General features: G+C 70.6%; 53 protein-coding genes (1 of these 53 running past the window's edge). 23 read left to right on the top strand and 30 right to left on the bottom strand.

Annotated features, from left to right (window positions below; all coding sequences use genetic code 11):
* Positions 1–314: 314 nt before the first annotated feature.
* On the top strand, positions 315–863 hold the full coding sequence (locus AC07EJ_RS26725) for a TetR/AcrR family transcriptional regulator (RefSeq protein WP_478885053.1): 549 nt from the start codon (positions 315–317) through the stop codon (positions 861–863).
* A 78-nt stretch (positions 864–941) separates the two neighbouring features.
* On the opposite strand, the gene AC07EJ_RS26720 is transcribed toward AC07EJ_RS26725, so the two are convergent.
* Both AC07EJ_RS26720 and AC07EJ_RS26715 read right to left on the bottom strand, forming a co-directional pair.
* Positions 942–1907 carry a DeoR/GlpR family DNA-binding transcription regulator gene (locus tag AC07EJ_RS26720; protein ID WP_389491275.1) on the bottom strand — a complete coding sequence of 322 codons (966 nt, stop codon included), beginning with the start codon at positions 1905–1907 and terminating at the stop codon, positions 942–944.
* A 182-nt stretch (positions 1908–2089) separates the two neighbouring features.
* The gene (locus AC07EJ_RS26715; RefSeq protein WP_389491273.1) at positions 2090–3538 is read right to left on the bottom strand and encodes an NAD(P)H-quinone dehydrogenase; all 1449 of its coding nucleotides are present in this window, start codon (positions 3536–3538) and stop codon (positions 2090–2092) included.
* Positions 3539–3655: 117 nt separating this feature from the next.
* Between AC07EJ_RS26715 and AC07EJ_RS26710 the strand changes: the two genes are divergently transcribed.
* From AC07EJ_RS26710 to AC07EJ_RS26700, 3 genes are all read left to right on the top strand, one after another.
* Positions 3656–4093, top strand: a complete 438-nt coding sequence (locus tag AC07EJ_RS26710; RefSeq protein ID WP_116510652.1) for a gamma-glutamylcyclotransferase family protein — start codon at positions 3656–3658, stop codon at positions 4091–4093.
* A gap of 92 nt (positions 4094–4185) precedes the next feature.
* The gene (locus tag AC07EJ_RS26705) at positions 4186–5022 is read left to right on the top strand and encodes a purine-nucleoside phosphorylase (protein WP_389491269.1); all 837 of its coding nucleotides are present in this window, start codon (positions 4186–4188) and stop codon (positions 5020–5022) included.
* A 39-nt stretch (positions 5023–5061) separates the two neighbouring features.
* A complete protein-coding gene (locus tag AC07EJ_RS26700) occupies positions 5062–6705 on the top strand; it encodes a phospho-sugar mutase (RefSeq protein ID WP_389491288.1) in 1644 nt (547 codons plus the stop codon).
* 56 nt (positions 6706–6761) lie between these two features.
* Here the strand turns inward: AC07EJ_RS26700 and AC07EJ_RS26695 are convergent, their stop codons facing one another.
* The gene (locus AC07EJ_RS26695; protein ID WP_389491266.1) at positions 6762–7385 is read right to left on the bottom strand and encodes a PH domain-containing protein; all 624 of its coding nucleotides are present in this window, start codon (positions 7383–7385) and stop codon (positions 6762–6764) included.
* 369 nt (positions 7386–7754) lie between these two features.
* Between AC07EJ_RS26695 and deoC the strand changes: the two genes are divergently transcribed.
* Genes deoC through AC07EJ_RS26680 form a run of 3 tightly spaced genes read left to right on the top strand, consistent with a single transcriptional unit; the run spans position 7755 to position 11081 of the window.
* Positions 7755–8705 carry a deoxyribose-phosphate aldolase gene (gene deoC / locus AC07EJ_RS26690; protein WP_478885052.1) on the top strand — a complete coding sequence of 317 codons (951 nt, stop codon included), beginning with the start codon at positions 7755–7757 and terminating at the stop codon, positions 8703–8705.
* A gap of 3 nt (positions 8706–8708) precedes the next feature.
* Positions 8709–10160: an aldehyde dehydrogenase family protein gene (locus AC07EJ_RS26685; protein ID WP_389491264.1), complete on the top strand. Its 1452-nt coding sequence runs from the start codon at positions 8709–8711 to the stop codon at positions 10158–10160.
* Complete coding sequence (locus AC07EJ_RS26680) at positions 10161–11081, top strand: aldehyde dehydrogenase family protein (protein WP_389491261.1); 921 nt, start codon at positions 10161–10163, stop codon at positions 11079–11081.
* A gap of 101 nt (positions 11082–11182) precedes the next feature.
* On the opposite strand, the gene AC07EJ_RS26675 is transcribed toward AC07EJ_RS26680, so the two are convergent.
* Positions 11183–11599 (bottom strand): hypothetical protein, encoded by a 417-nt coding sequence (locus AC07EJ_RS26675; RefSeq protein WP_389491259.1) that lies wholly within the window; start codon positions 11597–11599, stop codon positions 11183–11185.
* Positions 11600–11754: 155 nt separating this feature from the next.
* Here AC07EJ_RS26675 and AC07EJ_RS26670 point away from each other — a divergent pair, with 155 nt between their 5' ends.
* Positions 11755–12390: a uridine kinase family protein gene (locus AC07EJ_RS26670; protein WP_389491256.1), complete on the top strand. Its 636-nt coding sequence runs from the start codon at positions 11755–11757 to the stop codon at positions 12388–12390.
* A 176-nt stretch (positions 12391–12566) separates the two neighbouring features.
* Here AC07EJ_RS26670 and AC07EJ_RS26665 read toward each other — a convergent pair whose 3' ends face one another.
* Positions 12567–13325, bottom strand: a complete 759-nt coding sequence (locus AC07EJ_RS26665) for a SigE family RNA polymerase sigma factor (protein WP_389491254.1) — start codon at positions 13323–13325, stop codon at positions 12567–12569.
* Positions 13326–13563: 238 nt separating this feature from the next.
* Here AC07EJ_RS26665 and afsQ1 point away from each other — a divergent pair, with 238 nt between their 5' ends.
* The 5 genes from afsQ1 (at position 13564) to AC07EJ_RS26640 (ending at position 17355) form a co-directional block, all read left to right on the top strand.
* Positions 13564–14241, top strand: a complete 678-nt coding sequence (gene afsQ1 / locus AC07EJ_RS26660; protein WP_030682803.1) for a two-component system response regulator AfsQ1 — start codon at positions 13564–13566, stop codon at positions 14239–14241.
* The gene (locus AC07EJ_RS26655) at positions 14238–15818 is read left to right on the top strand and encodes an ATP-binding protein (protein WP_389491252.1); all 1581 of its coding nucleotides are present in this window, start codon (positions 14238–14240) and stop codon (positions 15816–15818) included. The genes afsQ1 and AC07EJ_RS26655 overlap by 4 nt, the downstream gene beginning before the upstream one ends.
* Complete coding sequence (locus AC07EJ_RS26650; protein ID WP_478885043.1) at positions 15815–16426, top strand: hypothetical protein; 612 nt, start codon at positions 15815–15817, stop codon at positions 16424–16426. The genes AC07EJ_RS26655 and AC07EJ_RS26650 overlap by 4 nt, the downstream gene beginning before the upstream one ends.
* Positions 16427–16503: 77 nt before the next feature.
* On the top strand, positions 16504–17046 hold the full coding sequence (locus AC07EJ_RS26645) for a VanZ family protein (RefSeq protein WP_389491248.1): 543 nt from the start codon (positions 16504–16506) through the stop codon (positions 17044–17046).
* A gap of 108 nt (positions 17047–17154) precedes the next feature.
* Positions 17155–17355: a PspC domain-containing protein gene (locus AC07EJ_RS26640; RefSeq protein ID WP_100594716.1), complete on the top strand. Its 201-nt coding sequence runs from the start codon at positions 17155–17157 to the stop codon at positions 17353–17355.
* A gap of 118 nt (positions 17356–17473) precedes the next feature.
* Here the strand turns inward: AC07EJ_RS26640 and AC07EJ_RS26635 are convergent, their stop codons facing one another.
* The gene (locus tag AC07EJ_RS26635) at positions 17474–17818 is read right to left on the bottom strand and encodes an ATP-binding protein (RefSeq protein ID WP_389480045.1); all 345 of its coding nucleotides are present in this window, start codon (positions 17816–17818) and stop codon (positions 17474–17476) included.
* Positions 17819–17960: 142 nt separating this feature from the next.
* Positions 17961–19118, bottom strand: a complete 1158-nt coding sequence (locus tag AC07EJ_RS26630; RefSeq protein WP_389480043.1) for an adenosine deaminase — start codon at positions 19116–19118, stop codon at positions 17961–17963.
* A 113-nt stretch (positions 19119–19231) separates the two neighbouring features.
* Here AC07EJ_RS26630 and AC07EJ_RS26625 point away from each other — a divergent pair, with 113 nt between their 5' ends.
* Entirely contained in the window at positions 19232–19990 is a 759-nt protein-coding gene (locus AC07EJ_RS26625; RefSeq protein WP_389480040.1) for a prolyl oligopeptidase family serine peptidase, read from the top strand.
* On the opposite strand, the gene AC07EJ_RS26620 is transcribed toward AC07EJ_RS26625, so the two are convergent.
* Positions 19991–20962: a LysR family transcriptional regulator gene (locus AC07EJ_RS26620; protein ID WP_389480038.1), complete on the bottom strand. Its 972-nt coding sequence runs from the start codon at positions 20960–20962 to the stop codon at positions 19991–19993.
* 62 nt (positions 20963–21024) lie between these two features.
* Here AC07EJ_RS26620 and AC07EJ_RS26615 point away from each other — a divergent pair, with 62 nt between their 5' ends.
* Complete coding sequence (locus AC07EJ_RS26615) at positions 21025–22314, top strand: MFS transporter (RefSeq protein ID WP_389480035.1); 1290 nt, start codon at positions 21025–21027, stop codon at positions 22312–22314.
* Positions 22315–22463: 149 nt separating this feature from the next.
* Complete coding sequence (locus tag AC07EJ_RS26610; RefSeq protein WP_389480032.1) at positions 22464–23456, top strand: sigma-70 family RNA polymerase sigma factor; 993 nt, start codon at positions 22464–22466, stop codon at positions 23454–23456.
* On the opposite strand, the gene AC07EJ_RS26605 is transcribed toward AC07EJ_RS26610, so the two are convergent.
* Entirely contained in the window at positions 23358–23729 is a 372-nt protein-coding gene (locus AC07EJ_RS26605; protein ID WP_389480029.1) for an STAS domain-containing protein, read from the bottom strand. The genes AC07EJ_RS26610 and AC07EJ_RS26605 overlap by 99 nt on opposite strands.
* A 344-nt stretch (positions 23730–24073) precedes the next feature.
* Here AC07EJ_RS26605 and AC07EJ_RS26600 point away from each other — a divergent pair, with 344 nt between their 5' ends.
* A complete protein-coding gene (locus tag AC07EJ_RS26600; protein WP_389480026.1) occupies positions 24074–24997 on the top strand; it encodes an AEC family transporter in 924 nt (307 codons plus the stop codon).
* Positions 24998–25055: 58 nt separating this feature from the next.
* On the opposite strand, the gene AC07EJ_RS26595 is transcribed toward AC07EJ_RS26600, so the two are convergent.
* From AC07EJ_RS26595 to AC07EJ_RS26540, 12 genes are all read right to left on the bottom strand, one after another.
* The gene (locus AC07EJ_RS26595) at positions 25056–26333 is read right to left on the bottom strand and encodes a thymidine phosphorylase (protein ID WP_393585730.1); all 1278 of its coding nucleotides are present in this window, start codon (positions 26331–26333) and stop codon (positions 25056–25058) included.
* Between the two features lie 91 nt (positions 26334–26424).
* Positions 26425–26814, bottom strand: coding sequence for a cytidine deaminase (locus AC07EJ_RS26590; protein ID WP_393585729.1), 390 nt, complete (start codon positions 26812–26814; stop codon positions 26425–26427).
* Positions 26811–28100 carry an ABC transporter permease gene (locus AC07EJ_RS26585; protein WP_389480022.1) on the bottom strand — a complete coding sequence of 430 codons (1290 nt, stop codon included), beginning with the start codon at positions 28098–28100 and terminating at the stop codon, positions 26811–26813. Before AC07EJ_RS26585 ends, AC07EJ_RS26590 begins: the two co-directional genes overlap by 4 nt.
* Complete coding sequence (locus AC07EJ_RS26580; RefSeq protein ID WP_389480021.1) at positions 28097–29242, bottom strand: ABC transporter permease; 1146 nt, start codon at positions 29240–29242, stop codon at positions 28097–28099. Before AC07EJ_RS26580 ends, AC07EJ_RS26585 begins: the two co-directional genes overlap by 4 nt.
* On the bottom strand, positions 29239–30807 hold the full coding sequence (locus tag AC07EJ_RS26575; protein ID WP_389480087.1) for an ABC transporter ATP-binding protein: 1569 nt from the start codon (positions 30805–30807) through the stop codon (positions 29239–29241). Before AC07EJ_RS26575 ends, AC07EJ_RS26580 begins: the two co-directional genes overlap by 4 nt.
* Before the next feature lie 194 nt (positions 30808–31001).
* Positions 31002–32060, bottom strand: a complete 1059-nt coding sequence (locus AC07EJ_RS26570) for a BMP family lipoprotein (protein ID WP_389480018.1) — start codon at positions 32058–32060, stop codon at positions 31002–31004.
* Positions 32061–32269: 209 nt separating this feature from the next.
* On the bottom strand, positions 32270–33529 hold the full coding sequence (locus AC07EJ_RS26565) for a M20 family metallopeptidase (protein WP_389480085.1): 1260 nt from the start codon (positions 33527–33529) through the stop codon (positions 32270–32272).
* Positions 33530–33775: 246 nt separating this feature from the next.
* Positions 33776–34558, bottom strand: a complete 783-nt coding sequence (locus tag AC07EJ_RS26560) for a glycoside hydrolase domain-containing protein (protein ID WP_389480083.1) — start codon at positions 34556–34558, stop codon at positions 33776–33778.
* Between the two features lie 176 nt (positions 34559–34734).
* Positions 34735–35823, bottom strand: coding sequence for a hypothetical protein (locus tag AC07EJ_RS26555; RefSeq protein WP_389480016.1), 1089 nt, complete (start codon positions 35821–35823; stop codon positions 34735–34737).
* Between the two features lie 88 nt (positions 35824–35911).
* Positions 35912–36850: an N-acetylneuraminate synthase family protein gene (locus AC07EJ_RS26550; protein ID WP_389480013.1), complete on the bottom strand. Its 939-nt coding sequence runs from the start codon at positions 36848–36850 to the stop codon at positions 35912–35914.
* A gap of 14 nt (positions 36851–36864) precedes the next feature.
* Positions 36865–38175, bottom strand: a complete 1311-nt coding sequence (locus tag AC07EJ_RS26545; RefSeq protein WP_389480011.1) for a cytidylyltransferase domain-containing protein — start codon at positions 38173–38175, stop codon at positions 36865–36867.
* Positions 38176–38201: 26 nt separating this feature from the next.
* Positions 38202–39518: a DUF6716 putative glycosyltransferase gene (locus tag AC07EJ_RS26540; protein WP_389480009.1), complete on the bottom strand. Its 1317-nt coding sequence runs from the start codon at positions 39516–39518 to the stop codon at positions 38202–38204.
* A gap of 198 nt (positions 39519–39716) precedes the next feature.
* Between AC07EJ_RS26540 and AC07EJ_RS26535 the strand changes: the two genes are divergently transcribed.
* The 4 genes from AC07EJ_RS26535 to AC07EJ_RS26520 all read left to right on the top strand — a co-directional run bounded on the left by AC07EJ_RS26535 (position 39717) and on the right by AC07EJ_RS26520 (position 44167).
* A complete protein-coding gene (locus tag AC07EJ_RS26535; protein ID WP_389480007.1) occupies positions 39717–40697 on the top strand; it encodes a glycosyltransferase family 2 protein in 981 nt (326 codons plus the stop codon).
* Entirely contained in the window at positions 40694–42031 is a 1338-nt protein-coding gene (locus AC07EJ_RS26530; RefSeq protein WP_389480004.1) for a polysialyltransferase family glycosyltransferase, read from the top strand. The genes AC07EJ_RS26535 and AC07EJ_RS26530 overlap by 4 nt, the downstream gene beginning before the upstream one ends.
* On the top strand, positions 42028–43173 hold the full coding sequence (locus AC07EJ_RS26525; RefSeq protein WP_478885042.1) for an acyltransferase family protein: 1146 nt from the start codon (positions 42028–42030) through the stop codon (positions 43171–43173). The genes AC07EJ_RS26530 and AC07EJ_RS26525 overlap by 4 nt, the downstream gene beginning before the upstream one ends.
* A 94-nt stretch (positions 43174–43267) precedes the next feature.
* A complete protein-coding gene (locus AC07EJ_RS26520; protein ID WP_389479998.1) occupies positions 43268–44167 on the top strand; it encodes a class I SAM-dependent methyltransferase in 900 nt (299 codons plus the stop codon).
* A 79-nt stretch (positions 44168–44246) separates the two neighbouring features.
* On the opposite strand, the gene leuE is transcribed toward AC07EJ_RS26520, so the two are convergent.
* Positions 44247–44903 carry a leucine efflux protein LeuE gene (gene leuE, locus AC07EJ_RS26515; RefSeq protein ID WP_389479996.1) on the bottom strand — a complete coding sequence of 219 codons (657 nt, stop codon included), beginning with the start codon at positions 44901–44903 and terminating at the stop codon, positions 44247–44249.
* A 65-nt stretch (positions 44904–44968) separates the two neighbouring features.
* Complete coding sequence (locus AC07EJ_RS26510) at positions 44969–46549, bottom strand: acyl-CoA mutase large subunit family protein (protein WP_389479993.1); 1581 nt, start codon at positions 46547–46549, stop codon at positions 44969–44971.
* A gap of 233 nt (positions 46550–46782) precedes the next feature.
* On the opposite strand from AC07EJ_RS26510, the gene AC07EJ_RS26505 reads away from it, so the two are divergent.
* The gene (locus tag AC07EJ_RS26505; protein ID WP_389479990.1) at positions 46783–47634 is read left to right on the top strand and encodes a L,D-transpeptidase family protein; all 852 of its coding nucleotides are present in this window, start codon (positions 46783–46785) and stop codon (positions 47632–47634) included.
* Positions 47635–47976: 342 nt separating this feature from the next.
* Here the strand turns inward: AC07EJ_RS26505 and AC07EJ_RS26500 are convergent, their stop codons facing one another.
* The 7 genes from AC07EJ_RS26500 to AC07EJ_RS26470 all read right to left on the bottom strand — a co-directional run bounded on the left by AC07EJ_RS26500 (position 47977) and on the right by AC07EJ_RS26470 (position 54269).
* Positions 47977–49125, bottom strand: coding sequence for a hypothetical protein (locus AC07EJ_RS26500; RefSeq protein WP_389479987.1), 1149 nt, complete (start codon positions 49123–49125; stop codon positions 47977–47979).
* Positions 49125–49811, bottom strand: a complete 687-nt coding sequence (locus AC07EJ_RS26495; RefSeq protein ID WP_393585721.1) for an RNA polymerase sigma factor — start codon at positions 49809–49811, stop codon at positions 49125–49127. Before AC07EJ_RS26495 ends, AC07EJ_RS26500 begins: the two co-directional genes overlap by 1 nt.
* Before the next feature lie 310 nt (positions 49812–50121).
* Positions 50122–50865, bottom strand: coding sequence for a hypothetical protein (locus AC07EJ_RS26490; protein ID WP_389479982.1), 744 nt, complete (start codon positions 50863–50865; stop codon positions 50122–50124).
* Complete coding sequence (locus AC07EJ_RS26485; protein ID WP_389480081.1) at positions 50862–51479, bottom strand: RNA polymerase sigma factor; 618 nt, start codon at positions 51477–51479, stop codon at positions 50862–50864. The genes AC07EJ_RS26490 and AC07EJ_RS26485 overlap by 4 nt, the downstream gene beginning before the upstream one ends.
* A 97-nt stretch (positions 51480–51576) precedes the next feature.
* Complete coding sequence (locus AC07EJ_RS26480) at positions 51577–52026, bottom strand: hypothetical protein (RefSeq protein WP_393585720.1); 450 nt, start codon at positions 52024–52026, stop codon at positions 51577–51579.
* A 161-nt stretch (positions 52027–52187) separates the two neighbouring features.
* Positions 52188–52919, bottom strand: coding sequence for a hypothetical protein (locus AC07EJ_RS26475; RefSeq protein WP_478885041.1), 732 nt, complete (start codon positions 52917–52919; stop codon positions 52188–52190).
* 1131 nt (positions 52920–54050) lie between these two features.
* Complete coding sequence (locus AC07EJ_RS26470) at positions 54051–54269, bottom strand: hypothetical protein (protein ID WP_389544875.1); 219 nt, start codon at positions 54267–54269, stop codon at positions 54051–54053.
* A gap of 121 nt (positions 54270–54390) precedes the next feature.
* Here AC07EJ_RS26470 and AC07EJ_RS26465 point away from each other — a divergent pair, with 121 nt between their 5' ends.
* On the top strand, positions 54391–54599 hold the start of the coding sequence (locus tag AC07EJ_RS26465; RefSeq protein ID WP_478885040.1) for a helix-turn-helix domain-containing protein. The gene runs 622 nt beyond the window's last position; the window shows 209 of its 831 coding nt (coding positions 1–209); it begins with the start codon at positions 54391–54393; its stop codon lies beyond the right edge, outside the window.

The following is a 54599-nucleotide window of genomic DNA, read 5'->3' as shown; positions in this document are numbered from 1 at the left end:
TCAACGCACACCGCACCGGCACCATCAAGGGCCTCAACGCCGAAATCGGCGCCTCCATCACCTCCGGCGCCACCATCTGCGAAATCAAGGACTGACCCTGACCTGTTGCCAGAGGGCCTGTTGCCAGAGGGCCTGACGCGCGAGCGCCCGGCGGACCGGAACACGGTCCACCGGGCGCTCGCGTCATTCCGGCTCCGTGGTCCGGCCGTCGCGCGATCAGGCATCCTGGACAGTGCGCGCACGACCAGGGAGGACCGATGACGACCGGCATGGACCAGACGGACCGGGCCCGCCCGGCCCCTTCCGTACGCCCCATGCGGGCCGACGCACGCCGGAACTACGAGCGGCTGCTCACTCAGGCGCGTGCGGCGTTCGCCGAGCACGGCACGGGCGCGTCCCTGGAGGACGTGGCGCGGCGCGCGGGCGTCGGCATCGGGACGCTGTACCGGCACTTCCCGAACCGGCACGCGCTGATGAGCGCCGTCTTCGAGGACGCGGTGAATGATCTGCTGGCGCGCTCGCGGGCCCTGCTCGCGGACCCGCAGCCATGCTCGGCGCTCGTGGCATGGCTGCGCGACATCATCACTCATGCGGGTGAGTACCGCGGGCTCTCACGAGCCCTCATGTCGGCGTCGCACGACGCCAGTTCGGCCTTGTCGCGGTGCAGTACGCCGATGCGCGAGGCGGGCCAGGCCCTGTTGTCCAGGGCGCAGCGGGCGGGTGCCGTGCGCGCCGACGTGTCGATCGGCGATCTGCTTCAGCTGACCAACGCGATCGCGCTGGCCGCGGAGGAGACCCCGGACGACCCGGAGCTGGCGGATCGTTTGCTCCGGCTGACGCTGCGAGGCATCACCGCGGGATAGGCGACCGTCCGACGGCAACCAACTCGCAGCCGCAGGGAGAAGGCTCCACACCGGGCTCGGCCCCGCCTGGGGTGCGGCTCAGCGCCGCCGGAGGTCGGCCACCCTTGCCGCGCGCTCAGGGGGTGCCTGGTCGAGGGCGGACGCGCTGCGCAGCTGGGGGCCGCCCGGGAGCTGGGTGCGGCGCTGGCCCGGCAGAGGTACGTCCCGGCGCGCCTGACGCGCCGGGACGGGATCTCCCCCCGCCGGCCCGGTTCCGGTCGCCGAGGCTCCGGCGATCGCGATCTGCACCCCCTGGTCGGCGAGTGCCTGCAGTTCGGTGAGGGCGCGGTCGTCGTGGCTGGGCGGTTCGTCCGTCACGAGGCGCGTGATGACATCGGTCGGCACCGTCTGGAACATCGTGTCGGTGCCGAGTTTGGAGTGGTCGGCGAGGACGACGACCTCCGCGGCGGCCTGCACCAGCGCACGGTCGACCGAGGCCGACAGCATGTTGGACGTGGAGAGGCCGCGTTCGGCGGTCAGACCACTGCCGGACAGGAACGCGCGGGAGACCCTGAGTCCCTGGAGGGACTGCTCGGCCCCGCTGCCCACGAGGGCGTAGTTGGAACCGCGCAGAGTGCCGCCCGTCATGACGACCTCGACCCTGTTGGCATGGGCCAACGCCTGTGCCACCAGAAGGGAGTTGGTGACGACGGTCAGGCCGGGTACGCGTGCGAGCCGGCGGGCCAGCTCCTGCGTGGTCGTACCCGCCCCCACCACGATGGCTTGGCCTTCTTCGACGAGGCCTGCGGCGAGGTCGGCGATGGCCGTCTTCTCTGCGGTCGCGAGATGTGACTTCTGCGGAAAGCCGGATTCCCGCGTGAATCCGCCCGGCAATACCGCACCGCCATGCCGGCGGTCGAGGAGTCCTTCTGCCTCCAGTGCGCGCACGTCCCGCCGTACGGTCACTTCGGAGGTCTGGACGACGCGGGCGAGCTCCCGGAGCGATACCGCTCCATTGGCCCGCACCATTTCGAGGATCAATTGACGACGTTCTGCAGCGAACACGAAACTGACAGTAACCCCAACGACCGTCTGCTTTCAGCAGTTTGCGCCGAATAACAGAAGTTGTTCGCACGGAACTGCACGGAGTGGTATAGGCGCCTATCTCCCGCGCCTATACCCGCCGCATGGGTCGCAACAGGCTGTGACCTGCGGGAAGTTGATCGTGTCCGGTGAAAGCGCGGCCGTCAGGCTTCGTCGGCCGTCTTCCGCGTATGCAGCTGACGCGCCACCTCGGCGATCGAGCCCGAAAGTGACGGGTACACGGTGAACGCCTTCGCGATCTGCTCGACCGTGAGGTTGTTGTCGACCGCGATCGAGATGGGATGGATCAGCTCGCTCGCGCGCGGGGAGACGACCACGCCGCCCACCACGATGCCCGTGCCGGGCCGGCAGAAGATCTTGACGAAGCCGTCGCGGATGCCCTGCATCTTGGCCCGCGGGTTGCGCAGCAGCGGCAGCTTCACCCCGCGGGCGTCGATCTTGCCGGCGTCGACGTCGGCCTGCGTGTAGCCGACCGTGGCGATCTCCGGGTCGGTGAAGACGTTCGAGGAGACCGTCTTGAGGTTCAGCGGGGCCACTGCGTCGCCGAGGAAGTGGTAGACGGCGATGCGGCCCTGCATGGCGGCCACGGAGGCGAGCGCGAAGACGCCGGTCACGTCACCGGCGGCGTACACGCCGGGAGCGGTGGTCCTGGAGACCTTGTCGGTCCAGATGTGCCCGGAGTCCTTGAGCTTGACCCCGGCCTCCTCCAGACCCATCCCGCTGGAGTTCGGGATGGCGCCGACGGCCATCAGGCAGTGCGTGCCGGAGATGACGCGGCCGTCGGAGAGGGTGACCTCGACTCGGTCGCCGACGCGCTTGGCGGACTGGGCGCGCGAGCGGGCCATGACGTTCATGCCGCGACGGCGGAAGACGTCCTCGAGGACGGCGGCGGCGTCCGGGTCCTCGCCGGGCAGGACGCGGTCACGGCTGGACACGAGCGTGACGCGGGAGCCGAGGGCCTGGTAGGCGCCGGCGAACTCGGCGCCGGTGACACCGGAGCCGACCACGATGAGCTCCTCGGGGAGCTCGTCGAGGTCGTAGACCTGGGTCCAGTTGAGGATGCGCTCGCCGTCGGGCTGGGCGTCGGGCACCTCGCGCGGGTGGCCGCCGGTGGCGATCAGGACGGCGTCGGCGGTGAGGGTCTCCTCGGTGCCGTCGGCGGTGCGCACGACGACCTTGCGGGAGCCGTCGGCGGCCTGCTGGCCCTCGAGGCGGCCGCGGCCGCGCATCACGCGGGCGCCGGCCCGGGTGACGGACGCAGTGATGTCGTGGGACTGGGCGAGCGCGAGCCGCTTCACACGCCGGTTGACCTTGCCCAGATCCACACCGACGACCCGCGCGGGGCTGTCGATGTGCGGGGTGTCATCGGCGACGATGATCCCCAGCTCCTCGTACGACGAGTCGAAGGTGGTCATCACCTCGGCCGTCGCGATCAGGGTCTTGGACGGAACGCAGTCGGTGAGCACCGACGCCCCGCCCAGACCGTCGCAGTCGACGACGGTCACCTCCGCGCCGAGCTGGGCAGCCACGAGGGCCGCCTCATATCCGCCAGGTCCGCCACCGATGATCACGATCCGAGTCACGTACTCCATTGTCCCGCACGCTTCAAGTGCTTTCGCCCCGGGGGCCTCCGTCCGTGCGCGTCCCACGTCGGAGGGGTCTTCTGTTACAGGAGGGACCCCAGCCGCACCTGCCGTACCCTCGACCACATGTCGCTCTACGCCGCATACGCCGGCAATCTCGACGCGCGGCTGATGACGCGCCGCGCACCGCACTCGCCGATGCGCGCGACGGGCTGGCTCAGCGGCTGGCGGCTGACGTTCGGGGGCGAGCACATGGGCTGGGAAGGCGCGCTCGCGACCCTCGTCGAGGCGCCCCGCTCGCAGGTCTTCGTCGCGCTGTACGACATCGCGCCGATGGACGAGGACTCCATGGACCGCTGGGAGGGTGTGGGGCTCGACATCTACCGGCGGATGCGCGTGCGCGTGGACACGCTGGAGGGCGAGGAACCCGCCTGGGTGTACGTGCTCAACGGATACGAGGGCGGGTTCCCCTCGGCCCGCTATCTCGGCGAACTGGCCGACGCGGCGGAATCGGCCGGAGCCCCGCACGACTACGTGATGGAACTGCGCAAGCGCCCCTGCTGAGCAGGCTTCGTCGGAAACGACAAGACAACGATCCCAATCCCGTGAGGTCTGTCATCTACGCGCGTAGGACCGAAGCGGCTACCCTCGATCGCGTGAACGCATCTGTTACTCCGGACAACATCCAGGGCGCCACCCGATTCGATCCCCGGGTCGCCGCCGACGCCGCCGCCTCGCGCCTGCGCGAGCTCACGGGCGCCGACACCCACGACGTCGCCCTCGTGATGGGCTCCGGCTGGGCCCCGGCCGTGGACGCCCTCGGCACCCCCGAGACCGAGTTCCCCGTCACCGAGCTGCCCGGCTTCCCGCCGCCTGCCGTCGAGGGCCACGGCGGAAAGATCCGCTCGTACAAGATCGGTGACAAGCGCGCCCTCGTCTTCCTCGGCCGCACGCACTACTACGAGGGCCGCGGTGTCGCGTCCGTCGCGCACGGCGTCCGTACCGCCGTCGCCGCGGGCTGCAAGACCATCGTGCTGACCAACGGCTGCGGCGGTCTGCGCGAGGGCATGCGCCCCGGTCAGCCGGTCCTGATCAGCGACCACCTGAACCTGACGGCGACGTCGCCGATCGTCGGCGCCAACTTCGTCGACCTCACCGACCTGTACTCCCCGCGCCTGCGCACCCTGTGCAAGGAGATCGACCCCTCCCTCGAAGAGGGCGTCTACGCGCAGTTCCCCGGCCCGCACTACGAGACGCCGGCCGAGATCCGCATGGCCCGCACGATCGGCGCGGACCTCGTCGGCATGTCGACCGTGCTCGAGGCGATCGCGGCCCGCGAGGCCGGCGCCGAGGTGCTCGGCATCTCCCTCGTCACGAACCTGGCGGCGGGCATGACGGGCGAGCCCCTCAACCACGAAGAGGTGCTCCAGGCCGGCCGCGACTCCGCCACCCGCATGGGCGAGCTCCTGGGCAAGGTCCTGGGCCGCATCTGATCCCGTAGAGACACGCGAGAGGCTGGACGAACCGTGACCTTGCAGGACACCGAACTGCTCGCCAGGGCCGAGGCCTGGCTGGCCGAGGACCCCGACCCGGAGACCCGCGAGGAGCTGGCGAAGCTCATCGAGAGCGCCGACACCCCGGCGCTCGCCGAGCGCTTCGCCGGCACGCTCCAGTTCGGCACCGCGGGCCTGCGCGGCGAACTCGGCGCGGGCCCGATGCGGATGAACCGCTCCGTGGTCATCCGGGCCGCGGCGGGCCTAGCGGCTTACCTCAAGAGCAAGGGCGAGGCGGGCGGTCTTGTCGTCGTCGGATACGACGCGCGCCACAAGTCGGCGGACTTCGCGCGGGACACGGCGGCCGTCATGACGGGCGCCGGCCTGCGTGCCGCGGTGCTGCCGCGCCCGCTGCCCACCCCGGTCCTCGCCTTCGCCATACGGCACCTGGGCGCGGTCGCGGGCGTGGAGGTCACGGCCAGCCACAACCCGCCCCGCGACAACGGCTACAAGGTCTACCTGGGCGACGGCTCCCAGATCGTGCCGCCCGCGGACGCCGAGATCGCGGCCGAGATCGACGCGATCCGCTCCCTCCACGACGTACCCCGCCCCGACGCCGGCTGGGAAACGCTCGGCGAGGACGTCCTGGAGGCCTACCTGGCCCGCACGGACGCGGTCCTGGCCCCGGACTCCCCGCGCACGGCGCGCACGGTCTACACGGCGATGCACGGCGTCGGCAAGGACACCCTGCTCGCCGCGTTCGCCCGCGCAGGCTTCCCCGAGCCGACGCTCGTGACCGAGCAGGCAGACCCGGACCCGGACTTCCCGACGGTGGCGTTCCCGAACCCGGAAGAGCCGGGCGCGATGGACCTCGCTTTCGCGACAGCCCGCGCAGCCGCCCCGGACCTGATCATCGCGAACGACCCGGACGCGGACCGCTGCGCAGTAGCCGTGAAAACCAACGATGACTGGCGCATGCTGCGAGGCGACGAGGTGGGCGCGCTGCTGGCGGCCCACCTGGTGGCCCGAGGAGCAAGGGGCGTCTTCGCGGAGTCGATCGTCTCGTCCTCCCTGCTCGGCCGTATCGCCGAAGCAGCCGGCCTCCCCTACGAGGAAACCCTGACGGGCTTCAAGTGGATCGCCCGGGTGGACGGCCTGCGCTACGGCTACGAAGAGGCGCTCGGCTACTGCGTGGACCCCGAAGGCGTACGGGACAAGGACGGCATCACGGCCGCGCTGCTGGTCACCGAACTGGCCTCGACGCTGAAGGAACAGGGCCGCACCCTCCTGGACGCGCTCGACGACCTGGCGGTGGCCCACGGCCTGCACGCGACGGACCAGCTCTCAGTACGGGTCGAGGACCTCTCGATCATCGCGAAGGCAATGACCACACTCCGCGAGACACCGCCGAGCGAACTGGCGGGCCTCCCCGTAGTGCAGGCAGAGGACCTGACCCACGGCACAAGCACCCTCCCGCCCACGGACGGTCTGCGCTACACGCTGGACGGCGAGTACCGCGCCCGGGTCATCGTCCGCCCGAGCGGCACGGAGCCCAAGCTCAAGTGCTACTTGGAGGCAGTGATCCCAGTAGAAGCACCGTCGGACCTGACCGCGGCCCGAGCAGAGGGCACACGGGTACTGAACGCGATCAAGCAGGACCTGTCGGCGGCGGCAGGAATCTAGAAAAGGGCAAGCAGAAGGCCGGGGCAGAAACCGCCCCGGCCTTCGCCACACCCGAATCAGCCGACGGCCAGCACCACGGCCAGCAGAACCGCACCCACGACCACAGGCGCGACGATCTCGTAGGCCCAGCGGATCGAAGGCTCGCCCTGCGCGGACGGCTTGTCGGCGCGATCCCGGGCCAGCTCCCGAATCTCGTCCAGGGACTGATCGCCGGCGGCCTTGTCGGGCACGAAGTCGGCGGCCCCGGCCAGGCCCTTGTCCTTGCGCCCACCGGTGCGCCGATTGGCCTTCTTGCGGGCGCGCATGGACACGGGGATGGCCCAGAGCTGGTACTTGTCCCCGCCCTCGGTGAAGACCTCGCTGGAGTAGCTGGCCCGCAGATCCGCGACGGACGCCCAGGGCAGGGTGATCACGCGGAACGGATTACGAATGCGCAGCCGGTCCTCATTCGCGTACACCGCGGGCCGGATCGTGAACGCGACGACGAGCGGCACGACGACGAGCATCCCCGCGACGGCCAGCCAGGCGGTGCGTGCGTCGCCGTTGACCAGCGCGTCGAAACCGAGCCAGGCCCCCATCACGAGCAGCAGGACGCCACCGGCGATACCGGCGGGAGAACGGTAGGCCCGCTCCGCGGCCACGGGTTCCGTGACAGCGGGCTGGGAGTCCGGGGTCTTCATACACCGATGATGCCTGAACCCGAGAAGAACGTTCATTACGGCCTGAGAACAACCACAGACAACCGGACCCGCCCGGTCACCCACGCGACAGGAACCACCGACAGGGAGTGGAGAGCCCCCACCGGGCGGTCGGCCGCGTACGAAACGGGAGGGGCCGTGGGGCATGTGCGCGCGGAGCCACCAGCACCACGTACAGGCAATTCGGCTGGGCAGCGATGCCCCATAGAACAGCGAGCACGTACATGCCCCCACGGCCCCGCACCCAAAAACGCACCCGCGCAGCCCGCTCCGAGCCCGTACCCAAAAACCCACCCCACCCCCCTCCCCCTGTACAGCAGCTACGCGCGTAGATATGCTCCCCTCGTGACCATGCCCACTGCACCCGCACCCGCATTCGCCGACGCGGTCGCTTCGGACCGTTCGCTGCGTCGCTTCCTTCACGGGCTGCCCGGGGTCGACACGGTCGGCCTGGAGGCTCGCGCCGCGTCCCTAGGCACGCGGTCGATCAAGACCACGGCCAAGGCGTACGCCATCGACCTGGCGATCTCGATGATCGACCTGACGACCCTCGAAGGCGCCGACACGGCCGGCAAGGTCCGCGCGCTCGGCGCGAAGGCCGTGCACCCGGACCCCACCGACCGTACGACTCCCCGCACAGCCGCCGTCTGCGTCTATCCGGACATGGTGGCGACCGCCAAGGAGGCCGTGGCCGGGAGTGACGTGAAGGTCGCCTCCGTAGCCACCGCCTTCCCGGCGGGCCGCGCCGCCCTGGAGGTGAAGCTCGGGGACGTCCGCGAGGCGGTGGCCGCCGGCGCCGACGAGATCGACATGGTCATCGACCGCGGAGCGTTCCTCGCGGGCCACTACCTGAAGGTGTACGAGGAGATCGTCGCCGTGAAGGAGGCCTCGGGCGCCGCGCGTCTCAAGGTCATCTTCGAGACGGGCGAGCTGTCGACGTACGACAACATCCGGCGAGCGAGCTGGCTGGGCATGATGGCCGGGGCGGACTTCATCAAGACGTCGACCGGCAAGGTCGGGGTGAACGCCACCCCGGCGAACACCCTTCTCATGCTGGAGGCGGTGCGCGACTACCGCGCCCAGACGGGCGTACAGGTAGGCGTGAAGCCCGCCGGAGGCATCCGTACGACCAAGGACGCGCTCAAGTTCCTCGTGCTGGTCAACGAGACCGCCGGAAGCGACTGGCTGGACAACCGCTGGTTCCGCTTCGGCGCTTCGAGCCTGCTCAACGACCTGTTGATGCAGCGTCAGAAGCTGAGCACCGGCCGCTACTCCGGCCCCGACTACGTGACGGTGGACTGACCCATGACGTTCGAGTACGCACCCGCACCGGAGTCCCGCTCCGTCGTCGACATCGCCCCCAGCTACGGCCTGTTCATCGACGGCGAGTTCGTCGAGGCGGCCGACGGCAAGGTCTTCAAGACGGTGAGCCCGTCCACCGAAGAGGTCCTCTCCGAGATCGCCCAGGCGGGCGAGGCGGACGTGGACCGCGCGGTGAAGGCCGCCCGCAAGGCGTTCGAGAAGTGGTCGGCGCTGCCGGGCGCGGAGCGCGCGAAGTACCTGTTCCGGATCGCGCGGATCATCCAGGAGCGCAGCCGCGAGCTCGCGGTCCTGGAGACGCTGGACAACGGCAAGCCGATCAAGGAGACGCGCGACGCGGACCTCCCCCTGGTGGCGGCGCACTTCTTCTACTACGCGGGCTGGGCGGACAAGCTCGGCCACGCCGGCTTCGGCCCGAACCCGGCGCCGCTGGGCGTCGCGGGCCAGGTCATCCCGTGGAACTTCCCGCTGCTGATGCTGGCGTGGAAGATCGCCCCGGCGCTGGCGACGGGCAACACGGTCGTCCTGAAGCCGGCCGAGACGACCCCCTTGTCCGCCCTGTTCTTCGCGGACATCTGCCGCCAGGCGGGCCTGCCCAAGGGCGTGGTGAACATCCTCCCGGGCTACGGAGACGCGGGCGCCGCGCTCACGGCGCACCCCGACGTGAACAAGGTCGCGTTCACCGGCTCCACGGCAGTCGGCAAGGCGATCGCCCGCCAGGTGGCGGGCACGGACAAGAAGGTCACGCTCGAACTGGGCGGCAAGGGCGCGAACATCGTCTTCGACGACGCGCCCATCGACCAGGCGGTCGAGGGCATCGTCACGGGCATCTTCTTCAACCAGGGCCAGGTCTGCTGCGCGGGGTCGCGCCTCCTGGTCCAGGAGTCGGTCGCGGACGAGGTGCTGGACGCGCTGAAGCGCCGCCTCACCACCCTCCGCCTGGGCGACCCGCTGGACAAGAACACCGACATCGGCGCGATCAACTCCGCGGAGCAGCTCGCGAGGATCAAGGCGCTCGCGGAGACGGGCGAGGCCGAGGGCGCGGAGCGCTGGTCGCCGCCGTGCGAACTGCCGGACAGCGGCTACTGGTTCGCCCCGACGCTCTTCACGAACGTCACGCAGGCGCACACGATCGCCCGGGACGAGATCTTCGGCCCGGTGCTGTCCGTCCTCACGTTCCGCACTCCGGAGGAGGCGGTGGCGAAGGCGAACAACACGCAGTACGGGCTCTCGGCCGGCATCTGGACGGAGAAGGGCTCGCGCATCCTCTCGGTCGCGAACAAGCTCCGGGCGGGCGTCGTCTGGGCCAACACCTTCAACAAGTTCGACCCGACCTCGCCGTTCGGCGGCTACAAGGAGTCGGGTCACGGCCGCGAGGGCGGCCGCCACGGCCTGGAGGCATACCTCGCCCCGTCGAGCCCGGAGGGCACGCGATAAATGAGCACGGTTGAGCGACTCACAGTCCTGAAGACCTACAAGCTGTACGTGGGCGGGAAGTTCCCGCGTTCCGAGAGCGGCCGGGTGTACGAGGTGACGGCAGGGACATCAGCCGCTGGCGCGGCGGGGAAGGGCAAGTGGCTGGCGAACGCCCCGCTGTCGTCCCGCAAGGACGCGCGCGACGCGGTCGTGGCCGCGCGCAAGGCGTTCGGCGGCTGGGCGGGCGCGACGGCGTACAACCGCGGGCAGGTGCTCTACCGCGTGGCCGAGATGCTGGAGGGCCGGCGCGACCAGTTCGTGCACGAAGTGGCGGACGCCGAGGGCCTGTCGAAGTCCAAGGCGACGGCGGTCGTGGACGCGGCGATCGACAGGTGGGTCTGGTACGCGGGCTGGACGGACAAGATCGGCCAGGTCGTGGGCGGGGCGAACCCGGTCGCGGGCCCGTTCTTCAACCTGTCCACGCCCGAGCCGACCGGAGTGGTGGCCGTGCTGGCCCCGCAGAAGTCGTCGTTCCTGGGCCTGGTCTCGGTGATCGCTCCGGTGATCGCGACGGGCAACACGGCCGTGGTGATCGCGAGCGAGACATCCCCGCTGCCGGCACTGTCGCTCGGCGAGGTGCTCGCCACGTCCGACGTGCCGGGTGGTGTGGTGAACGTGCTGTCCGGCAGGACGTCGGAGATCGCTCCGCCGCTGGCCGCGCACCAGGACGTGAACGCGATCGACCTGACGGGCGCGGACGCCGACCTGGCCCGTGACCTGGAGATCGCGGCGGCGGACAACCTGAAGCGCGTACGCCGTCCACAGGCTGTGGACACGGACTGGACGACGGACCCGGGCACGGACCGGCTCACGTCGTTCCTGGAGACGAAGACGGTGTGGCACCCGACGGGTTCGCTGGGCGCATCGGGCTCTTCGTACTAGGCCCGACCCAACGCCCAACCGAAACCCGAAGCCCCGGCCCTCCCCCGTCCAGGAGGGCCGGGGCTTCGGCATGCCCTGACGCCTTTGACGCCCCTGACGCCCTAACCGGGCAGCAGAGAACTGGCCGGCCCCACCAGCGGGAGGTCGGCGAGGGCGCCGCCCTTGGCCAGGGGACCGGTCGCGACGGCCGTGGTCACGGGCTTGAAGTCGGCGACCTGGGTGCCGACCGCGTTGTCGAGCGGATCGACCCCGGTACCGGAGAGCGGGTTGAGCTTCAGGTGCTTGACCGGGGCGAGACCCCCGTTCGCAGCGCTCCCGAGCGCCCCCGTCACCGCTCCCCCGGCCGCCGCCGTGTCGAGGTCGCCGACCGGCGAGGCGAGAGGCGCGGCGGCGGGCTCCGCCGCACCGGCGCTCACCGCACCCCCGCCGAGCGCCGCGCCCGCGGCGGTGAGGGTGAGCCCCGCGCGCAGCAGCGCACGCTGAGCCGTCGAGGACTTCTTCGCTGAGTGTCGTGCCATGAGGTGCCGCCCGTTTCCGGTACCGGCGGCCGGTTGGTCCGCCGCCGCAGATCGAGTAATCGTACGCGCACGCAGCGTAGTTGAGCCGCGACTGTGCCACAAAGGCCGACCCGCGGGGTCCACCGGGGGCGGGGGATGCCGCACACTGGTGTCTCGTGAGTTCCCATCCCCCGATACCGACCCGGGTCGTCCTGCTGGCAGGTCCTTCCGGCTCCGGCAAGTCGTCGTTCGCGTCCCGCTCCGGGCTCCCCGTGCTGTGCCTGGACGACTTCTACAAGGAGAACGGCGACCCGACGCTGCCGCTGGTGCCGGGCAGTTCGGACATCGACTGGGACTCGGCCCAGTCCTGGGACTCGGAGACGGCCGTCGCCGCGATCGCGGAGCTGTGCCGCACGGGCCGCACCCGCGTCCCCGTCTACGACATCGCGACCAGCGCGCGGGTGGGCGAGGAGACGCTCGACATCGAGCGCACGCCCCTGTTCATCGCGGAGGGCATCTTCGCCGCGGACATCGTGGAGCGCTGCCGGGACCTCGGGCTGCTCGCCGACGCGCTGTGCCTGCGCGGCCGCCCGTCCACGACGTTCCGCCGCCGGCTGCTGCGGGACCTCAAGGAGGGCCGCAAGTCCGTGCCGTTCCTGCTGCGCCGCGGCTGGCGCCTGATGCGCGCGGAGCGCGGCATCGTGGCCCGCCAGACCGCGCTCGGCGCGCACGCGTGCGGCAAGGAAGAAGCCCTCGGCCGCCTGGCCGCGGCCGCCGCGGGCCGCTGCGTGAAGGCCCGCGCCCAGGCGTGAGCGGCCCGCACCCCCGTACGCATGAGAAACAGGCCGTACGCATGAGAAACGGGACCGGAGAGACCCCCCGGCCCTCCGGTCCCGCTTCATTCCCCCGTGAAGATCCCCCGTGATCCCCCGGTACTTCCCCCGTACGACCGTCGCGTCCCCCCGGAGCGACGGCCCGCCCCCTGCCTTCAGGCCACCAGCTCGCCGAAGGACTCTTCCAGGTCACGGCCGAAGCTGAGGACCTCGTCCTCGCGCAGCCGGCGCAGGGAGCGCCAGATGCTGGACTTCACCGTGCCGACACTGATGTCGAGGATGTCCGCGATCTCGGGGTCCGTACGGCCCTCGTAGTACCGCAGGACGAGCATCGTGCGCTGCAGTTCGGGCAGGCGGGCCAGGGCCTGCCAGAGAACCGCGCGCAGCTCCGTGCCACGCATCGCGTCCGTGTCGCCCGCCGTCTCCGGCAGTTCCTCGGTCGGGTACTCGTTCAGCTTGCGGCGGCGCCACGCGCTGATGTGCAGATTGGTCATGGTGCGGCGGAGGTATCCCCCGACCGCCGCCTTGTCGCTGATCCTGTCCCAGGCGCGGTACGTCGAGAATAGGGCGCTCTGGAGCAGGTCCTCGGCCTCGAACCGGTCACCGGTCAGGTGGTAGGCGGTTGCGTACAGGGAGGCGCGGCGTTCCTGTACGTAGGCCGTGAACTCGGCCTCCGACAGGGACTTCTTCCGCTCCCCCGATTCCTCCCCGTACGCGGCTCCCCCGTCGGATACCGCCTGGTTCGCGTCAACCACCGTCATGTACGTGGTGTGCTGACGCCCGGTGCCGCGAGCGCACCCCCGCCCGCTCACGGCACCGGACAGCTCGTGCTTCCCGGAACCGGGACCCCGTACAAGAGCGTCATGAAGACGTGTGACAACTGCGCCAGTAGTGGTGCTGTGCAGCGTGTTCATCTCGCGCCCCCCGTCGTGGAGTCTCGGTTTCCCGTGGCCGTCAAGGACTTGCGTCCTTGCGATGTCCAAAAGCTTGCCCGGGCCACTTCATGACGGTGTCCGTCGACTGTCACAGACCTGTCACAGGGCCCGGGCGTGTGCGAGTCGTGTGTGGATGGGGCCCGAAGCCCCCTCATTACGAGCTTGGGAGCGCTCCAACGGTCGAACTTGAGCCGTGCCATGGGACAGAATGGCGTCTGTGCCTTCCCTGTTGCTGATCGAGGACGACGACGCCATCCGAACGGCCCTGGAGCTGTCCCTTACGCGCCAGGGCCATCGGGTTGCCACCGCTGCCACCGGCGAGGACGGTCTGAAGCTGTTGCGCGAGCAGCGGCCGGATCTGATCGTGCTGGATGTGATGCTGCCCGGCATCGACGGGTTCGAGGTGTGCCGGCGCATCCGGCGCACGGACCAGCTGCCGATCATCCTGCTCACCGCACGCAGCGACGACATCGACGTGGTGGTCGGGCTGGAGTCCGGCGCCGACGACTACGTCGTGAAGCCGGTGCAGGGGCGGGTGCTCGACGCGCGGATCCGCGCGGTGCTCCGGCGGGGCGAGCGGGAGGCCAACGACGCGGCGTCGTTCGGCAGTCTCGTCATCGACCGGGCCGCGATGACGGTCACGAAGAACGGCGAGGACCTCCAACTGACGCCCACGGAGCTGCGGTTGCTGCTCGAGTTGAGCCGCAGGCCGGGACAGGCGCTGTCGCGGCAGCAGTTGCTGCGTCTGGTGTGGGAGCACGACTACCTCGGTGACTCGCGGCTCGTCGACGCGTGTGTGCAGCGGCTGCGCGCGAAGGTCGAGGACGTGCCGTCCTCGCCGACGCTGATCCGTACGGTGCGCGGGGTCGGCTACCGGCTGGACACGCCTCAGTGAGTGATGCGCACGACCGGCTGCGGGGGTGGGCCGCGGCGAAGAAGGCGATACTCGCCGGCCTGCGCTTCACGAGCCTGCGGCTGCGGCTCGTGGTCGTCTTCGCCCTGGTGGCGCTGACCGCGGCGGTGTCGGCGTCCGGGATCGCGTACTGGCTCAACCGCGAGGCGGTGCTGACCCGCGCGCAGGACGCGGCGCTCAGCGACTTCCAGCAGGAGATGCAGAATCGGGCCGCGGCGCTGCCCGAGCATCCGACGCAGGGCGAGCTGCAGCATGCGGCGAACCTGATGGCGAGCAGCAGTCAGCACTTCAGTGTGCTGCTGATCAGTGACGACAAGGACGGCCGGCGGATCGCGGGGAACTCCGATCTGGACGCCATCACGCTGGCCGAGGTGCCGCGTTCGCTGCGGGACGCGGTGAACAGGGAGCAGCCCCTCACGGACGGCAACAAGCATCCGTACCACCTGTACTGGCAGCGGATCGTCAGCAATGACACGCCGTATCTGGTCGGTGGGGCGCGGGTGATCGACGGGGGGCCGACGGGCTACATGCTCAAGTCCCTGGAGCCGGAGGCGAAGGATCTCAACTCCCTTGCCTGGTCGCTCGGGATCGCGACGGCGCTCGCGCTGATCGGTTCGGCGCTGCTGGCGCAGGCCGCGGCGACGACGGTGCTCAAGCCGGTGCACCGGCTCGGGAGGGCGGCCCGGCGGCTCGGGGAAGGGAAGCTGGACACGCGTCTGCGGGTGTCCGGTACGGATGAACTGGCCGATCTTTCCCGGACGTTCAACCGGACCGCGGAGAATCTGGAGAAGAAGGTCGCCGACATGAGCGCGCGCGAGGAGGCGTCGCGGCGCTTCGTCGCCGACATGTCGCACGAGCTGCGTACGCCGCTGACGGCGATCACCGCCGTGACGGAGGTACTTGAGGAGGAGCTCGACGCGGAGACCGGTTCGGTCGACCCGATGATCGAGCCGGCCGTGCGCCTCGTGGTGAGCGAGACGCGCCGGCTGAACGACCTGGTGGAGAACCTCATGGAGGTCACGCGCTTCGACGCGGGCACCGCCCGGCTCGTCCTCGACCGCGTCGACATCGTCGACCAGCTCACGGCCTGCATCGACGCACGCGCCTGGCTCGACGCGGTGGATCTGGACGCGGAGCGCGGCATCATGGCGCGGATCGACCCGCGCCGCCTCGACGTCATCATGGCGAACCTGATCGGGAACGCGCTCAAGCACGGCGGCTCACCGGTGCGGGTGTCCGTGCGTCTTGCGGACTCGGAGCTGGTGATCGAGGTCCGCGACCACGGGCCCGGCATCCCCGAGGACGTGCTCCCGCACGTCTTCGACCGGTTCTACAAGGCGAGCGCGTCGCGGCCTCGTTCCGAGGGCAGCGGGCTCGGGCTGTCCATCGCCCTGGAGAACGCGCACATCCACGGCGGAGAGATCACCGCGGCCAACTCCCCTGAGGGCGGTGCCGTGTTCACGTTCCGGCTGCCGCTCGACGCGTCGCCGCTGACGCTGCCGCCCGATGACGAGGGCGCCGACGGCGGCAGTTCCGGTGAGGAGGGCGGCGCGCGATGACCGCACGCAGGACAAGACGCCGTTACGCGGTGGCGGGCACGGCCGTTCTCGCCGCGCTGCTCGCCGGGTGCGGGATCAGGCCGACGGAGGTGCCGACGGACTTCGGCGCCGCGCCGTCGCGGGTGCCGTGCACGCTGTCGGGGCCGGATCTGGGGTCACGCTCGGGCGGCGAATTCTCCGTGCAGGTGTTTCTCGTCTGTACGTCGCAGCTGGTGAGCGTCGACCGGTCGGTGACCCTGCCGAAGGGGCAGGGCGCCTCGGACCGGGTGCGGCTCGCGCAGGCGCTGCTCGACGAGCTGGAGCAGTCTCCGGTCGGCGACGAGCGGCAGGCGGGGTACACGACGGACGTCAGACCCGGGATGACCGTCTCGGGGCCGGGCAAGGGTGACCCGGACAACGCGCTGCGGCTGAGCGTCCCGCCGGACGACCTGTCGCCGTACGCGCTGGCCCAGATCGTGTGTACGTATGCGAACGACGGGGCCACGGCAAAGGACGACAAGGTCGTGCTCGGCGGGCCGGGTGACGACGCTCTGCGCGCGTACGACTGTTCCCCGGAGATGCTGACGCGGCCGGGGCTCGTACCGGCGCCCGCCGAGACGGTCGGCTGACAAGGGCGGGCGCGGTTGTCGCGGGCGGACGCCGGCGACGCGGAACCGATCGCCTTGCCCGCCGCGTCTAGGGGTGCGTGCAGCGCCATCGCCCGGGCGGTTCCAAGGCCGCCATCCGCTTCCGTACGGCAGGGGTAGTCCTCCTTGCCGCGCATCTGCTTCTCGTCTGCTGGATCACGCTGCGACCACTGGACGTGCCGTGGGTCAGCGCCGCGAATCTGCATCCGTTCGCCGGGATCAGGGCGGATCTCGCGCTCGGCCCGGCCGAGGCGGTGCGGCGCATCGGCAAGGAGCTGGTGCTGTTCGCCCCGCTGGGGGTGCTGCTGCCGATCGCCGGGGGGCGGCTCGTCGTCTCGCCGCTGGGTTCGCTGGTGCGTACGGTCGCCGCGGGGGCGCTGCTCTCGCTCGGTGTCGAGCTGCTGCAGACCGGGGTGCCGGGGCAGGTCGTGGACATCGACTCGCTGTTCCTGAACACGCTGGGCGTGGCCCTCGCGCACGCGGCCGTGGTGCCGACTCTCAGGGGCAGGCTCCGCCGCAGGACCGAGGTCACCGCCCTCCCCCGGGAGGAGCCTTCTCAGGGGCGGACCCCGACGATTTCCAGGGTCGGCATCGCCCCGTGAGCTGACGCTTCGCCCGGTTCGTCACCGTAGCTTTGAAGCCATCAGAGACGTTCCGGCCGTCCAGGCCAAGGGGGCGCCTCACGGCTACGGTTCGCGAAGGAGCCCACCATGACCGCCCTTGCCCGCCCCACGAACGGACGGATGATCGGCGGAGTGTGCGCAGCGCTGGCAAGGCGCTTCGGCACCTCCGCGACCACGATGCGCGTGATCTTCGTGCTCTCGTGTCTGCTTCCGGGTCCCCAGTTCCTGCTGTACATCGCGCTGTGGATCCTGCTGCCGAGCGAGGGCAAGGTCCGCCAGGCGTGGTGACGACGGGGTCCGCAGGCTGATGCACGACAAGGCAGGCTGACGTACGAAAAGGAGGGGCGCACCCGCGAGAGCGGGTGCGCCCCTCCTTTTCGTCCGGGTGTGTGCCGTGCCGGGTGGGTCAGCCGACGGGCAGGGCGCCGCCGGCAGGCAGCGACTTGACGGGCAGGCCGCCGAGGAGCCCGGAGACCGGGTCGCTGCCGTTGGTGGGGAGGACCTTCTGGACGGCGGGCGCGGCGGCGTTCAGGCCACCGGCGACGGCGTTCTTGCCGGCGGTGAGGGACTCGGTGCCGCCGGCGGGCAGCACCTGGGCGACCTGCTCGGCGGGGAGCGTGCTGGTCACGGTGTCCAGGGCGGAGCCCGCGTCCGGGAGGGCGGGGGCGGCGGAGGCGGCACCGGCGCCCGCGGCGGCGAAGGCGGCACCGAGGGCGGCGACGCCGAGGGTCTTGACAGCAGACTGCTTCATTATGAAATGAGTCCTCGTGAACGGGGGCTTGAGCGGTCCACGACCGTAAACATGCGCCAGGGCTCGTCGCAACCAGCGAAATACACGCGAAAGCGGCCGGGAGTTAATACACCCGGCCGCTTCGGATTCGCACAAAGAGACGCTACTGCGCGACAGAACCCCTGGTCGAGACGGTCTGACGGAACAGCCATTCGGATTTCAACTCGGCGTATCCGGGCTTGATGACGTCATTGATCATGGCCAGTCGTTCATCGAAAGGAATGAATGCTGATTTCATCGCATTGACGGTGAACCACTGCATGTCGTCGAGCGTGTAGCCGAACGCGTCGACCAGGTGCTCGAATTCGCGGCTCATGCTGGTACCGGACATGAGGCGGTTGTCGGTGTTCACCGTGGTGCGGAAGTGCAGCTTGCGGAGCAGGCCGATGGGGTGGGCCTCGTAGGAGTCGGCGGCGCCCGTCTGGAGGTTGGAGCTGGGGCACATCTCCAGGGGGATGCGCTTGTCGCGCACGTAGGAGGCGAGGCGGCCGAGCTTGACCGTGCCGTCGTCCTCGACCTTGATGTCGTCGATGATCCGCACGCCGTGGCCGAGGCGGTCGGCGCCGCACCACTGCAGGGCCTGCCAGATGGAGGGCAGGCCGAAGGCCTCGCCCGCGTGGATCGTGAAGTGGTTGTTCTCGCGCTTGAGGTACTCGAAGGCGTCGAGGTGGCGGGTGGGAGGGAAGCCGGCCTCGGCGCCCGCGATGTCGAAGCCGACGACGCCCGTGTCGCGGTAGCGGTTGGCGAGTTCGGCGATCTCCAGGGCGCGGGCCGCGTGCCGCATGGCCGTGAGCAGGGCGCCCACGCGGATGCGGTGGCCGTTGGCCTTGGCGCGCCGCTCGCCTTCCCTGAAGCCCGAGTTGACCGCCTCGACGACCTCTTCGAGGGTGAGGCCCTGTTCCAGGTGCTGCTCGGGGGCGTAGCGGATCTCGGCGTAGACCACGCCGTCCTCGGCGAGGTCCTCGGCGCACTCGGCGGCGACCCGGAACAGCGCGTCGCGGGTCTGCATGACGGCGCAGGTGTGGGCGAAGGTCTCCAGGTAGCGCTCCAGGGAGCCGGAGTCGGCGGCCTCGCGGAACCAGATGCCGAGCTTGTCGGGATCGGTCTCCGGGAGGTTCTCGTAGCCCTGCTCCAGGGCGAGTTCGACGATGGTGCCGGGGCGAAGGCCGCCGTCGAGATGGTCGTGCAGCAGCACCTTGGGGGCGCGAACGATCTGCTCGGGGGTCGGAATCTGCGAGTTTCCGCTGGTCTGGCTCGTCATTTCCGCACTCTAACGCCTACGCGCGTAGATACTCGTCGGCGTCCGCCTGTCGATACCTAACGGTGACCCTGCGGACGGGTGGCGTACACCGGGCCTTCTGACACTGTTCTGTCATGGGACAGGAAGCGACGACGGTCCGTGAGGCCCGGCTCGGGAAGGCGGTCGGGCCCGTTCCCGCGACGGCGAGCGGTGTGGTCCTGCTGCTTCCCGCGGGTGAGGAGACCTCCGCGCGCAGACCGTCACCGCTGGCCTCGGCGACCGTACGGACCCTGGGGCGCGGCCTCGCGCGCGAGGGGCGGCGGGACGGCCTTGCGGTGCATGTCGTGCACTACCGCAGCCGCGGGTGGAACGGCGCGCAGGCGCAGCTCGCGCGCGACGCGGACTGGGCGGCGGACGAGGCCGTACGGCGCTACGGCGACGTCCCCGTCTGCTTCGTCGGGGTCGACATGGGGGCCCGCGCGGCGCTGCACGCGGGCGGGCACAGCGCCGTCAACTCGGTGCTCGCGCTTGCCCCCTGGCTGCCCGAGGAGGATGTCGCCGCGCCTCTCGAACCGGTGAAACAGCTCGCGGGCCGCCGGGTCCTCATCGTGCACGGCACGAACGACGAGCGCACGGATCCCGAGCTGTCGTTCCGCCTGGCCGCCCGCGCGAAGAAGTCCAACCGCGACATCTGCCGTTTCGAGGTGCACTCCGACGGTCACGCGCTGCACCAGCACCGCAGCGAAGTCCACGCCCTGGCCCGCGACTTCGTCCTCGGCTCGCTCTTCGGCCGGGCCTTCTCGCGTCCGGTGCAGGACGCGCTCGCCGCGCCGCCGCCCCTGGGTCTGCGGATGCCGCTGGCCGCGGGCTTCGGCAGGTCGCTCGGGCGGTGACTACTCCTCGGCGCGGGTCCACTCGGAGAGCAGCTTGCCGCGCCGGGAGAGCAGGAACTTCTTGAACGCCGCGACCGGCGGGGTGTCCGGATGCCCGTCGAGCCAGGCCACGCCGATCTCCCTTACCGCCCGCTGCCCGGTCACGGTCAGCTCCACAACTCCCGGGCGCGGTACGGCCGGTGGCGGCAGGAGCGCCACACCGAGGCCCGCCGCGACCAGGCCGCGCAGGGTCTCCGTCTCCTCCCCTTCGAAGGCGACACGCGGCTTGAACCCCGCCTCCGCGCACAGGCCGTCGGCGATGCGGCGCAGCCCGTAGCCGGGTTCGAGGGTCACGAAGGGCTCGTCCGACGCCTCCGCGAGACGGACGCGCTTGCGGCCCGCGAGGCGGTGGTCGTCGGGGACGACCAGGCGCAGGCGCTGCTCGTCGAGGCGGCGCGCGACGAGACCGGGCTCGTCGGGGACGGGCGAGGTGAGGCAGAGGTCGAGCTCGCCGGCGCGCAGGCGCTCCAGCATCGCCTCGCCGTAGTTCTGGACGAGGCTGAAGCGGATGCGGGGGTGGTCGGCGCGGAAGGCTCGGATCAGGCCGGGGACGGTCTCGGAGCCCATGGTGTGCAGAAAGCCGAAGGCGACCTTGCCCGACGTGGGGTCGGCGTCGGCCCGTACGGACTCGGCGGCGCGGCCGACCTCGGCGAGCGCCTTGTCGACGGTCGCGCGGAACGTCCGGCCCGCGGGAGTGAGCGAGACGGTGCGGCCGTGGCGCGCGAACAGCTCCACGCCGAGGTCCTGTTCGAGGCGGACCAGGGCGCGCGACAGCGTCGACTGGGGGATCTCCAGCTCCTGCGCGGCCCGCGTGACGTGCTCGGTGCGGGCGACCGCGGCGAAGTACGACAGGCGGGGCACGAGCGTCGTCACGATGTCTTCTGTGTCACCGGCCGGTGACAGACGAGCCCCTGAACTCTGCTTATGCTCCATGGGATCGATTATGGCGTTTTCATGCATTGGACGCATGAAACACGGAGGCCTACCTTCGAGACATGCCTCCTGCCAGTAGCGGGGCGGCCGCCACCCACGCGGTCGCCGCCCGTAATTCGTCGTCCCCCGAAGCCCCCGACACCCGTCTGAACCCGGGCGGGCCCGGCTACCGCCGGATGAGCTTCGCCCTCTTCCTGGCCGGGGTCGCGACCTTCGCCCTGCTGTACTCCACGCAGGCCCTGCTCCCCCTCGTCTCCGCGGACTTCGGCGTCAGTGCGAGCGCCGCGAGCTGGACGGTCTCCGGTGCGACGGGCGCGCTCGCCCTGTGTGTACTGCCGCTGAGCGCCCTGTCGGAGCGGTTCGGACGGCGCACCGTGATGACGGCGTCCCTGTCGGTGGCGGTCGCGGTCGGTCTGCTCGTCCCCTTCGCGCCGTCGCTCGGCGCACTGATCGCGCTGCGCGCGCTCCAGGGCGCCGCGCTCGCCGGTCTGCCGGCCTCCGCGATGGCGTATCTCGCGGAGGAGGTGCGGCCCAAGGCGCTGGTCGCCGCGATCGGCCTGTTCGTGGCGGGCAACTCCATCGGCGGGATGAGCGGCCGGGTCATCACCGGGTGGGTCGCGCAGGAGTGGGGCTGGCGCGCGGCGGTCGCCACGATCGGCGTGATCGCCGTGGCGTGCGCGGTCGCGTTCCGGCTGCTGCTGCCGCGGCCCCGGCACTTCGCCCCGGGCTCGCTGCGGCCGCGGGTCCTGGCCCGCACGGTGCGCGGCCACCTCGCGAACCCGCTCCTGTGCCGTCTGTACATGATCGGCGCCCTGTTCATGACGGTCTTCGGCGCCGTGTACACGGTGATCGGCTACCGGCTCACGGCCGCGCCGTTCTCGCTCCCGCAGGGCATCATCGGCTCGATCTTCCTGGTGTACCTGGTGGGTACGGTCTCCTCGGCCGCGGCCGGCAAGCTCGTCGCGCGGCTCGGGCGGCGCGGGGCGCTGTACCTGGCGGTGGGCACGACGGCGTCCGGGCTGCTGCTCTCGCTCGGCGACTCGATCGTCCTGGTGCTGCTCGGCCTCGTACTGATCACGGCCGGTTTCTTCGCGGGGCACGCGGTGGCGTCGTCCTCGGTCAGCCACACGGCGACGCACGGGCGGGCGCAGGCGTCCGCGCTGTACCAGTCCGTGTACTACATCGGCTCCAGCGTCGGCGGCACGCTCGGCGCGGTGGCCTTCCACGCCGGCGGCTGGGCCGGGACCGTGGCCCTCGGCCTGGTGGCGGTGCTCGGCGTCGTGTCGGTGACCCTGTGGGGCTCGCACGCGGCCCGGGTGCAGCAGCGGCAGATGCTCGTGGCGGCGCACTGACCGCGTTCGCATCATGCTGAGAACGGCCCCCGGAGCGGCGTATTTCGCCGGTCCGGGGGCCGTTGTCAGTGCACTGCGATAGCTTCCAAAGTGCTGGGACTTGCATGGACTTTCGGGACTTGCCAGAAGCCGCAGGGCGGGGTGTGGACATGAGTGACATCGCAGAAACAACCACTGAGCTGGACGTCCGTCTCGAGAAGTACCGGGTCGAGCTGACCGGGTACTGCTACCGGATGCTGGGCTCGGCCTTCGAGGCCGAGGACGCGGTGCAGGACACGATGGTCCGCGCCTGGCGCAGCTTCGACAAGTTCGAGGGCCGCTCCAGCCTGCGGTCCTGGCTCTACCGCATCGCGACGAACGTCTGCCTGGACATGCTGAACGCGGGCAACAAGCGGGCCCGTCCGATGGACCTGACGGCGGCGGCGCCGCTGGCGCAGGCCGCGCTCACGCCCCGGCCGGACAACGTGTGGCTGGAGCCGATGCCGGACGCCCGCGTGCTGCCGACCGTGCACGACCCGGCGGAGGCGGCGGTGGCGCGGGAGTCGGTGCGCCTCGCGTTCGTGGCGGCGCTCCAGCAGCTGCCGGCCAAGCAGCGGGCCGTGCTCATCCTGCGCGAGGTGCTGGCCTGGAAGGCGCAGGAGGTCGCCGAGCTCCTCGACACGTCGGTGGCGTCGGTGAACAGCGCGCTCCAGCGGGCCCGCGCCACGCTCGCCGAGGTGCCGGCCGAGAAGAAGAGCGCGGACGGCGAGCTGGACGAGGAGCACCAGGCGCTCCTCGAGCGCTATGTCGCCGCGTTCGAGGGATACGACATGAAGGCCCTCACGGCGCTGCTCGCCGAGGACGCCGTCATGACGATGCCGCCGTTCGACCTGTGGCTGCGCGGCACGCCGGACATCACGGGCTTCATGACGACGATCGGCGCCTCATGTGCCGACAGCCGCCTGGTGCCCGTCGAGGCCAACGGCTCGCCCGCGTTCGCCCACTACAAGCCCGACCCGGACAAGGGCGGGTTCTCGCCGTGGGCCGTCCAGGTCCTTGAGGTCTCAGAGGGCCGGATCACCGGACTCCACTGCTTCCTGGACACAGCGCGCTATTTCCCGCTGTTCGGCATGCCGCTCCATCTCGACGACGAGACCGCCTAGGCCGGGCAGGCCGACCAGCTGAAGCAGGGCCCACAGGGCCGAGGACGGATCGCGCAGCCGCAGTCCTGACCCGGCTCTGCGGGCGGCGAGCTGCATCCGGGCGAGCGCGTCGACGGTGGCGAGGTCGGCCGTGGTGACCGCCGCGATGTCGCAGACGATCTCGCGTGCGGGGGCGCGGGCGCATGCCGTGCGCACCTGGTCGCACAGGTGCGGCACGTCGCCGCGGCCCAAAGGGCCGGCGAGAGCCAGGTCGGGAAGTCGCAGAGCAGCCACGCAGGGGAGACCGGCCGGGCGCCGGGAACTCATCGGCGGTCCGGCCGCGCGCCTAAGGGCTTTCGTTTGGATCGGGCCGGATCAGGGAGCGGGGGCATGGGGTCCCCCTGCTCGAGCGAAGCCGGGAGCTTGGGGAGTCGGCGAGTGCCGACAACGCCGCGAGGTGCGGTGCCAGACCCCGCGAGCCCGCATGATCCAGACGAAAGACCCCGGCGCCGTGCATCACGTTCCCCATGTGTCGCGCGCATCACGTTGACCCCGCGCCGGATGCCCTCCGACGCTATGGGGATGCTCCTTGATCGCGTACCCGCTCAGCCGTCCGCACGACGCCGGCAGGGGGCATCGTGGCAGGGGTGCTGAACGGGTTCGCCGTCATCGCGGTGGTCATCGCCGTCGGCTTCCTGATCGGCAAGCGCGGCTATCTCGGGGACAACGGCCGCGAGGTCCTCACCAAACTCGCCTTCCATGTCGCCACGCCCGCGCTGCTGTTCACCACGCTCGCGAAGGCCGATCTCTCGGTGATCCTGTCGCCGCGGCTGCTGGTGACGGCGCTGAGCACGGCGGCCGCCGCCGGGCTGTTCATCGCGGTGGGCGTCGCGCGCCGGTGGGGCGTGGGCCGGACGACGATCGGCGCCCTGTGCTCCAGCTACGTCAATTCGGGCAACCTCGGCATCCCCATCGCCGTATACGTCCTCGGTGACGCCTCGCTGGTCGCGCCCGTGCTGCTCTTCCAGCAGATCGTGGTGACGCCGATCGCGATGACGGTCCTCGATCTGTCGGAGGCCGGGGAGAAGCAGTCCCTGTGGCGGCGGCTCGTCACGCCGCTGCGCAACCCGATCGCGGTCGGCGCGCTCGCGGGCGTGCTCGTGGCGGCGACGGGGTGGACGGTGCCGGGGCCGGTCTTCAACCCGGTCGATCTGATCGGCAAGATGTCCGTGCCGGTGGTGCTGCTCGCGTACGGGATCTCGCTGTGCGGGAGTTCACTGCCGGCCCGGCGCGGTGCGGACCGGGTCCCGGTGCTGTTGTCGGTGGCCCTGAAATCGGTGGGCCAGCCCGCGGTGGCGTGGGTGCTCGCGGCGGGCGTCTTCGGCCTGCGGGGCGCGTCACTCCTGGACGTCGTGGTGACGTCGGCACTCCCGGCCGCGCAGAACCTCTTCACGTACGCGTCGCGCTACGGCGTCGCGGAGAAGCTGGCGAGGGAGTCGATCCTGCTGTCGACGCTGGCGTCGGTGCCGGCGTTGGTGGTGGTGGCGGCGTTGCTGGGGTGACCGAACGGGACCGGCAGAGGTCTACCGGTCCCGTTCATCCGTACGAGGAAACCGCAGGTCAGCCGATACGTTCCCGCACGACCGGCGTGGCCTCGAACGCCGTCCCCGGCGCCGCGATGTCGTACGAACCCTCGACGGACTCAAGGGCGTACTCGAAGCGCTCCGGCGTGTCCGTGTGCAGGGTCAGCAGTGGCTGGCCCGCGGTGACCGAGTCGCCCGGCTTGGCGTGGAGTTCGATGCCGGCGGCGGCCTGCACCGGGTCCTCCTTGCGGGCGCGGCCCGCGCCGAGGCGCCAGGCGGCGACGCCGATGTCGTACGCGTCGAGACGGGTCAGGACGCCGGACTTCCCGGCCACCACCACGTGCTGCTCACGGGACGTGGGAAGTGCCGCGTCCGGGTCGCCGCCCTGCGCGGCGATCATGCGGCGCCACACGTCCATCGCGGAGCCGTCGGCGAGGGCCTTCGCCGGGTCGGCGTCCTTGATGCCCGCCGCGTCGAGCATCTCGCGGGCCAGGGCGAGGGTCAGCTCCACGACGTCGGCCGGGCCGCCGCCCGCCAACACCTCGACGGATTCCCGGACTTCGAGGGCGTTGCCCGCGGTCAGGCCGAGCGGCGTCGACATGTCGGTGAGCAGGGCGACCGTACGCACGCCGCTGTCGGTGCCCAACTCGACCATGGTGGAGGCGAGTTCGCGGGCGTCCTCGATCGTCTTCATGAACGCGCCGGTACCGACCTTCACGTCGAGGACGAGCGAGCCGGTGCCCTCGGCGATCTTCTTCGACATGATCGAGGAGGCGATGAGCGGGATCGCCTCGACGGTGCCGGTGACGTCGCGCAGGGCGTAGAGCTTCTTGTCCGCGGGGGCGAGCCCGTCGCCGGCCGCGCAGATCACGGAGCCGACGGTGTCGAGGACGTTCAGCATCTCGTCGTTGGAGAGCAGGGCGCGCCAGCCGGGGATGGACTCCAGCTTGTCGAGGGTGCCGCCGGTGTGGCCGAGGCCGCGCCCGGAGAGCTGCGGGACGGCGGCGCCGCACGCGGCGACCAGCGGGGCGAGCGGCAGCGTGATCTTGTCGCCGACGCCGCCGGTGGAGTGCTTGTCCGCGGTCGGGCGGGACAGGGCCGAGAAGTCCATGCGCTCACCGGAGGCGATCATCGCGGCGGTCCAGCGGGCGATCTCCGTACGGTTCATGCCGTTGAGGAGGATCGCCATGGCGAGCGCCGACATCTGCTCGTCCGCGACGACGCCGCGCGTGTACGCGTCGATGACCCAGTCGATCTGCTCGTCGCTGAGTTCGCCCCGGTCCCGCTTGGTCCGGATGACGGAGATGACGTCCATGGTTGTCCTTCCGCAGGTGACAGCAGGCCGACTCTACGCGCATAGAGCGACCGGCCGGAAGCGGCCCCGCCCAACAGGGCGGGGCCGTCGGTCAGTTGAGGTGCTGGGGGCCGAACGCGTCGGGGAGCATCTCGCCGAGCGGGCGGATCCCCGCCGTCGTCTCCAGGAGCAGCTCGGGGCCCCCGAACTCGTACAGGAGCTGGCGGCAGCGGCCGCACGGCATCAGGATCTCGCCCTTGCCGTCCACGCACGTGAAGTGCGTCAGGCGGCCGCCGCCGGTGAGCTGGAGCTGCGAGACGAGCCCGCACTCGGCGCACAGGCCGAGCCCGTACGACGCGTTCTCGACGTTGCAGCCCGACACGGTGCGGCCGTCGTCCACGCGGGCCGCGGCGCCGACCGGGAAGGCCGAGTACGGCACGTACGCGCGGGACATGGCCTCGCGGGCCGCTTCCCTGAGTGCTTCCCAGCCGGCTTCCGTCACTTGCCCTGACCCTTTCGGTAGCGCATGCCGTCGGCCTTCGGCATCCGCAGCCGCTGCGCGGACAGCGAGAGCACCAGAAGGGTGACGACATACGGGGTGGCGCCGACGAAGTCGCCGGGCACCTCATCCGTCAGGAGGTACCAGACCAGGACAACCGCGGCAATCACCGCGCTGATCGTGGCCTGGATCATGGCCTTGCGGTACGCCTTCCAGCCCGCGAGCAGAGCCAGCAGCACGACCAGCAGGAGCAGCAGCGCGTGGACGGTCTCGCCGCCGTTGCGCAGCTGGAGCGCATCGGAGAAACCGAACAGGCCCGCGCCCATGGCGAGTCCGCCCGGCCGCCAGTTGCCGAAGATCATGGCGGCGAGGCCGATGTAGCCGCGCCCGCCGGTCTGGCCCTCCAGGTAGCTGTGCGAGGTGACGAGCGCGAGGAACGCGCCGCCGAGGCCCGCGAGTCCGCCGGAGATGGCGACGGCCGCGTACTTGTGCGCGTACACGTTGACGCCGAGGGACTCGGCCGCGACCGGGTTCTCGCCGCAGGAGCGCAGGCGCAGGCCGAACGAGGTGCGCCACAGCACCCACCAGCTGCCCACGAACAGCAGCGCGGCGAGGATCGTGATCACGGAGACGTCGGTGACCAGGCCGCCGAGGATGCCGGCGAGGTCGGAGACCAGGAACCAGTGGTGCTGCTCGATGGAGTGCAGTCCGCTGGACAGGCCCGGGATCGTGACGTCGCCCAGCGACTCGGCGGGCGGCGACTGCTTGGGGTTGCCGCCCTTGGCCGCGGGGTCGCCCTCGGCGAAGAACAGCTTGGCGAGGTACTGGGTGGCGCCCAGGGCGAGGAGGTTGACGGCGACACCGGAGACGATGTGGTCGACGCCGAACGTGATGGTGGCGACGGCGTGGATCAGGCCGCCCAGCACACCGAAGCCGATGCCGCAGACGAGGCCGAGCCAGGGGCTGGTCTGCCAGCCGAGCCAGCCGGCGCCGAACGTGCCGAGGATCATCATGCCTTCGAGGCCGATGTTGACCACGCCGGCCCGCTCCGACCACAGGCCCGCGAGGGCCGCGAGGCCGATGGGCACGGCGAGTCCGAGCGCGGCGCTGATCTGGCCGCCGGAGGTGAGCTGGTCGGCGCCCGTGATGACGCGGACCGCGGAGACCAGGAACAGGGCGCCGACGACGATCATCAGGGTCTGGCCCGTGGAGAGCCGGCCGCGGGCCTTCCTGGCGCCGCTCACCGCGGGGGCCGCGGGAGGCGGGGTGTCGGTCTTCGTGGCGCTCATCCGGCCACCTCCTGCTTGTCGGTGCGGACGGCGGCGGCCTGCGCGGCGAGCTCGGCGCCGACCCGCTGCTGCTGGCGCTTGAGCCCGTAGCGGCGTACGACCTCGTAGGCGATGACGACGCACAGGACGATGACGCCCTGGATCACGCCGAGGATCTCCTTGTCGTAGCCCTGGAACTCCAGGTGGTTGGTGGTGCGCTCCAAAAAGCCCCACAGCAGGGCGCCGAGCGCGATGCCGACCGGGTGGTTGCGGCCGAGCAGCGCGATCGCGATGCCCGTGAAGCCGAGACCCACCGGGAAACTGTTGTCGTACTGGTGGCTGTCGTTGAGCAGCGTCGGCATGCCGACCAGACCGGCCACGGCACCCGAGATGATCATGCTGGTGGCGACCATCTTCTTGACGCTGACGCCGCTCGCGGCGGCCGCCGACTCGGACTGGCCGACCGTGCGCAGGTCGAAGCCGAAGCGGGTGCGGCCGAGGACGAACCAGTACGCGATGCCGACGAGCACGGCGATCACGATGAAGCCCCAGACCTGGCCGGCCGGACCCGCGTCCATCGCGAAGAAGTACGAGGACTTCGGCAGCGGCTTGGTGGAGACCAGGGTGCCGGCGTCGTCGAGCTGGCCGAGCTGCTCGGGCTGGAGCAGGTAGGCGATGATCGCGGTCGCGATCGAGTTGAGCATGATCGTCGAGATGACCTCGCTGACACCGCGGGTCACCTTGAGGATGCCCGCGATGGCGGACCACAGGGCACCGGTCGCCATGGCGGCGAGCAGGATCAGCGGGATGGAGAGCCAGCCGGGCAGCGTCAGCGCCCCGCCGAGCACGGCGGCGACGAACGCGGCCATCCGGTACTGCCCGTCGACGCCGATGTTGAACAGGTTCATGCGGAAGCCGATGGCCACCGCGACGCCCGCGAGGTAGTACGTCGTCGCCTTGTTGAGGATGTAGACCTGGCTGTCGCTCGCGGAGCCGTAGGTCACCATGTCGCTGAACGCGGCGAAGGGGTCCTTGCCGGTCGCCGCGATGATCACGGCGGTCACGACGAGCGCGGCGATGATCGCCAGGAGCGGGGCGGCGACCGCGAGGATCAGCCGCTCCTTGTCGATCCGGGACTTGCCCCGGGATATCAGTGTCTTCATCGGGCGTCCCCGCCTTCGGCGTCTTCCGTGTGCTGGAGGTGGCCGGAGGCCGCACCTGTCATGGCGGAGCCCAGCTCCTCCGGGGTGATGGTGGCGGGGTCGGCGTCGGCGACCAGGCGGCCGCGGTACATCACCCGCAGGGTGTCGGACAGGCCGATCAGCTCGTCCAGGTCGGCCGAGATGAGCAGCACGGCGAGGCCCTCGCGGCGGGCGCGGCGGATCTGGTCCCAGATCTGGGCCTGCGCGCCGACGTCCACACCGCGGGTGGGGTGGGCGGCGATCAGCAGCTTGGGCGCGTGGCTCATCTCGCGGCCGACGATCAGCTTCTGCTGGTTACCGCCGGACAGGGAGGCCGCGGTGACCTCGATGCCGGGGGTGCGGACGTCGTACTCGCGCACGATGCGTTCGGTGTCGGCGCGCGCGGCCTTCAGGTCGAGCAGCCCGCCCTTGGAGTTGGGGCGCTCGGTGACATGGCCGAGGACCCGGTTCTCCCACAGCGGCGCTTCGAGGAGCAGACCGTGACGGTGCCGGTCCTCGGGGATGTAGCCGACGCCGGCTTCGCGGCGCTTGCGGGTGGGGGTCCGGGTGATGTCGGCGCCGTTCAGGGCGATGGCGCCGCGGTCCGCGGTCCGCATGCCCATGATGGCCTCGACGAGTTCGGACTGGCCGTTGCCCTCCACGCCCGCGATGCCGAGGACTTCGCCGCGGCGGATGGTGAAGGTGACGTCGTCGAGGATGACGCGCTCGACGCCGTCCAGGTCGGTCTGCGTGAGGCGCACCCCGGCCAGGTGGAGCATCGGGGTGTCGGTGACCGTCGACTCCTCGGTCTCCGGTGACGGCAGCTCACTGCCGACCATGAGCTCGGCGAGCTGCTTGGTGCTCGTGTTCTTCGGGTCGGCCGTGCCGACCGTCGTCCCCCGCCGGATGACCGTGATCTCGTCCGCGACGGAGAGGACCTCGCCCAGCTTGTGGGAGATGAAGATGACCGTGAGGCCCTCGGACTTGAGCTCGCGCAGGTTGTCGAAGAGCGCGTCGACCTCCTGCGGCACGAGGACCGCGGTGGGCTCGTCGAGGATCAGCGTCCGGGCGCCCCGGTAGAGGACCTTGAGGATCTCGACGCGCTGCCGGTCGGCGACCCCGAGCTCCTCGACGAGGACGTCGGGCCGCACCCCGAGGCCGTACGCCTCGGATATCTCGCGGATCTTCGTACGCGCCTTGCCGCCGATGCCGTGCAGCTTCTCGGCGCCCAGGACGACGTTCTCCAGGACGGTGAGGTTGTCGGCCAGCATGAAGTGCTGGTGGACCATGCCGATGCCGCGCGCGATGGCGTCGGCGGGCGTGGCGAAGGTGACCTGGGTGCCGTCGACCGCGATGGTGCCCTCGTCCGGCTTCTGCATGCCGTAGAGGATCTTCATCAGGGTCGACTTGCCGGCGCCGTTCTCACCGCACAGGGCGTGGACGGTGCCCCGCCGTACGGTGATGTCGATGTCGCGGTTGGCGACGACGCCGGGAAAGCGCTTGGTGATGCCGCGCAGTTCGACGGCGGGAGGGCTGGACGCGTTGATGGCGCACTCTCCTCGGGGGACAGGACGTACGTACGGAAGGGGTGAACGGTCGCGCGGAGCCGCGCGGGGGCGCGTCGGCGACGGTAATACGCCAACTCTTAGCTACACGCGTAGAGTTGACACATTGTTATGGCTCGGCGAGGGGAAGCTTTCGCCTCTCCCCCCGCCGAGCCCCGGCCTTGCGGCCGCTCAGATCACGGGGTGGTCTTGACCTTGACCTTGCCGCTCGCGATCTTCGCCTTGGCGGCGTCCAGCTTGGCCTGGATGTCGTCGATGTAGCCGCCGGAGGTGGCGAGCGAGACGCCGCCGTCCTTCAGGGCGTAGGTGTTGGTGCCGGTCTTCGGCGAACCGTCCTTGACCGACTGGATCAGGTCGAAGACGCCGATGTCGACGTTCTTGACGACCGAGGTCAGGATCGAGGACTTGTACTTGGCGAGACCCGGGATGTTGTACTGGTCCGAGTCGACGCCGATCGCCCAGGCGCCCTTCGTGCCGGAGACGGCCTCGATGGCACCGTTGCCGGAGGAGCCGGCGGCCGAGTAGACGACGTCGGCGCCCTTGTCGAGCATGCCCTGGGCGGCTTCCTTGCCCTTGTCCGGGGAGGCGAAGCCGGAGGTGTCCGAACCGTGGCTCAGGTACTGGACGTCGATCTTGATCTTCGGGTTGGTGTCCTTGATGCCCTGGACGTAGCCCGCCTCGAACTTCTTGATCAGCGGGACGTCGACACCGCCGATGAAGCCGACGTGGTCCTTCTTCGTCTTCAGCGCGGCGGCGACGCCGGCCAGGTAGGAGCCCTGCTCCTCGGTGAAGACGATGGAGTCGGTGTTCTTGGAGTTCACCACGGAGTCGACGATGCCGAAGGTGGTCTTCGGGTACTTCGCCGAGATCTTGGTCATCGAGGTGGCGTACGCGTAGCCGACCCCGATGATGGGGTTGTAGCCGGCGTCGGCCAGGTCGGACAGGCGCTGCTCACGGTCGGCCTCGGTGTCGGAGGTCTTGGCGGTCAGCTCCTTGAGGTCACCGCCGAACTCCTTCTTGGCCTTGTCGGCACCGCGCGCGGCGGAGTCGTTGAAGGAGTGGTCGCCACGGCCGCCGACGTCGAAGGCGAGGCCGATCTTGACGCCGCCCTTCTTGCCGGAGTCCGAGGAGCTCGAGGACTCGTTGTCCGAGGAAGTGCCGCCACATGCGGTGGCGGTGAGAGCGAGTGCCGCGGTGGCTATGCACGCAGCAGAGATTTTGGCTACCCGGCGCAAGGGAGGCTCCTTCGACCTGACCTGAGCGCCGGGCTTCCGGCGCTGGTTTTCGGACGGATCGTAACGCGCGTAGATGTCAGATAAAGGGCCGTTCCGCAGCCGTTATCGGATTGACGCGAACGGCGCACGGCGGCCCGGTCTACGGGGCGTTACGCGGCTGGGTCGGGTGGGTTACGTGCTGCCCACACCGACCCTTTGCCTGCACCGGTCTACGCCCCCTGCTCCCGCACGGCCCCGTCCATCAGCGCCGCCGCCGTGAACAGCTCCACCCCCACCGTGATCGCCGACTCGTCCGCGTCGAAGTCACCCTGGTGCAGGTCACGTCCGCCGCGCTCGCCGGGGGTGCGCACCCCGAGGCGGGCCATGGCGCCGGGGACGTGCTCCAGATACCAGGAGAAGTCCTCGCCGCCCAGGCTCTGCTGGGTGTCCTCGACGGAGTGCGGGCCGCGGCGCAGGGTCATCGCGGCGGTCAGGAGGTCGGTGACCTCCGGGTCGTTGACGACGGGCGGCACTCCGCGGATGTAGTTGATCTCCGACTTGGCGCGGTAGAGGTCGGCGATCTCCTGGATCGCGCCGTGCACCAGGTCGGGCGCCTGCCGCCAGGCTTCGAGGTCGAGGCAGCGGACGGTGCCGGACAGCTCGGCGTGCTGCGGGATCACGTTGCACGCGTGGCCGGATTCGATACGTCCCCAGGTCACGGCGAGCCCCGAACGGGCGTCGATGCGGCGGGCGACGAGCGCGGGGACCTCGGTGGCCACCTTCGCGGCGGCGGTCACGAGGTCGGTGGTGAGGTGGGGGCGCGCGGTGTGCCCGCCGGGCCCGTCGAGCGCGACCTCCAGACGGTCGCAGGCCGAGGTGATCGCGCCAGGCCTCAGTCCGATCCGGCCCGCGTCGACCTTCGGGTCGCAGTGCACGCCGATGATCGACCCGACGCCCTCGAGCACGCCCGACTCGATGGCGTCGGGGGCGCCGCCGGGCAGCACCTCCTCGGCGGGCTGGAAGATCAGGCGTACGGGGTGCGGGAGCCGGCCCTGCCGGTGCAGCTCGGCGAGGACCAGGCCCGCGCCGAGGACGACCGTCGTGTGCACGTCGTGGCCGCAGGCGTGGGCGCGGCCGGGCACGGTGGAGCGGTAGGCGCAGCTCGCCTTGGTGTCCGGGATGGGGAGCGCGTCGATGTCCGCGCGCAGGGCGAGCATGGGGGGCCCGCCGCGCCACTCCCCCTCCTCGGTGCCGATGTCGCAGACGAGGCCGGTGCCGATGTCCAGGATGCGTGGCGTGAGCCCGGCCTTCTCCAGGCGGGCCCTGATCGCCGCGGTCGTGCGGAACTCCTGGTTGCCGAGCTCGGGGTGCATGTGCAAGTCACGCCGGAAGGCAACCAGCTCGGCACGGAGCTCTTCGGACAGCGTGCCGGGCAGCTCTCCGGCGCCGACCGCTTCCCCGGCCTTACCGGCCTCGGACTCTCGGGACATCAGTTGGTTCACCCTTTGAAGGGTAGGCCGGGGCAGGGGGCAGCCGCCCCACGATCAACAAAAGTTCAACCGGATTGGGGTAAGAAATCCGACCGCGCCGCGCATGCGCTCCACTCTGGGTGGGTATGAAAGCTCTTTCGCTCTGGGATCCGTTTGGTCTCGTGGGGGCCGCTTCAGGGGGCTTCGGCCCGGACAGCGGCGCACCCTCCCGTCCCGGGTGCGCCCCCGTTCACGCGATCCCGGCGGTCAGCCGACGATCGCCACCGGTGCGTCCCAGGCGTCGCGGTCCACCGTGATCGTGTAACCGCCGCGCGACTCCTTGCTGTTCACCATGTACTGGTGGGCGCGGCGGTGGCCGGTGTACAGGGTGGAGGCGAAGGGCCAGTCCGTAGTGGTCGTGTTGACCTTGTCCCAGAGCGCGTACCAGAGGACGTCCGGCATGTCCGTGCGGTTCGTGGCCGTGGCGACGGCCTTCGCGCTGGAGCTGCGGAAGCCGTAGAAGCCGGTCCGGTAGTTCTTGGCGTGCACGGCCTTGTCCCAGGCGCGGACGTAGGTCAGGACCGCGTTGTTGCAGGACGTGTTCGTGGTGTCGTACGACTCCATGTCCAGGTAGAGCGGGGAGCCGGCCTTCATGCCGAGGGCGGCGGACTTGGTGACGGCGTCGGCGCCGTCCTTCGCGCCGAGCGAGGCGGCGGTGGACGCGGTCATCTTCTCGGGGTTCGCGCCGGACTGGCAGGGCGGCTGGGCGCCCACGTAGAGCGGGATCAGCTTCCAGCCGGAGGCGCTGACCGACTTCACCCAGGACGCGGTGAGGTTGGGCTGGGCGCAGCCGCGGTTCTTGCCGCCGACGTAGACGGCGGCGGCGCCGTAGAAGCCGGTCTTCCAGGCCTTCATGGCGGAGAGGGAGGGGGCCGTGCAGGTGTCGAAGGCGCGGCCGGTGTACGTCTTGGCCGCGGGGAGCGTGGTGGCTGTCGCCGACTGGGCGACGATCGCTCCGGTGGCGGCCAGTGCCACGCCCGCGGCGGACATGGCGAGGTAGCGGCGTCTCTTGGAGAGGCGGTGTCGGGGGTGCGTCACGGGTTCCTCTGGCGCTCTGTACGGATACGGAGTGGGGGGTGCGGTGGGTTTGACCCGCCCGGACACCGTTCCGTTGCCCTCCGCGCGGCTATGCGATCACCAAGGTATTGCCAAGTGCTGCTGTACGTTCACACGGCCGGGGCGACCGACGCGAGGCGGTGGACGTCCCGCGCCGTGCCGGTGACGCCCGCGAGGAAGCCCTGGGCGCGAGGTGAGGCGTTCTCCGTCAGCCAGGCCGGGTCGATGTCGCAGACGGCGACGCGGACCTCGGTGCCGACGAGGGCCAGGGGCAGGGTGTGGACGACCGTCGAGGGGAAGCTGAGGATCGTACGGCCGATGGGGCCGCGGCGGGCGATCAGTTCGAGGGGGAGGTCGGGGCGGACCACTTCGAGGCCGGTCTCGGTGGCGAGGCGGTGCAGCTTGTCCGAGCTCTCGCGGCGGTGGGCGAAGTAGCGCGTCGCGCCGTGGGTGCGCGCGAGGGCGCGGACGGCCTCCAGGTAGCGGTCCGGGTCGACGACGCCGGTCTCGACGAGGGACGTGCCGACCAGGTCGGCGCCCTTCGTCATGCGGGGCGGGCCGAAGCGGGCGCGGGTCCAGGTGAAGTCGTTGCGGGTGACGCGGACGCCGTCGGGGATCGAGTCGATCGGCATCGCCGAGAAGACCTCGACGGTGCGGTGGGCGCCGTCGGGGGTGAGGCGGCGGCGGGCGACGGCGGAGACGGGCGCGAAGAGGACGTCGCGCGGTCCGGGTCGGCCACCGCGGCGGTGCCAGCGCACGAGGCGTTCGCCGCGGGCGAGCTGGGAGACGAACTCCATGGTCGCGGTGCCGTCGTCGACGACGACGAGTTCGGCGGCCCGGGTGATCGTCAGCAGGAGCTGCACGTAGCGGGAGAACGGGTCGCCTATGACGATGCGGGCGGCCTTGCGCAGCGCGCCCGCGAGTCCGCCGATCGTGTGGAAGGGCGCGGTGGTGCCACCGCGTGCCTCTTCCCAGCGGACGGTGTGGCCCTCGTCGCGGGCGAGTTCGGCCATGCGGCGCAGCTGGCCGCGGGTCATGGGGTCCGTGGGCGACAGGACGACCAGGGTGATCCGGTCCGTCTTGTCGGTGCTCTCGGCGCGATGCGCCCATTCCAGGACGTTGAGGAGCTGGACGGGGCTCTCCACGAAACACAGGGTTCCGGAGCGGCGTCCGGAGTGTGCTGCTGACACGGGCGACATGGGCCCTCCGAGGGACCTGTGGGGGGGGTTGGGGCCCGTGGGCCGGCGCCGGGCTGGGCGCCGGCCCACACGGGCGGGCGTCGGACGGTCAGACGCCGACCGGCTCGCCCGCGGCGACGGCGATCTCCGACTCGGCGACGACGCCCGCGACGCGGCGGAGCTTCTTCATCGGGCCGAGCTCCGACTCGTAGACCTTCTTGACGCCGTCACCGAGGGACGCCTCGATGGTGCGGATGTCGCGCACGAGGCGGGTGAGGCCCTGCGGCTCGACGGAGGCGGCCTGGTCGGAGCCCCACATGGCGCGGTCGAGGGTGATGTGGCGCTCGACGAAGGTGGCGCCGAGGGCGACGGCGGCCAGCGTGGTCTGCAGGCCGGTCTCGTGGCCGGAGTAGCCGATCGGGACGTTCGGGTACTCGGCCTGGAGGGTGTTGATGACGCGGAGGTTGAGCTCCTCCGCCTGCGCCGGGTAGGTCGACGTGGCGTGGCACATGAGGATGTTGTCCGAGCCGAGGACCTCGACCGCGTGACGGATCTGCTTCGGCGTCGACATGCCGGTGGAGAGGATGACCGTGCGGCCGGTGGCGCGCAGGGCGCGCAGCAGCTCGTCGTCGGTGAGCGACGCGGAGGCGACCTTGTGGGCCGGGATGTCGAACTTCTCCAGGAAGGCGACGGCCTCGGTGTCCCACGGGGAGGCGAACCAGTCGATGCCGCGCTTCTTGCAGTGCTCGTCGATCTGGCGGTACTCGTCCTCGCCGAACTCGACGCGGTGGCGGTAGTCGATGTACGTCATGCGCCCCCAGGGGGTGTCGCGCTCGATGTCCCACTGGTCGCGCGGGGTGCAGATCTCCGGGGTGCGCTTCTGGAACTTGACGGCGTCGCAGCCGGCCTCGGCGGCCACGTCGATCAGCTTGAAGGCGTTGTCGAGGTCACCGTTGTGGTTGATGCCGATCTCACCGGTGATGTAGACGGGCCGACCGGGACCGGCCGTCTTCGAACCGAACGTGCGCAGGCGGGAGTTGGTGCTCATGACTGGGGAGTTCCTTACTTGTTGAGGGAGTCGAGAGAAGGGCCGAGGATCCAGGTGGCGATCTCTCGGATCGCGCCGTCACCACCGGGGAGAGTGGTGACCGCGCGCGCGGCGCCTCGTACGACGTCGTGGGCGCTCGCGACCGCCACGGGCCAGCCGACGAGGCCGAAGCACGGGAGGTCGTTGACGTCGTTGCCGACGTAGAGCACGCGCTCGGGCGCGATGCCCTGTTCCTCGCACCACTGCTTCAGTGCGAGGTCCTTGCGGTCGATGCCGTGCAGGACCGGGATCTGGAGCTTCCTGGCCCGGGCGGCGACGACCGGGTTCTGTTCCGTGGACAGGATCAGCAGCGGCAGGCCCGACTTGCGCAGGGCCGCGATGCCGAGGCCGTCACCGCGGTGCACGGTGACGAACTCCCGTCCGTCGGAGTCGATCAGCACCTTGTCATCGGTCTGGGTGCCGTCGAAGTCGAGGACGACCGCGTCGATGTCTTCGGCGGTCGGGAGGGTGCCGGGCCTGTGCGCGTCGAAGAGCGGCGCGAGGGCACGGGCGCGGGCGAGATCGTGCGGGTCGTCGATCTCCAGGACCCGCGCGGGGTCGGTGCGGACGAGTTCCGTGCGGCCGAAGAAGCGGTGCTTGGCCTCGCGGAAGCCGCTCGCGTCCATGGCGTAGACCGCGCCGGTCTCCAGGAGGTCCTGGGGACGGTCCTGGCGCATCTGGCGGAAGGACTTGTCGTGGTTGACGCCGTAGCCGCCGCTGGTGGCCGCGGGGGCGAGCAGGGTGTCGGTGCCGCCCTCGACGGAGGCGCGCTCGACGGCGGCGGGCGCGGCCGGCGGCGCGGGCTCGTCATCACCGTCACGCCACACGAAGCCGTGGAAGGGGGCGACGGTCAGGGCCGAGTCGGCGCCCTTCTCGACGATCGCGTTGACAACGCCGTCGATGTCCTCGCGGACGATGAAGGGGCTGGTGCACTGCACGAGGAGCACGACGTCGACCGCGGCGCCCTGGAGGGCCTCGTGGGCGTCGAGGGCGTGCAGCACGGCCGCCTCGGAGCTCGACTTGTCGCCGGCGATGGCGGCGGGCCGCAGGACGACCTCGGCGCCCGCCTCGCGGGCCGCGGCGGCGATCGCGGCGTCGTCCGTGGAGACCACGACGTCCGTGACGAGCCGGGTGGCGCGGCACTCGCGGACGGTGCGGGCCACGAGGGGCACGCCGCCGACCGGGGCGAGGTTCTTGGCGGGCACTCCCTTGGAGCCGCCACGGGCGGGGATCACGGCGAGGACGCGGCGGACCGGTGCCGCTGTGCCCGCTTCCGGGTTGGTCATCAGGTCTCCTTGAGGGATACGGGCGTTCACAGCTCGCCCATCCGCCGGATGACGGGCGCCACGCGCTGCACTCCGTGCCGGTAGGCGCCACGTGCGGCGCGGCGCACGATCTGCCGGACGGGGCCGGGCTCCTTGCCGGCGGCGGGTGCGCCGGGCAGCGGCGTCCCGTCGGGGGCGAGGTGGTGGCGGGCGAGGATGCGCGGCAGATAGCCGGGGGCGGTGGTGAGGCTGTAGTAGGGGGCCAGGGGCGGAAGCCGGTCGGCTCCGGTCAGGCCGGTGACCCGGGCGCGGGCCTGGTCGAAGGCGGTGTCGTACGTGCCGTCGGCCGCGACGCCCTGGCCGGCCACCCACTCCTCGTCGGCCTTGGGCAGGTGTCCCGCGTCGAGCTGGTCCCAGGAGGCGAGGCAGCCGGAGCCGGTGAAGTGGTGGTTGCCGAGCGCCTCGCGCACCCCGAGGTCGGTGAGCAGGACCGTGGGGATGCGCCGGTGCAGGGCTTCGAGCGCGGCCGTCGAGCTGACGGTGACCAGGAGGTCGGTGCGGTCGAGTACCTCGCCCATGTGCCCGTAGACGAGGCGGCAGTTGGCGGGCAGTCCGCCGTCGATCCGCTGGACGAGCTTCTGGTAGGGCGCCTCTTCGATGTGCGTGGTGTGCTCGCCCGGCTTGCTGCGCAGCTTGAGCAGTACCTCGCGCTCGGGGTGCAGCCGGGCGTGTCCGACGAGCCGCTTGAGCAGGTAGGCGCGGTCGGCGGGGGTGTCCGGCACGGAGGGCTGCGCGGCGAAGACGACGGTGTACGGGTCGTGCGTCTCCTCGTACGGCGTGCCGCCGAGGAAGGGCAGCGCGCACTCGGTCACCGAGGAGGCGTCGGCGTCCACGCCCTCGTACACGGCGCGGAAACGGTCCGCGTCGTGGCGGGAGTTGGCGAGCACGATGTCGGCGCCGTGCCGCAGGAGCAGCCCGTCGGCGAGCTTCTCGTAGACGACTCCCACGTAGCCGGTGACGACGACGGGCCGCTTGGCCCTGCCCTGCCAGGCCCGCGCGAGGCCGTGGAGCATGGCCTGGACGGCGCCGCCGACGAGGGCGAGGACGACGACGTCGTAGCGGTCGGCGTCCTGCTCCATACGGCGCAGGAATTCGACGGCGGTGACTTCGTCGAGGCTGTCGGCGCGGACGCCGACCTCGTCGAGCTGGCGGGGCGTCGGGGTGGCCCGGCCGCGCAGGAGGAATCCGTTGAGCGGGCTCTCGTCGGGGTTGAGGCGGCGCGCGGTGAGCGCGCCCCACTTCCACCGGGTGTCGGAGTCCGCGAGCACGGCGACCCGTCGGGTCTCAGAGGTACTTGCTGGCACACCCAAGAAGCTAGGAAGCGATTTAGGACCGCGGCCCAACCGGAGTGCAACAAACGGTTAACAGCGAACCGACGAATGGCGAATCCGGCCGGGAAGTGGCCGGGAAGCAGGCGGGTTCACTATTCCGCCACGCGTCGTTCACCTGACATCTCACCATCGGTCAAGACGAATGCCGGGCCGCCGCCTAGCGTCCTTCTCGTGGTCAAGCTCTCCGTCATCGTGCCGTTCTACAACGTGCAGCAATACGCGCCCGACACCCTCAGAAGTCTTCGTGCCAACGCGCGCGACGACTTCGAATTCATTCTCGTCGACGACTGTTCGAAGGACGAGACCCCGGACATTCTCGCGCGCGCCGAGCGCGAGCTGCCCGGCGCCGTCCTGGTCAGACACGAAAAGAACGGAGGCCTGGCCACCGCGCGCAACACCGGACTCGACGCATCGCGCGGTGAGTACCTGACATTCCTGGACGGGGACGACTGGCTCGCCCCCGGATACTACGAGCAACTGCTCGCCTCCATCGAAGGCCTGGGCTGCGATTTCGTCCGTACGGACCATGTCCAGTGCACCGCGCGGGCCCGCACCGTCCACCGCGTGCCGACCGGCAGGCGCGGTGTCGTCATGGATCCGCGCGAGGCGATCCTGCCCGCCGACCGCTCGACGTCCGTCGACTACGCGTACGCGTGGGCCGGCATGTACCACCGGCGGCTCGCCGACGCCGGCCTCCTCCACTTCACCGACGGCCTGCGCACGGCCGAGGACAGGCCGTGGATCTGGCGGCTGCACCGCGAGGCGGAATCCTTTGCCGCGGTGGGACTTCTCGGCGTGTTCTACCGGCGCGGTGTCGCCTCGTCACTGACACAGATCGGCGACGTGCGGCAGCTCGATTTCATCAAGGCGTTCGACCAGGTGGTGGCGGAAACGGCGCAGGACAAGGACGCGGAAAAACTTCTCCCGAAGGCCGTCCGTACGTACTGCGCGATTATTTCCCACCACTTGGGATCCATCGAAAGGTTCGAACCTGCAGTGGCGCGCAAATTGAAGACACTGAGTTCCGCGGCGCTGAAGCGCATGCCGCAGGACGTACTCGACGACGCGCTCGACTCGATGGACGTGCAGCGGGCGACGCGCCTGCGCCGGCTGCGGCGCCGCCCCGCCACGGCGGGGGTGGCTGCCGCGTGACCACGCAGATCTTCCTCGCCTCCACGCTGTACGGGACCGCGACGATCGCCGCGGCCCTCGACGCGGACTGCTACGCACCCGCGGACCGGCGCATCCTGCTCGTCGCGAACAACGCGGCGACCCCGGAGACGACGCCCTCCGTCGACGAGATGCCGGGCTTCGAGCGGCTGCGTGACCGCTTCGACGACGTCGTGTCGTGGAACGAGACCATCGCGCCGTTCCACCCCGGCGGCTGGGCCCCGCGCCCCGACGACGTACCGCTGTGGGAGCGCCACCTGCGCCTCGCCTGGAATCTGGGCGACGACGACGTCGAGCTGGCCGTGGAGTCGATCCAGGTCAACCCGGCGATGGCGATCGCGCAGATCTTCACCGGCGTCCCCGTCGACGTGTACGCGGACGGCCTGATGAGCTACGGCCCCACCCGCAACAAGCTCGACCCGCTGGTCGGCACGCGGGTGCGGCGGCTGCTGCATCTGGACCTCGTGCCGGACCTGAAGCCGCTGCTCCTCACGGAGTTCGGCGTGGAGCCCGAGGTCGTCCCGACGGACGTCTTCGTGAAGGTGCTCGCCGAACTGAGCGACGTGAGCGGCGAGTTGCCGCCCGTCGGACCCGGACCGGCGGTGCTGCTCGGGCAGTACCTGTCCGCGCTCGACATCCTCACCGCGCAGGAGGAGGAAGACCTGCACGTGCGGATGATGCGCGGCGCGGTCGCCCTCGGCCACACGCGGATCGTCTTCAAGCCCCACCCGACGGCGCCGGCCACCTGGTCGCGCACGCTGGAGGCGAAGGCGGCCGAGCTCGGCGCCGAACTCACCGTCCTCGACACGCCCGTGCTCGCCGAGGTCCTGTACCAGCGGATGCGCCCGGCCCTGGTGGTCGGCTGCTTCTCGACGGCGCTCCTGACCGCGTCCGCGTTCTACGGCATCCCGGTCGCCCGCATCGGCACCGGCACCCTCCTCGACCGGCTCGCGCCGTACCAGAACAGCAACCGCGTCCCGGTCACGATCGTGGACGCGCTGCTGCCCGAGCTGTCGGAGCGGGCGGCCGTGACCGCGCAGGAGTCCGGCACGGCGACCGCCGAGCTGAACCAGCTGGTGCGCGCGGTCGGCTTCGCGATGCAGCCGAAGATCTACCCGGACCTGCGGGCGGCGGCCGAGCGCTACCTCTCGACGCACTTGAACGACCACACGTGGCGCTACTTCAAGCGCCGCCGGCTCACGTCGCTCGCGCTGCCCGGTGCCGTGCCGTCCCAGCTCGCGTTCATTCCGCGCAACGCGGCGGTGCGCCGGGTCGCCCGCCGTGCGCGCTCGTTCAAGCGGGCTGCCCTCGGATGAGCACTTCGGAGACGACGCTCCCCCAGCTTTCTCCGGGAGCGGACGCCACGGTGCGGACCGCGCGTCCCCGCGCGCACGCACCGCGGCTGAGAGCCCTGGACGGCCTGCGACTCATAGCCGCCCTGATGGTCGCCGCGTACCACTACGGCGGCCGTGACGGCGAGGTGTCCCAGGCCTGGGGCACGTCACCGAAGGTCCAATTCCCCTCGCTGCACCAGTGGTTCGCCTACGGCTGCCTCGGGGTGCAGATCTTCTTCGTCATCAGCGGCTTCGTGATCTGCATGAGCGGCTGGGGCAAGCCCCTGCGCTCGTTCTTCGCCTCCCGCGCGTCCCGTCTGCTGCCGTCGTACTGGGCGGCGGTGATCCTGGTGACGGCGGTCTTCGCGCTGCCCGTGGTCGCGTACAAGGCGGTCTCGCCCAGCGACGCGCTCCTCAATCTGACGATGCTTCAGCAGCCGCTCGGTGTGGACCGGGTCCTCGGCGTCTGCTGGACGCTGTGGGCCGAGGTCCGCTTCTACGCGCTGTTCGCCCTGTGCGTCGTCCTGCCGGGCGCGAACCGGCGCCGCATCGTGCTGTTCTGCGCCGTGTGGACGCTCGCCGCCGCGATCACCCAGGCGTCCGGCGAGCCGGCCCTGAAGGTCATCCTGATGCCGGAGTACGCGCCTTACTTCATCGGCGGCGTCGGCCTGTATCTGCTCCACCTCGACCGCCGTGACATGACCGCGTGGGGCATCGTCCTCGTGAGCTGGCTGATCGGCCAGCACTACGCGGTGGCCGCACTGTGGCACGCACCGAATCCTCACTTCTTCTCGTACCGGGGGTCGGGCGCGATCATCCTGATAGTGACCCTCGGCTTCGTGGCGGTGGGCGCCATAGCGCTCGGGCTGCTGAACCGGATCAACTGGGGGTGGCTGACGGTCGCCGGTGCGCTGACGTACCCGTTCTACCTGGTCCACGAGCATCTGGGCTGGGTGGCGATCGAGGCGCTGCACCGGCGTCTCGGGCTGCCTTCGGCCATGACGTTCACCCTCACGGTGGTCGCGATGCTCGTCCTCGCGTGGCTCCTGAACCGCTTCGTCGAGAAGCCGCTTGCACCTTTCCTGCGCAAACGGATGAACCCCACTTCCGCCAGGATTCACTGAGGATTCATACCCGGCGGAGTTTGCTGCCCGATTGGCGGATGCGATCTGCGAGCGCCTTGACCCTGTCGATCAGGAGCTCATAAGTTCGCGTCCCATGACTGCTGTGCACACCACCGCCCGGCGCCCGATCGACCTCGATGACGTCCCCGGCTGGTTCCCTCCGCTCGACCAACTCCTGTTCACCTGGCTCCTCGAAGGCCAGGCGCGCCGGGAGGTCCGCGGAGATCTGCTGGAACTCGGCGTCTACATGGGCAAGAGCGCGGTCCTTCTCGGACAGCACCTGCACGGTGCCGAGAAGTTCACCGTGTGCGACCTGTTCGAGGGCGACGCCCCCGACGATGCGAACCAGGCCGAGTCCACCAAGTCGTACGCCTCACTGACCCGGCAGGCCTTCGAGGAGAACTACCTCTCGTTCCACGACGAGCTGCCGAAGGTCGTCCAGGCGCCCAGCTCCGTGATCTCCACGGAGGTCGACCCGGGCACCTGCCGCTTCGTCCACATCGACGCCTCGCACCTCTACGAGCACGTGTACGGCGACATCGGCGCCGCCCGCGAGCTGCTCGCCCCGGGCGGCATCGTCGTCCTGGACGACTTCCGCTCGGAGCACACGCCGGGCGTCTCCGTCGCCGCCTGGGAGGCCGTGCTCAACCGCGGCCTGCGCCCGCTCTGCCTGAGCACCCAGAAGCTGTACGCCACGTGGGAGGACCCGGAACCCCTCCAGGGCGAGCTCCTCGACATGCTCAGGGAACGCGACGACATCGCGCTGAGCGTGCAGCAGGCGGCCGGGCACCGCCTGGTCCGCGTGAAGTCGAAGGCGGTCAAGGCACCCGCGTCCCCACGCTCCCGCCACCACCTGGAAGCACCGGAGGAACCGAAGGCGGCCCCCGCCCCACAGCCGGCCCCCACACGCAGGCGCGGCCTGGCCCGCCGTATCGCCGTGAACCTGCTGCCGCCGATCGTCACGCGGGCCGTACGCCGCACCCGCAGGGGCTAGGGTCTTTCGTTTTGATCAGACCCCGCGAGCCCGGCATGATCCAAACGAGAGGCCCTAGGTCCAGTCGGGCAGAAGCCCCTCACGCCCCCGCGAGGGACAGCTTCACCGCGAAGCCCAGGAACAGGACGCCCGCCGCGGTGGTCGCGCCCGCCGAGAGCCGCTTGCGGCGCCGGAAGGCGCCGGCCAGGCGGGTGCCGCTGAAGATCAGGGTGGAGAGGTAGAGGAAGCTCGCGGTCTGGAGCAGCCCGCCGAGGACCACGAAGGACAGCGCCGGATAGGCGTAGTGCGGGTCCACGAACTGAACGAAGAAGGAGATCAGGAAGAGGATCGCCTTCGGGTTGAAGAGGCTGACGATCAGGGCGCGGCGGTACGGGTGCTCGTCACCGCTCCCGGTCACCGGCAGCGCCTCGGCCTCGACGGCGGGCTCACCACGCTGCTTCCACAGCGCCCGCGCCGACCGGATCATGCCGATCGCCATCCACGTCAGATAGCCGGCTCCGGCGTACTTCACGACGAGGAAGAGCACGGGCGTCGTCTGCAGCACGGAGGCCGCGCCGAGCGCGGCGAGTGTCATCAGGACCGTGTCCCCGGTGAAGACACCTGCGGCGGCCGCGTATCCGGTGCGTATGCCCTTGCGGGCGGCCACGGAGAGCACGTAGAGGGAGTTCGGTCCTGGCAGCAGGACGATGAGGACGAGACCGGCCAGATAGGTCGGGAGATTGATGACACCGAGCATGAAAGGGAGTGTCGCACGCCTATATGGCCATACGACACTCCCTGGTCAGAGGGTGATACGCGGCCTCAGAACGCGTCGGTCGGGATGTACGTGCCCCACACGTCGCGCAGCGCGTTGCAGACCTCGCCGACGGTGGCGCGGGCGCGCAGGGCGTCCTTCATCGGGTACAGGACGTTGTCCTCTCCCTCCGCCGCCTTCTTGAGGGCGGCGAGCGCCGCGTCCACGGCCGCCTGGTCGCGCTCGGCACGCAGCTTCGTGAGGCGTTCGGCCTGCTGGGCCTCGATCGCCGGGTCGACGCGCAGCGGCTCGTAGGGCTCTTCGGCGTCGAGCTGGTAGCGGTTGACGCCGACCACGACGCGCTCGCCGGAGTCGGTCTCCTGCGCGATGCGGTACGCGGACTGCTCGATCTCGTTCTTCTGGAAGCCGTGCTCGATGGCGTTGACCGCGCCGCCGAGGTCCTCGACCTTCGTCATGAGTGCGAGGGCGGCGGCCTCCACGTCGTCCGTCATCTTCTCGACGACGTACGAGCCGGCGAACGGGTCGACGGTGGCGGTCACGTCGGTCTCGTAGGCGAGGACCTGCTGGGTGCGCAGGGCGAGGCGCGCGGACTTGTCGGTCGGCAGCGCGATGGCCTCGTCGAAGGAGTTCGTGTGCAGCGACTGCGTGCCGCCGAGCACCGCGCCCAGGCCCTGGACGGCGACGCGGACGAGGTTGACCTCGGGCTGCTGGGCGGTGAGCTGCACGCCCGCGGTCTGCGTGTGGAAGCGGAGCATCAGCGACTTGGGGTTCTTCGCGCCGAACTCCTCCTTCATGACCTTGGCCCAGATCCGGCGGGCCGCACGGAACTTGGCGACCTCCTCCAGGATCGTCGTGCGCGCCACGAAGAAGAACGACAGGCGCGGCGCGAAGTCGTCGACGTCCATGCCGGCCGCGACGGCCGTGCGCACGTACTCGATGCCGTCCGCGAGCGTGAACGCGATCTCCTGCGCGGGCGAGGCGCCGGCCTCCGCCATGTGATAGCCGGAGATCGAGATCGTGTTCCACTTCGGGATCTCGGCCTTGCAGTATTTGAAGATGTCGGCGATCAGCCGCAGCGAGGGCTTCGGCGGGAAGATGTACGTACCCCGCGCGATGTACTCCTTCAGCACGTCGTTCTGGATCGTGCCGGTCAGCTGGTCCGCGGGGACGCCCTGCTCCTCGCCGACGAGCTGGTACATGAGCAGGAGCAGCGCCGCCGGGGCGTTGATCGTCATCGACGTGGACACCTTGTCGAGCGGGATGCCGCCGAACAGGATCCGCATGTCGTCGATCGAGTCGATGGCCACGCCGACCTTGCCGACCTCGCCGGACGCGATCGCGGCGTCCGAGTCATGGCCCATCTGGGTGGGCAGGTCGAAGGCGACGGACAGACCCATCGTGCCGTTGGCGATGAGCTGCTTGTAACGGGCGTTGGACTCGACGGCGGTGCCGAAGCCGGCGTACTGGCGCATCGTCCACGGACGTCCGGTGTACATCGACGGGTAGACGCCCCGCGTGAACGGGTACTTGCCGGGCTCGCCCAGCTTCTCGGCCGCGTTCCAGTCGGCCAGCGAATCAGGGCCGTAGACCGGCTCGATGGGCAGTCCTGACTCAGACTCGCGCGCCATGGTTGTGCCTCCAGCTCGGGTGTTACTTGCCAGTTGGGTCGACCCTCGCGACGGACTGTAGCGGCGGGCCTGCTCGCGGTGGAGAGCCGCAGGCTGGGACCTTGCTCACAGCCTGTCCTTCACCTTTCCTCCATCCCACAATGCGCGGCACTTACGCCGAGTTCGCAACCGGACGCGCGCGGGAACCATCTCTGTTGGCACATCGGATGAGTGGCGAGCCAGCGGGGGTCCGGATGCGTGCGACCGTCATACGTGGATCACTCGCCGTCGCCGGGGTCATCGCCCTGGCCGGCGGCTGCAGGACACAGGCCGTCGACACGGGCGGCAAGCAGCCGCCGCCGAGGGCGAACGGCCCGGCATCACCGGCCCCCTCCGACGACGCGAAGGGGCCTGGCGCGAAGAAGCCGGGCGCCGCCCCCTCGCGCACCCCGTCGGTCAGACCGACGCCGCCGCCGAAGGTCCTCATGGCCCGTGGCGCGAGCGGCGCCAAGGTGCGCGAACTCCAGGCCAGGCTGCGGCAGGTCGCGTGGCTCTTCGAGGGGCCGACCGGGAACTACGGCCCGGCCACGACCAAGGCGATCGAGGGCTTCCAGGGCAAGCGGGGCCTGCCTCGCACGGGGAACACGGACACGGTGACGTGGGCGCGGCTGGTGAAGATGACGCACGCCCCGACGCGCGACGAGCTGTACGCGTCCGGCGGGCAGCCCGCGGCGAAGCCGGACCGGCGCTGTATGACGGGCCGCGTCGTCTGCATCAGCAAGACCAGCCGCACGCTGACATGGATGATCGACGGCAAGGCGCTGATGACCACGGACGTGCGGTTCGGCTCGCAGTTCACGCCCACCCGCGAGGGCGTCTTCCACGTGTACTGGAAGTCCCGGCACCACGTCTCGACGATCTACCACACGCCCATGCCGTACGCGATGTTCTTCAGCGGCGGCCAAGCCGTGCACTACTCCGCGGACTTCGCGGCCCGCGGCTACAGCGGGGCCTCGCACGGGTGCGTCAACGTGAGGGACGAGGGGAAGATCGCGTCCCTGTTCGCGCAGGTCCGCGACGGCGACAAGGTCGTCGTCTACTGGTGACCTGCGGGGAGAGGGAGTGGAGTGGGGCGCGGGCGGGACCGGGGGAACGTGTCCCGCCCGCGCCAGTGGCACAGAGCCGAAGGTACGGGGGGAACCCGCGGCTCGTGCACGGCCGATGACCAGTCGGCTCACTTGTTACTGCGCCCACGCGGCCAAAAACGTCACACCCGTCTCGGAAATTATTTGTCTCCGCAGGTCAGAGCAGGTCTGAGCGAGTTCAGGGACAGCTCGCGGACGCCTCGAGGACGCCTCGAGGACGCCTCAAGGACGCCTCAAGGACAGCTCAGGGAGAGCTCAGGAAGGGAGAGCTCGGGAAGGGCTCAGGGAGGGCTCAGCGACGGCTCAGGGCTGAGCGGGCGCGGCGCTGTACGTGGCCGAGGCCGTCGCGGACGGCGCCGTCGGCTCGGTGCGCGAGCTGTCGCCGATCGGCTCGGACGGAACCCACGAGGCGGTCGGCACGGCGCCGGAGCCGCCGCCGTTCGGGCTGTCCTCGGCGCCGCCCGCGGTGCCGTCCTTGCCGCTGTTCTTGCCGTCGTCGTTGTTGCCGCCGTCGCCCTCGCCGCTGCCGGTCTCGTCGGCCTTTGCGAGGACGCGAGCGCAGAAGCGGTCGGGGTCACGGTCCCGCTTGTTCGCGGCGATGCGCTTCGCGGCGGCCTTGAGGCGCTCCGTCTGGGAGTCGCTCAGCTCGCCGTCGCGGTACTTGCGGCAGGCGTCGACCAGGCGCTGCCGCCAGGCCTCCCGGTCCGAGGCGTCCGACTCGCGCGGGCCGGTGCCGGGCCGCGTCGTCGACGGGCCGGGTCGGCCCGCCGTGTCGTTCCGCGACGGGGCACCCGAGCCGGGCTCGTGCGAGTGGCCGTCGGGCACGGCGCTGCCCGAGCGTCCCCCGTCGGTCTCCGAGATGTCGGGCGACGGTGAGGCGAGGGGCTGTTCGGGAGACGCGGCGGCGGAGACGCTGGCGGCGGGTCCGGGTTCGTTCCGGCCGCCGAACGGCGAAGGGAGCACTCCGGTTCCGGCCGCGACGGCGACACCGCCGATCATGCATCCGGCGAGCGCGGCGGCCATCCCGAACCGGACCGGGCGGCCCCAGCGGACGGGCCGCGCGTCGGGTCTCGCGAGGCGGACACTGCCGACGTCGGAAGCGGCGTGCCCGTCGGCGCCGGCATTTGCGTTCGCGTCGTTCTCCCGGCCCACGGATCCGTGGAGCGAGGTGGTCGCGGCGAGAGCACCGCGGGGCCTGGCATGGCGTGCCTTCAGGGCCGCGGCGCCCGGCTCCTGCGCTACGGATTCGCGCGCCTTGCGGAACGCGGCCAACGCGGCCGCCTCGCCCGGCAGTTCGCCTCCGTCTACGCGTGTCACGGCAAGTGCGTCGAGTGTCTCGGCTAGACGGGCGGCGCGGGCGCGGGTGGCTGCGTCGACGGCTTCCAGGGGCTCACCGCGCATCAGACGCTCGGCCGCGTCCCGGTCCAGCCACTTGTTGTGCTCGTCGGCCATCACATGTCCTTCTGCGTCCGCGTCCGCGAATGCGTCACACCGGCGGGCGTCACCGCATGCCCGCGCGGCTCTCTGGGGGGCGGTACCGCGTCGAGCGTGCCGTCCTGGCCCGCCTGCACCGTATGCGGTTGCGAACCTTCCGCGCCGAGGAGCTCGGCGAGGCGCTTGAGGCCGCGGTGCGCGGCCGTTCTGACGGCGCCAGGACGCTTGCCGAGTGTCTGGGCGGCGCTCTTCGCGTCGAGCCCGACGACGACGCGCAGGACGACGGCCTCGGCCTGGTCCTGCGGAAGCTGGGCGATGAGCGCGAGCGTGTCACCGGTGGCGAGGAGTTCCATGGCCTCGTCGGCGGTGTCGGATATCGCGGGCCGGCCGGTGAGCTCGGTCTCGTCGCCGCCTATGGCGGGCCGGCGCCCTCGCATGCGTATGTGGTCGAGGGCGCGGTTACGGGCTATGCGTGCGGCCCAGCCGCGGAAGCGGTCGGCGTCCCCGCTGAACCGGTCGAGGTCCCGGGCGATCTGCAGCCAGGCCTCGGACGCGACGTCCTCCGCGTCCGGTTCACCGACGAGTGTCCGTACGTACCCGAGCAGGCGTGGATGCACGGCGCGGTACACAGTCCGGAACGCGGTCTCGTCCCCGTCCTGCGCCGCATGCACCGCGGCCGTCAGCTCCGCGTCGTCCCCCAGCACTGCGCCACCCTTGCGCTTAAACCCCAGCGCCGCTCACCGACGCGAACCAGCACGCTACGGCCTGATACGGCTCCCCGTCCACGTTTGTACAACCCGCAACTATCACGTGACACAACGCGGTGTGACAGAAAACGCACGCGCGGCGCTGAAGGTAGTACGGGCCGCCGCGCGGCCCGTACCGCGCGACGGCCGGGGCCTCTCCTGTGGGGGGTGGCGGCCTCGGCCGTCCCGGCGGTGCCCTTGGTCCTCAGGGTGCTCGCCCACTTCTTCTTACTTCTGCCTACTTCTAGGGCTCTTGGCCTCGCCCGACTTACTTCTTCGGGCTCTTGACCTGGCCCGGCGTCGGGCTCGCGTGCCCGTTCCGACGGCCGTCGGCTTTCCCGTCGGGCGCGTTGCCGCTGCCGCCGCTGTTGCCGTTACCGGTCTCCTGGCGTGCCGCCTCGGCCGCGCAGTACGTGTCCACGGACGCCTCTCCGCCCGCCTCCGCGAGGAAGCGCTGCCAGGCCGGCGAGTCGAGCGCCGCGCCCCGGTCCCGTACGGACGCGTACGCGTGGCACTTGGCGAGCGTGTCACCGGCCTGATCCGGGTGATCGCCGGACCGGCCGGGCGCAGCGGTCCCGGACCGGGTGGACACCGCGCCGGGTGGCCGGATCTCGTCGGGGGAATGCCGTGCCGGGATGTCGGTGGCGCTCCGCCGGGGCGTGGCCCGCCGTTGAGCGTCGTCGCCCGACGCGTCGCCACGGGCACCGATGCCGGCCATCGCGACGCCGCCGAGCGTGACGCTCGCGAGCAGCGCGCCCACGGCCGTACGGGCCGACCAACGGTTCAGTCCGCGCCTGCGCGGACGCCAGTCGTCGCGGCGCCGTGTCCTGGCCGAGTGAGCTCCCTGATCGCGGGCCTCGCGGAACGCGGCCACGGCCTGTTCCTCGCCGCCGTCCCGCGGCTTCGCCGAACGCACGGCGGCGGCGAGCAGTGTCTCGAAGCCTCCGACGCCGTCCGGACCGGGCGGCCCCTCATCGCGCCCGTCATGGCGCGCAGGTGGGTTTTCAGTCATCTCGACTCCCCCAGCGTTGTGGGGCCGTCATCCGTCACACCTCGCGCGCCGATCCGGTCCGCGAGCTTCTTGAGGCCCCGGTACGCGGCCGTGCGCACGGCGCCGGGGCGCTTGCCGAGGGCGCGCGCGGCGGCGGGTCCGTCGAGCCCGACGACGACGCGCAGCAGTACCGCCTCGGCCTGGTCGCGCGGAAGGTCGCGGATCAGCGTGAGCGCCTGTTCGGTGGAGATCGTCTCAAGAGCCTGGTCGGACGTGCTGTGGGTGCCGGGGAGTTCGAGCATGTCCTGTTCGAGGCCGGAGGGGCGCGGGCGCACCTTCTGGCGCCGCAGCAGGTCGAGGGCGCGGTGGCGGGCGATCGTGGCGGTCCAGCCGCGGAACCCCGCGCCGTCCCCGCGAAAGCGCCCGAGGTCGCGGGCTATCTCCAGCCAGGCGTCGGCGGCCACGTCCTCGGCCTCGTCGCCGACGAGGCCCCGCAGATATCCGAGGAGACCGGGCTGCACGAGCCGGTACGCGACCGCGAAGGCGGCCTCGTCCCCCTCCTGCGCCCGCGCCACGGCCATGCTCAGCTCTTCGTCGCGGGCGTGCGTGCGACGGGGCTCCCCACCCTGGCCCAACCGTTGTCCTCTTCGTACGTCCGCGTACCGAACCGACGCGGCACAGGTCATCATGTCCATGCCCCTACGGTCATCAGCGTCCCGGCCCACAGAAATGTCACTTGGCGACGCAGGTCACGCCCTTCCCGCGGTCACCACCGCGCCCGTGGAGGGTCAGGTAAAAGGTCTGGAGGGATTCCTCGCGGCCGAGTTCGAAGCGGTTGACGACTTTGCCGAGGGGGTTCCACACGCGCCCGTCGGGCATGCGGACGCCGGCGGGCTGGCCGAAGTAGGCGCGCTGGGCGGCGTCGAAGTCGACCCACACGGCGCCGGCCCGGCGCACGAGCACCTCCCCCGCGTACGCGCCGATGCCGAACAGGGCCCCCGCGACCGACGCCCGGTCCGAAGTCCCTTTACGGAGGCCGTCGATGAGGAAGTCCGCGACGCGGAGGCTGGCGACGGTGTAGTCGAGCGGGAGCCGGTTGCGCGCGGTGGCGTGCGCGACGAATCCCGCGGCGTGCCGTCGCATGTCCGCCGCGTTCAGTTCGGGTTTGTGGCCCACACCCATGATGTCCGCCCCTCGTTCAGGTCCCGGGGGGCCGGATTCGCGTCCCCCCGCTTGGCCCAGCGGATGACGTCACCGAAGCATCACGCGTCACACGCATGTCGCTTCTCACATGGCCAATTCCCAAAGTCCGTACAACCTTTGGGGGCGGATGAGTATCTAAGTCAGGGCTTCCGGAGCGGGCGGGGGTACAACAGCACCGCCGCGCACGCCATGGCGGGGAGTCCGAGGGCGGGCACGATCCACCACGGGATGCCGGTCCACACCGCCGGGAGCCCCACCCCGAAGCAGACAACGGCGCTCGCGATGAGCAACCGCCCGCCGTACGGGTCCCAGGTGAAGGGCGCGTAGGCGCGGGGGCTGACCAGGCGTACCGCACCGAACGCGAACGCCTGAGCCGCGAAGAACGCGGCGAGCATGCCCATGGCGGCGTTCATCTGGATCTCGTCGCGGGGCGCCTCGGAGCTGTTCTGCCGGAAGCCGCCCGCGCTGAGCACCACGATGTCGCGGCGCCAGATGGTGGCGGTGACCCGCTCGCCCGGCTTCAGCCGCTCCAGGACCGGCCCCGGGTCACCGAAGTCGACGACTCCCTGCCAGGAGTCCCCGTCCTTCAGCATCGCCTTGTAGGTGGAGGTCCTCCCGGTGCTCTTGATCTCCTTCTTCACGACGGTGAGATGCCAGGTGCTCAGGCAGTCGGTCGCCGTCGCACGGGCGGGGCAGGGCTCGGCTGCCACGTAGTCCCGGTAGCGATCCCTGTCGGAGGGCAACCACCAAGCGAACGCGATGTAGCAGAGCACCGCCGATGTCAGAGAAACCAGGATCAGCAGCACGCCCACGACCCGGGCCCGGCCCGGCGACTGCCGACGCGCACCGCCCTTGCCCGGTCCCCCACCCATGCTCTGAGCCGTAGCCCTCGCCCGTACTGTCATGGCCCACCCCCTCCGCCCCATCCTCCGCGAGACGGAAACGGGGATACAACGAGCTCGGACGGCAATCCGTGGGAGGTACAGGTTTCCGCATCCCGGCAACCGGGAGCGGGTCTATAGCCGTGCCGCGCCGTCAGGCACTCGCCCCCGCAGGCATTCTCCGCAGAACTCCTCGTCACCCTCCGGCCGGAACAGGCGCGCCTGTGTGTGGACGCCCTCGCATTCACGCAGTTGAGCGATGCGTGGCTTTACGGACCGAGGGAGAGCTTCCGCGACAGGCGCCGGTGGTACGTCGCTCAGGATGTACCGGAGCAGGCCTCCGGGCTTGAGGATCGGCTGCTTCGGGCCCGGCAAGCTGCGCCGCACATGCGCCCGTACGCCGCCTGGCGTGTGACCCGCCTCCAGCCAGGCGCTCGCCAGCGCCGCCAGCTGCGGCAGCATGCCGCGCGGCATACGGAGCCGAGGCTCCAAGTCCAGGATCGTGGCGATGAGTTGGCGCCCGGCGTCCGTAGCCTCGGGCGCCTCCGTCTCCGGGGGCGTCCGGGGATGGTGGGGGGTGTTCTCAAGAACGGGTTTTTCTGGATGACGGCCGACGGTCCGGCCGGTCGGCTCACCGGCGGCCGGGTTTCCGCCGCCGGAGCACCGTCCCGTAAGGCGAGCGCCTGCTCCGGCTTCAGCGGCACATTGGAGACGAGCTGCACGGTCGACCACAGCCCACGGACACCCTGCTGGCGCCACTCGTGCAGATAGCCCTCGCGCTTCAGTTCGCCCTTGGCGCGGTTGAAGGCGCACTTGCCGATCCCGGCCTGCCGGGCGGTTTTGGACAACGGGTCCCTGGCCTCATCGGGCAGCGACAACTGCCAGGTCAACAGCCATACGGCGTCCGACGAGAGGCGCGGATGGCGGAGGATTTCGTTCGGCACCTGACTGAAGAAACGGGCAGGCGCGATAGCATGACGGAGCATTTTCCGGTGGCTTCTTCCACTGGTGATGAAGGCCCTCTTCGCTGGCTGGAACCGGCGTTGAGGGCCGCCTCATGTGAGGCGTGCTGTCGTGCTCACCGTATCGCAACTCGCGTATGCGAATGGTCACTTGACGTAATCACCACTGCCCGCCGTACCTCTGCGCACGCTCCCGCAGCCACGCCCGCACCCATACCTCTTCACTCTCGGAAGCGGGCCGCAGGTCTCGCGCCGCGATCGTCGCCACGAAGTACACGAAGCGCACGCGCCGCGATTCCCCGTCGACGCCGAGCACCTTGCCGGGCCCGTAGACGTCCGTACCGGTGTGGGCGACGAACGCGCCTTCCTCGTGCTGCATCTTTCGCACTGCCTCTCGATCTCGCTCTGCGTAGGAATGCGGTCACAGAGTGAGGTCGCCACAGCTAGGCTCGCCAGTGGTCCGAGCGTGACAACGCAAGTCGCACATACGGGAGTTACGGATGGCGATCGAGGACAATCCCGGTTCCCGGACGAGTTACGGGGATGAGCTGCGGCGGCGTCGTGAGGCCGCGGGATTCACACAGGAGGAGCTGAGCGTGCGGGCGATCATGTCCCGCACGCACATCGCGCACATCGAGGCGGGGCGCCGCCGGCCGTCGCTGGAGGACGCCCGGCGCCTCGACAAGGTGCTGATCACGGGTGGGGTCTT

This window comes from Streptomyces sp. NPDC045026 (genome assembly GCF_056432625.1).
The sequence above is the reverse complement of the archived record's forward strand: the minus strand, read 5'-3'. Positions and strand labels throughout refer to the sequence as shown.

Excerpts from the sequence above, each read along its gene's own strand:
- AC07EJ_RS26725 (WP_478885053.1), top strand. The coding sequence starts at position 315 with ATGCGGGCCGACGCACGCCGGAACTACGAGCGGCTGCTCACTCAGGCG.
- AC07EJ_RS26715 (WP_389491273.1), bottom strand. The coding sequence starts at position 3,538 with ATGGAGTACGTGACTCGGATCGTGATCATCGGTGGCGGACCTGGCGGA.
- AC07EJ_RS26710 (WP_116510652.1), top strand. The coding sequence starts at position 3,656 with ATGTCGCTCTACGCCGCATACGCCGGCAATCTCGACGCGCGGCTGATG.
- AC07EJ_RS26695 (WP_389491266.1), bottom strand. The coding sequence starts at position 7,385 with ATGAAGACCCCGGACTCCCAGCCCGCTGTCACGGAACCCGTGGCCGCG.
- deoC (WP_478885052.1), top strand. The coding sequence starts at position 7,755 with ATGCCCACTGCACCCGCACCCGCATTCGCCGACGCGGTCGCTTCGGAC.
- AC07EJ_RS26685 (WP_389491264.1), top strand. The coding sequence starts at position 8,709 with ATGACGTTCGAGTACGCACCCGCACCGGAGTCCCGCTCCGTCGTCGAC.
- AC07EJ_RS26680 (WP_389491261.1), top strand. The coding sequence starts at position 10,161 with ATGAGCACGGTTGAGCGACTCACAGTCCTGAAGACCTACAAGCTGTAC.
- AC07EJ_RS26675 (WP_389491259.1), bottom strand. The coding sequence starts at position 11,599 with ATGGCACGACACTCAGCGAAGAAGTCCTCGACGGCTCAGCGTGCGCTG.
- AC07EJ_RS26665 (WP_389491254.1), bottom strand. The coding sequence starts at position 13,325 with ATGAACACGCTGCACAGCACCACTACTGGCGCAGTTGTCACACGTCTT.
- AC07EJ_RS26650 (WP_478885043.1), top strand. The coding sequence starts at position 15,815 with ATGACCGCACGCAGGACAAGACGCCGTTACGCGGTGGCGGGCACGGCC.
- AC07EJ_RS26640 (WP_100594716.1), top strand. The coding sequence starts at position 17,155 with ATGACCGCCCTTGCCCGCCCCACGAACGGACGGATGATCGGCGGAGTG.
- AC07EJ_RS26635 (WP_389480045.1), bottom strand. The coding sequence starts at position 17,818 with ATGAAGCAGTCTGCTGTCAAGACCCTCGGCGTCGCCGCCCTCGGTGCC.
- AC07EJ_RS26630 (WP_389480043.1), bottom strand. The coding sequence starts at position 19,118 with ATGACGAGCCAGACCAGCGGAAACTCGCAGATTCCGACCCCCGAGCAG.
- AC07EJ_RS26625 (WP_389480040.1), top strand. The coding sequence starts at position 19,232 with ATGGGACAGGAAGCGACGACGGTCCGTGAGGCCCGGCTCGGGAAGGCG.
- AC07EJ_RS26620 (WP_389480038.1), bottom strand. The coding sequence starts at position 20,962 with ATGGAGCATAAGCAGAGTTCAGGGGCTCGTCTGTCACCGGCCGGTGAC.
- AC07EJ_RS26615 (WP_389480035.1), top strand. The coding sequence starts at position 21,025 with ATGCCTCCTGCCAGTAGCGGGGCGGCCGCCACCCACGCGGTCGCCGCC.
- AC07EJ_RS26610 (WP_389480032.1), top strand. The coding sequence starts at position 22,464 with ATGAGTGACATCGCAGAAACAACCACTGAGCTGGACGTCCGTCTCGAG.
- AC07EJ_RS26595 (WP_393585730.1), bottom strand. The coding sequence starts at position 26,333 with ATGGACGTCATCTCCGTCATCCGGACCAAGCGGGACCGGGGCGAACTC.
- AC07EJ_RS26585 (WP_389480022.1), bottom strand. The coding sequence starts at position 28,100 with ATGAGCGCCACGAAGACCGACACCCCGCCTCCCGCGGCCCCCGCGGTG.
- AC07EJ_RS26580 (WP_389480021.1), bottom strand. The coding sequence starts at position 29,242 with ATGAAGACACTGATATCCCGGGGCAAGTCCCGGATCGACAAGGAGCGG.
- AC07EJ_RS26565 (WP_389480085.1), bottom strand. The coding sequence starts at position 33,529 with ATGTCCCGAGAGTCCGAGGCCGGTAAGGCCGGGGAAGCGGTCGGCGCC.
- AC07EJ_RS26560 (WP_389480083.1), bottom strand. The coding sequence starts at position 34,558 with ATGTCCGCCGCGGGCGTGGCACTGGCCGCCACCGGAGCGATCGTCGCC.
- AC07EJ_RS26555 (WP_389480016.1), bottom strand. The coding sequence starts at position 35,823 with ATGTCGCCCGTGTCAGCAGCACACTCCGGACGCCGCTCCGGAACCCTG.
- AC07EJ_RS26550 (WP_389480013.1), bottom strand. The coding sequence starts at position 36,850 with ATGAGCACCAACTCCCGCCTGCGCACGTTCGGTTCGAAGACGGCCGGT.
- AC07EJ_RS26545 (WP_389480011.1), bottom strand. The coding sequence starts at position 38,175 with ATGACCAACCCGGAAGCGGGCACAGCGGCACCGGTCCGCCGCGTCCTC.
- AC07EJ_RS26525 (WP_478885042.1), top strand. The coding sequence starts at position 42,028 with ATGAGCACTTCGGAGACGACGCTCCCCCAGCTTTCTCCGGGAGCGGAC.
- AC07EJ_RS26520 (WP_389479998.1), top strand. The coding sequence starts at position 43,268 with ATGACTGCTGTGCACACCACCGCCCGGCGCCCGATCGACCTCGATGAC.
- leuE (WP_389479996.1), bottom strand. The coding sequence starts at position 44,903 with ATGCTCGGTGTCATCAATCTCCCGACCTATCTGGCCGGTCTCGTCCTC.
- AC07EJ_RS26510 (WP_389479993.1), bottom strand. The coding sequence starts at position 46,549 with ATGGCGCGCGAGTCTGAGTCAGGACTGCCCATCGAGCCGGTCTACGGC.
- AC07EJ_RS26505 (WP_389479990.1), top strand. The coding sequence starts at position 46,783 with ATGCGTGCGACCGTCATACGTGGATCACTCGCCGTCGCCGGGGTCATC.
- AC07EJ_RS26500 (WP_389479987.1), bottom strand. The coding sequence starts at position 49,125 with ATGGCCGACGAGCACAACAAGTGGCTGGACCGGGACGCGGCCGAGCGT.
- AC07EJ_RS26490 (WP_389479982.1), bottom strand. The coding sequence starts at position 50,865 with ATGACTGAAAACCCACCTGCGCGCCATGACGGGCGCGATGAGGGGCCG.
- AC07EJ_RS26480 (WP_393585720.1), bottom strand. The coding sequence starts at position 52,026 with ATGGGTGTGGGCCACAAACCCGAACTGAACGCGGCGGACATGCGACGG.
- AC07EJ_RS26475 (WP_478885041.1), bottom strand. The coding sequence starts at position 52,919 with ATGGGTGGGGGACCGGGCAAGGGCGGTGCGCGTCGGCAGTCGCCGGGC.
- AC07EJ_RS26470 (WP_389544875.1), bottom strand. The coding sequence starts at position 54,269 with ATGCAGCACGAGGAAGGCGCGTTCGTCGCCCACACCGGTACGGACGTC.